Origin of the sequence: Ralstonia sp. AU12-08 (genome assembly GCF_000442475.1) — a bacterium.
Lineage (GTDB): Bacteria > Pseudomonadota > Gammaproteobacteria > Burkholderiales > Burkholderiaceae > Ralstonia > Ralstonia insidiosa.
The window spans coordinates 1-54919 of sequence record NZ_ASZV01000025.1 but is presented as its reverse complement, the minus strand read 5'-3'; the positions used below and the strand labels follow the sequence as shown (position 1 = coordinate 54919).

General features: G+C 63.2%; 58 protein-coding genes, 1 tRNA gene and 1 riboswitch (1 of these 60 cut by a window edge). Of the genes, 32 read left to right on the top strand and 27 right to left on the bottom strand.

Translation table 11 applies throughout. The features are described 5' to 3' along the window. The 4 genes in view from C404_RS44320 to C404_RS44305 are tightly spaced (at most 1 nt apart) and all read right to left on the bottom strand, a layout consistent with a single transcriptional unit that may run on beyond the window. Positions 1–1628: the 5' portion of a pilus assembly protein gene (locus tag C404_RS44320; protein ID WP_021195247.1), read on the bottom strand. 205 nt of this gene lie to the left of the window's left edge; only the first 1628 of its 1833 coding nucleotides appear in the window; it begins with the start codon at positions 1626–1628; its stop codon lies off the left edge, out of view. Beyond that, positions 1625–2230: a pilus assembly PilX family protein gene (locus C404_RS44315; RefSeq protein WP_021195246.1), complete on the bottom strand. Its 606-nt coding sequence runs from the start codon at positions 2228–2230 to the stop codon at positions 1625–1627. Before C404_RS44315 ends, C404_RS44320 begins: the two co-directional genes overlap by 4 nt. Further along, the gene (locus C404_RS44310) at positions 2224–3153 is read right to left on the bottom strand and encodes a PilW family protein (RefSeq protein ID WP_021195245.1); all 930 of its coding nucleotides are present in this window, start codon (positions 3151–3153) and stop codon (positions 2224–2226) included. Before C404_RS44310 ends, C404_RS44315 begins: the two co-directional genes overlap by 7 nt. A 1-nt stretch (position 3154) precedes the next feature. Further along, positions 3155–3349 carry a type IV pilus modification PilV family protein gene (locus tag C404_RS44305; protein WP_064496184.1) on the bottom strand — a complete coding sequence of 65 codons (195 nt, stop codon included), beginning with the start codon at positions 3347–3349 and terminating at the stop codon, positions 3155–3157. 403 nt (positions 3350–3752) lie between these two features. On the opposite strand from C404_RS44305, the gene C404_RS0130005 reads away from it, so the two are divergent. Genes C404_RS0130005 through C404_RS44275 form a run of 7 tightly spaced genes read left to right on the top strand, consistent with a single transcriptional unit; the run spans position 3753 to position 10713 of the window. Next, positions 3753–4442 carry a GspH/FimT family pseudopilin gene (locus C404_RS0130005; RefSeq protein ID WP_306303186.1) on the top strand — a complete coding sequence of 230 codons (690 nt, stop codon included), beginning with the start codon at positions 3753–3755 and terminating at the stop codon, positions 4440–4442. Next, positions 4439–4942 (top strand): type IV pilus modification protein PilV, encoded by a 504-nt coding sequence (pilV, locus tag C404_RS44300; protein ID WP_021195242.1) that lies wholly within the window; start codon positions 4439–4441, stop codon positions 4940–4942. Before C404_RS0130005 ends, pilV begins: the two co-directional genes overlap by 4 nt. Beyond that, the gene (locus C404_RS44295) at positions 4939–5973 is read left to right on the top strand and encodes a PilW family protein (protein WP_031329454.1); all 1035 of its coding nucleotides are present in this window, start codon (positions 4939–4941) and stop codon (positions 5971–5973) included. The genes pilV and C404_RS44295 overlap by 4 nt, the downstream gene beginning before the upstream one ends. 47 nt (positions 5974–6020) lie before the next feature. Then, the gene (locus C404_RS44290) at positions 6021–6539 is read left to right on the top strand and encodes a pilus assembly PilX family protein (protein ID WP_021195240.1); all 519 of its coding nucleotides are present in this window, start codon (positions 6021–6023) and stop codon (positions 6537–6539) included. Positions 6540–6543: 4 nt separating this feature from the next. Then, on the top strand, positions 6544–9912 hold the full coding sequence (locus C404_RS44285; protein ID WP_021195239.1) for a pilus assembly protein: 3369 nt from the start codon (positions 6544–6546) through the stop codon (positions 9910–9912). A gap of 10 nt (positions 9913–9922) precedes the next feature. After that, positions 9923–10282 carry a hypothetical protein gene (locus C404_RS44280; RefSeq protein WP_021195238.1) on the top strand — a complete coding sequence of 120 codons (360 nt, stop codon included), beginning with the start codon at positions 9923–9925 and terminating at the stop codon, positions 10280–10282. Beyond that, entirely contained in the window at positions 10279–10713 is a 435-nt protein-coding gene (locus tag C404_RS44275) for a type IV pilin protein (protein WP_031329451.1), read from the top strand. The genes C404_RS44280 and C404_RS44275 overlap by 4 nt, the downstream gene beginning before the upstream one ends. 43 nt (positions 10714–10756) lie before the next feature. Here C404_RS44275 and nrdR read toward each other — a convergent pair whose 3' ends face one another. Further along, the gene (gene nrdR, locus C404_RS44270) at positions 10757–11221 is read right to left on the bottom strand and encodes a transcriptional regulator NrdR (RefSeq protein ID WP_031329450.1); all 465 of its coding nucleotides are present in this window, start codon (positions 11219–11221) and stop codon (positions 10757–10759) included. Between the two features lie 130 nt (positions 11222–11351). Beyond that, the gene (gene glyA, locus C404_RS44265) at positions 11352–12599 is read right to left on the bottom strand and encodes a serine hydroxymethyltransferase (RefSeq protein ID WP_021195235.1); all 1248 of its coding nucleotides are present in this window, start codon (positions 12597–12599) and stop codon (positions 11352–11354) included. 141 nt (positions 12600–12740) lie between these two features. Continuing rightward, positions 12741–12876: riboswitch (ZMP/ZTP riboswitch) on the bottom strand. Between the two features lie 140 nt (positions 12877–13016). Here glyA and ydfG point away from each other — a divergent pair. The 14 genes from ydfG (at position 13017) to C404_RS44195 (ending at position 24481) form a co-directional block, all read left to right on the top strand. Next, positions 13017–13769, top strand: coding sequence for a bifunctional NADP-dependent 3-hydroxy acid dehydrogenase/3-hydroxypropionate dehydrogenase YdfG (ydfG, locus tag C404_RS44260; protein WP_021195234.1), 753 nt, complete (start codon positions 13017–13019; stop codon positions 13767–13769). Between the two features lie 90 nt (positions 13770–13859). Next, positions 13860–14264: a tol-pal system-associated acyl-CoA thioesterase gene (gene ybgC / locus C404_RS44255; protein WP_021195233.1), complete on the top strand. Its 405-nt coding sequence runs from the start codon at positions 13860–13862 to the stop codon at positions 14262–14264. Then, positions 14261–14953: a protein TolQ gene (gene tolQ / locus C404_RS44250; protein ID WP_021195232.1), complete on the top strand. Its 693-nt coding sequence runs from the start codon at positions 14261–14263 to the stop codon at positions 14951–14953. Before ybgC ends, tolQ begins: the two co-directional genes overlap by 4 nt. An 18-nt stretch (positions 14954–14971) precedes the next feature. After that, complete coding sequence (gene tolR, locus C404_RS44245) at positions 14972–15406, top strand: protein TolR (RefSeq protein ID WP_021195231.1); 435 nt, start codon at positions 14972–14974, stop codon at positions 15404–15406. Positions 15407–15447: 41 nt separating this feature from the next. Further along, positions 15448–16485, top strand: coding sequence for a cell envelope integrity protein TolA (gene tolA, locus C404_RS44240; RefSeq protein ID WP_031329449.1), 1038 nt, complete (start codon positions 15448–15450; stop codon positions 16483–16485). Between the two features lie 56 nt (positions 16486–16541). Next, positions 16542–17843, top strand: coding sequence for a Tol-Pal system beta propeller repeat protein TolB (tolB, locus tag C404_RS44235; protein ID WP_021195229.1), 1302 nt, complete (start codon positions 16542–16544; stop codon positions 17841–17843). A 29-nt stretch (positions 17844–17872) separates the two neighbouring features. Further along, positions 17873–18391, top strand: a complete 519-nt coding sequence (gene pal, locus C404_RS44230; RefSeq protein WP_021195228.1) for a peptidoglycan-associated lipoprotein Pal — start codon at positions 17873–17875, stop codon at positions 18389–18391. 338 nt (positions 18392–18729) lie between these two features. Next, positions 18730–19515, top strand: coding sequence for a tol-pal system protein YbgF (ybgF, locus tag C404_RS44225; protein ID WP_031329447.1), 786 nt, complete (start codon positions 18730–18732; stop codon positions 19513–19515). Between the two features lie 166 nt (positions 19516–19681). Next, a complete protein-coding gene (gene queC, locus C404_RS44220) occupies positions 19682–20356 on the top strand; it encodes a 7-cyano-7-deazaguanine synthase QueC (RefSeq protein WP_021195226.1) in 675 nt (224 codons plus the stop codon). Positions 20357–20360: 4 nt separating this feature from the next. Continuing rightward, positions 20361–21476, top strand: coding sequence for a YeeE/YedE family protein (locus tag C404_RS44215; protein WP_021195225.1), 1116 nt, complete (start codon positions 20361–20363; stop codon positions 21474–21476). Positions 21477–21523: 47 nt separating this feature from the next. Continuing rightward, a tRNA-Lys gene (locus C404_RS44210) sits at positions 21524–21599 on the top strand. Positions 21600–21697: 98 nt separating this feature from the next. Further along, positions 21698–22189, top strand: a complete 492-nt coding sequence (locus C404_RS44205) for a nucleoside 2-deoxyribosyltransferase (RefSeq protein ID WP_021195224.1) — start codon at positions 21698–21700, stop codon at positions 22187–22189. Positions 22190–22297: 108 nt separating this feature from the next. Next, complete coding sequence (locus tag C404_RS44200; protein WP_021195223.1) at positions 22298–23470, top strand: acyl-CoA dehydrogenase family protein; 1173 nt, start codon at positions 22298–22300, stop codon at positions 23468–23470. 96 nt (positions 23471–23566) lie between these two features. Continuing rightward, on the top strand, positions 23567–24481 hold the full coding sequence (locus C404_RS44195) for a TauD/TfdA dioxygenase family protein (RefSeq protein WP_021195222.1): 915 nt from the start codon (positions 23567–23569) through the stop codon (positions 24479–24481). On the opposite strand, the gene C404_RS44190 is transcribed toward C404_RS44195, so the two are convergent. From C404_RS44190 to C404_RS44180, 3 genes are read right to left on the bottom strand one after another with little or no spacing between them, the layout of a single operon-like run. Next, a complete protein-coding gene (locus C404_RS44190) occupies positions 24478–24939 on the bottom strand; it encodes an NUDIX domain-containing protein (protein WP_021195221.1) in 462 nt (153 codons plus the stop codon). The genes C404_RS44195 and C404_RS44190 overlap by 4 nt on opposite strands. Before the next feature lie 2 nt (positions 24940–24941). Next, entirely contained in the window at positions 24942–25751 is an 810-nt protein-coding gene (locus tag C404_RS44185) for an ABC transporter permease (protein ID WP_021195220.1), read from the bottom strand. Further along, the gene (locus C404_RS44180; protein ID WP_021195219.1) at positions 25748–26422 is read right to left on the bottom strand and encodes an ABC transporter ATP-binding protein; all 675 of its coding nucleotides are present in this window, start codon (positions 26420–26422) and stop codon (positions 25748–25750) included. Before C404_RS44180 ends, C404_RS44185 begins: the two co-directional genes overlap by 4 nt. Before the next feature lie 310 nt (positions 26423–26732). Here C404_RS44180 and C404_RS44175 point away from each other — a divergent pair, with 310 nt between their 5' ends. Then, entirely contained in the window at positions 26733–27107 is a 375-nt protein-coding gene (locus C404_RS44175) for a hypothetical protein (RefSeq protein WP_021195218.1), read from the top strand. A 58-nt stretch (positions 27108–27165) separates the two neighbouring features. Here C404_RS44175 and C404_RS44170 read toward each other — a convergent pair whose 3' ends face one another. The 3 genes from C404_RS44170 to C404_RS44160 form a co-directional block, all read right to left on the bottom strand. After that, positions 27166–27696: a DUF3318 domain-containing protein gene (locus C404_RS44170; RefSeq protein WP_021195217.1), complete on the bottom strand. Its 531-nt coding sequence runs from the start codon at positions 27694–27696 to the stop codon at positions 27166–27168. Beyond that, positions 27693–28070: a phage holin family protein gene (locus C404_RS44165; RefSeq protein WP_021195216.1), complete on the bottom strand. Its 378-nt coding sequence runs from the start codon at positions 28068–28070 to the stop codon at positions 27693–27695. The genes C404_RS44170 and C404_RS44165 overlap by 4 nt, the downstream gene beginning before the upstream one ends. A 141-nt stretch (positions 28071–28211) precedes the next feature. Continuing rightward, positions 28212–28538 carry a DUF883 family protein gene (locus C404_RS44160; RefSeq protein ID WP_021195215.1) on the bottom strand — a complete coding sequence of 109 codons (327 nt, stop codon included), beginning with the start codon at positions 28536–28538 and terminating at the stop codon, positions 28212–28214. A gap of 280 nt (positions 28539–28818) precedes the next feature. Here C404_RS44160 and C404_RS44155 point away from each other — a divergent pair, with 280 nt between their 5' ends. Next, positions 28819–29457: a peroxiredoxin gene (locus C404_RS44155; RefSeq protein ID WP_031329446.1), complete on the top strand. Its 639-nt coding sequence runs from the start codon at positions 28819–28821 to the stop codon at positions 29455–29457. A gap of 254 nt (positions 29458–29711) precedes the next feature. Here the strand turns inward: C404_RS44155 and C404_RS44150 are convergent, their stop codons facing one another. After that, positions 29712–31103: an NCS2 family permease gene (locus C404_RS44150; protein WP_021195213.1), complete on the bottom strand. Its 1392-nt coding sequence runs from the start codon at positions 31101–31103 to the stop codon at positions 29712–29714. Between the two features lie 443 nt (positions 31104–31546). Then, positions 31547–32740: an acyl-CoA dehydrogenase gene (locus tag C404_RS44145; protein ID WP_021195212.1), complete on the bottom strand. Its 1194-nt coding sequence runs from the start codon at positions 32738–32740 to the stop codon at positions 31547–31549. A gap of 103 nt (positions 32741–32843) precedes the next feature. Between C404_RS44145 and C404_RS44140 the strand changes: the two genes are divergently transcribed. After that, positions 32844–33674 (top strand): IclR family transcriptional regulator, encoded by an 831-nt coding sequence (locus C404_RS44140; protein WP_021195211.1) that lies wholly within the window; start codon positions 32844–32846, stop codon positions 33672–33674. A gap of 282 nt (positions 33675–33956) precedes the next feature. Here C404_RS44140 and kynA read toward each other — a convergent pair whose 3' ends face one another. The 3 genes from kynA to kynB are packed head-to-tail and all read right to left on the bottom strand — an operon-like array spanning position 33957 to position 36768. Continuing rightward, complete coding sequence (gene kynA, locus C404_RS44135; protein ID WP_021195210.1) at positions 33957–34850, bottom strand: tryptophan 2,3-dioxygenase; 894 nt, start codon at positions 34848–34850, stop codon at positions 33957–33959. 1 nt (position 34851) lies between these two features. Beyond that, on the bottom strand, positions 34852–36105 hold the full coding sequence (gene kynU, locus C404_RS44130) for a kynureninase (protein WP_021195209.1): 1254 nt from the start codon (positions 36103–36105) through the stop codon (positions 34852–34854). A gap of 33 nt (positions 36106–36138) precedes the next feature. Continuing rightward, complete coding sequence (gene kynB / locus C404_RS44125) at positions 36139–36768, bottom strand: arylformamidase (RefSeq protein WP_021195208.1); 630 nt, start codon at positions 36766–36768, stop codon at positions 36139–36141. A gap of 148 nt (positions 36769–36916) precedes the next feature. On the opposite strand from kynB, the gene C404_RS44120 reads away from it, so the two are divergent. Beyond that, on the top strand, positions 36917–37447 hold the full coding sequence (locus C404_RS44120) for an Lrp/AsnC family transcriptional regulator (RefSeq protein ID WP_021195207.1): 531 nt from the start codon (positions 36917–36919) through the stop codon (positions 37445–37447). On the opposite strand, the gene C404_RS44115 is transcribed toward C404_RS44120, so the two are convergent. Beyond that, positions 37444–38022 carry a flavin reductase family protein gene (locus tag C404_RS44115; RefSeq protein ID WP_021195206.1) on the bottom strand — a complete coding sequence of 193 codons (579 nt, stop codon included), beginning with the start codon at positions 38020–38022 and terminating at the stop codon, positions 37444–37446. The two genes, C404_RS44120 and C404_RS44115, sit on opposite strands and share 4 nt — an antisense overlap. A gap of 328 nt (positions 38023–38350) precedes the next feature. Here C404_RS44115 and bla point away from each other — a divergent pair, with 328 nt between their 5' ends. Together bla and msrA are read left to right on the top strand one after the other, a co-directional pair. After that, positions 38351–39271, top strand: coding sequence for a class A beta-lactamase (bla, locus tag C404_RS44110; protein WP_198158929.1), 921 nt, complete (start codon positions 38351–38353; stop codon positions 39269–39271). A gap of 68 nt (positions 39272–39339) precedes the next feature. Then, the gene (gene msrA / locus C404_RS44105; protein WP_021195204.1) at positions 39340–39906 is read left to right on the top strand and encodes a peptide-methionine (S)-S-oxide reductase MsrA; all 567 of its coding nucleotides are present in this window, start codon (positions 39340–39342) and stop codon (positions 39904–39906) included. 12 nt (positions 39907–39918) lie between these two features. Here the strand turns inward: msrA and C404_RS44100 are convergent, their stop codons facing one another. From C404_RS44100 to pdxH, 3 genes are all read right to left on the bottom strand, one after another. Further along, on the bottom strand, positions 39919–41004 hold the full coding sequence (locus C404_RS44100) for a DUF72 domain-containing protein (RefSeq protein WP_021195203.1): 1086 nt from the start codon (positions 41002–41004) through the stop codon (positions 39919–39921). 4 nt (positions 41005–41008) lie between these two features. After that, on the bottom strand, positions 41009–42229 hold the full coding sequence (locus C404_RS44095) for an SAM-dependent methyltransferase (RefSeq protein WP_021195202.1): 1221 nt from the start codon (positions 42227–42229) through the stop codon (positions 41009–41011). 220 nt (positions 42230–42449) lie between these two features. Beyond that, on the bottom strand, positions 42450–43088 hold the full coding sequence (gene pdxH, locus C404_RS44090) for a pyridoxamine 5'-phosphate oxidase (protein ID WP_021195201.1): 639 nt from the start codon (positions 43086–43088) through the stop codon (positions 42450–42452). 205 nt (positions 43089–43293) lie between these two features. Here pdxH and C404_RS44085 point away from each other — a divergent pair, with 205 nt between their 5' ends. The 3 genes from C404_RS44085 to C404_RS44075 are packed head-to-tail and all read left to right on the top strand — an operon-like array spanning position 43294 to position 46668. Then, positions 43294–43788 carry a sugar dehydrogenase complex small subunit gene (locus C404_RS44085; protein ID WP_031329444.1) on the top strand — a complete coding sequence of 165 codons (495 nt, stop codon included), beginning with the start codon at positions 43294–43296 and terminating at the stop codon, positions 43786–43788. Continuing rightward, positions 43788–45398, top strand: coding sequence for a GMC family oxidoreductase (locus tag C404_RS44080; protein WP_021195199.1), 1611 nt, complete (start codon positions 43788–43790; stop codon positions 45396–45398). The genes C404_RS44085 and C404_RS44080 overlap by 1 nt, the downstream gene beginning before the upstream one ends. Position 45399: 1 nt before the next feature. Beyond that, positions 45400–46668 (top strand): cytochrome c, encoded by a 1269-nt coding sequence (locus tag C404_RS44075; protein ID WP_021195198.1) that lies wholly within the window; start codon positions 45400–45402, stop codon positions 46666–46668. A 1-nt stretch (position 46669) separates the two neighbouring features. On the opposite strand, the gene C404_RS44070 is transcribed toward C404_RS44075, so the two are convergent. After that, positions 46670–48934 carry an AsmA family protein gene (locus C404_RS44070; protein ID WP_021195197.1) on the bottom strand — a complete coding sequence of 755 codons (2265 nt, stop codon included), beginning with the start codon at positions 48932–48934 and terminating at the stop codon, positions 46670–46672. Between the two features lie 83 nt (positions 48935–49017). Between C404_RS44070 and tcdA the strand changes: the two genes are divergently transcribed. Then, entirely contained in the window at positions 49018–49920 is a 903-nt protein-coding gene (gene tcdA, locus C404_RS44065) for a tRNA cyclic N6-threonylcarbamoyladenosine(37) synthase TcdA (RefSeq protein WP_021195196.1), read from the top strand. 6 nt (positions 49921–49926) lie between these two features. Here tcdA and C404_RS44060 read toward each other — a convergent pair whose 3' ends face one another. The 4 genes from C404_RS44060 to trxA form a co-directional block, all read right to left on the bottom strand. Then, a complete protein-coding gene (locus C404_RS44060; RefSeq protein ID WP_021195195.1) occupies positions 49927–50250 on the bottom strand; it encodes a thioredoxin family protein in 324 nt (107 codons plus the stop codon). 102 nt (positions 50251–50352) lie between these two features. After that, complete coding sequence (locus tag C404_RS44055; RefSeq protein ID WP_021195194.1) at positions 50353–50769, bottom strand: bacteriohemerythrin; 417 nt, start codon at positions 50767–50769, stop codon at positions 50353–50355. A gap of 94 nt (positions 50770–50863) precedes the next feature. Further along, the gene (locus C404_RS44050) at positions 50864–51529 is read right to left on the bottom strand and encodes a DsbA family protein (RefSeq protein WP_021195193.1); all 666 of its coding nucleotides are present in this window, start codon (positions 51527–51529) and stop codon (positions 50864–50866) included. A gap of 2 nt (positions 51530–51531) precedes the next feature. After that, positions 51532–52377: a thioredoxin gene (gene trxA / locus C404_RS44045; RefSeq protein WP_021195192.1), complete on the bottom strand. Its 846-nt coding sequence runs from the start codon at positions 52375–52377 to the stop codon at positions 51532–51534. Positions 52378–52576: 199 nt separating this feature from the next. Here trxA and C404_RS44040 point away from each other — a divergent pair, with 199 nt between their 5' ends. Further along, positions 52577–54283, top strand: a complete 1707-nt coding sequence (locus tag C404_RS44040) for a long-chain fatty acid--CoA ligase (protein WP_031329443.1) — start codon at positions 52577–52579, stop codon at positions 54281–54283. 39 nt (positions 54284–54322) lie between these two features. Here the strand turns inward: C404_RS44040 and C404_RS44035 are convergent. Next, positions 54323–54919: ankyrin repeat domain-containing protein (locus C404_RS44035; RefSeq protein ID WP_021195190.1), on the bottom strand; the 597-nt coding region annotated here is incomplete at its 5' end.

Sequence of the window (54919 nt, the reverse complement as noted above, 5' to 3'; positions counted from 1 at the left end):
GTGCGATGCGCTTTGTTGGTCGGTAAGCCAGTGTGAGCATCGAGCAAGTAGGCGTGTTGGCGGCGGTCGGCGTCGCGTGTCGTGAGCAGCAGGCTATTTGTGCCGGCCGTGGTGAGTTCATCGGGCAGTTGGCCCATGGGCAGGTCGATGCGCCATCCGTTGGCGATGGTGCTGCCTTCCAAGCGGATGATCGAGCCATCGCCGTCGTCCGTGACACTAAGGCCAGCCAGGTTGTCACGCGACAGGCCGCGTGCGCCGGTGTCTGCGACGCCATACAGGGTCGTATTGCTGCTGGCCTCGTCGACAGCGACGAAGACGAGCATCTGACCACCGGCCGTGGCTGCCAGCAAGATGGGGCTGACGATGCGTTGCGTTCCCCCCGTACGTGACTTCGCCTTGAAGAAGGGCGTGCGGCGCTGTGCATGGTTCGTGCCCAATGCATTCGGCCAGGGCGGTGCATCGCGTAAGTCGAAGCGCCAGATCTGCCCACGGGTGTCTGGCGCATAGGCCAACGTGGCGGTGCCCTGCGGCCCCAGCGCCACAGCAGGTGCCCCCAGGCCACCGCGGCGGTCTGCGCCGGAGGGCACCGTGATTGCATGTGCTGTATTCGATTGCCATGGCGAAGTGCGCGGCTGATCCAGCGCCAGCAACAGCAGACGATTTCCCACGTCGGCGCGCCCTGTTCCGTTGCCGCTGATCGCGAACCAGCGCGGGTTTCCGCGGCCACCATTAGCGAGCGACACAATGGGGATCGGGCCTTCCACCTGGCCGACAGCGGCGTCGTCGTTGGCGTCGTAGGCGAGCATCGGCGGAGGCGTAGCTGACTCCGGATTGGTCACGTCGACCAGAAACAAGCCGGAGCCCATGGTGCCGTTGGCGCATGAGAGGATCGAATGCCATTGCATGCCAATCAATGCATCGGCGGCAAAGGGGCGGGCACAGAGAGGGCGAGGTACCGGCTGTGCGGGTGAAGCATTGCGCGCCGCAGTCGGAAGGGCGGCGTCGGGCATGATCGCGAAGCGCTCGATACCCGTGAGCGCATCGAAGCCGTGCAGCATGCCATCGTTGGCACCGATATAGGCCATCCACGGCCGTTGCGCATGGTTCTGACGGAAGCTGGTATGGCTCGCATCCAGCACGAAGCCCGGCGGCCCCAGTAACTTTACGTGTGCACCGAGCATGGCGCCCAAGATGGACTTGCGCGACCTGAAGCCAGAACCATCGCGCTCGGGCATGCGCAGGCCCCGCAAGTAGTCGATGCGCATTGCTCCGAGTTTGTCGTCGCCATCGAGTTGCGCTTGTTGTGTGGGCGAAAGATTGAGCCAATGCAGCCCCACCGGGGTACGGCTGCCTGTGTCGTCGCGATGGAACGTCCACAACTGACGCTCGATGGGTGGTCTCTCGTCGAGTGCACTCGCGGCTTCCCATAGGTCCTGCGGTGTTGGTGCGTCGAGCGTGCCAAGCGTCGGCAGAAATTGGAGGGCGCGCAACCGGCCGCTCCAAGCGTCATCGCCGCGTACGGCGACGATGTGCGAGGGCAAGTTTCCGGCGGGCGAGTCGCTGCCGTTTGCTGCGGTCAAACTGGCTAGCGCGACCACGAGCGTTGCGCAGAGGTGTCGTGCCTTCATGGTTTGTCCGCTTGTGGCCGGTAGACGGACTGCAGCATCACGGTGACTTTTTCGGTCAGGCCAAAACCTACGGCCGTGATACGAAAGAGCGACGGAGCCCGCGCTGTGCCGGCCTGCGCCCATTCGCCGGGTAGTGCGTCAGGGATCGGCTCGATGACGTAGCGTGCTGGTTGAGCGGGCTCCCGCCAAGTCTCAGCCAGGGCTGCGGGAACTGCTCTGGCCTTGTCTGCCGTAGTCAACAGATCGGAAAGCCCTTGAGCGGTTTGCCCCGTCAGTGGCGAGCACAATGCGTCTCCGCATTGGCCCGGACGGAAGCCCGCCAACGTTATGGGGTTCAGTGCAGCCGCGCGGGCCGCATCCCGCACGCCAGCGCAGCCTCTGCGCGGTGGTGTGCCAGTGGCGGTCGCAATCTCACACTCAGCTGCGTCCAACGCACGTTCGGCTTCGCTCAGCGCGAGAGCGCGATCCGCAGACAGCGCCGCGCGTCGGCTGTGGTCCTGCACCAGCGGCCACGCGGCCATCGTCACCAAGCCGATCATGGCCAGCGCGCCAGTCACCACGATGATGGAGAAGCCACGCGCTTGGGCTTGCGTGATCAACATGCGTCTGCCTCGCAGATCAACGGGTTGCGAACGGCAAAGGTGGCGGTGAAGACGGCGTGATTGCGGCGCGGATCTTGAGGTTGGTACTCCAGATCTTCTGTTCTAGCCTTTGGTAGCGGGCCAAGTTCTGTGCGTGAGAACAGCATGACCTTGTCCGAGATGGGGGGCAGGGTCCTGTATCGGTCACCACGTACCACGATTGCAACGTGGACTTGCTGTACGCGACGCCAGTCTTGCTTGCCGATCTCGCGTGCAGGTACGGTTTCGGCCGCAGATGTCGAGGTGGGGGCAAGTGTATAGAGCAGTTGCAGCGTTTCGACACCACGGACCAAACCTTGGCTGTTATCCGCACTGTTGGGATCGGTGCGGCTGAGGGATCTGCACCTGAGCTCCAGTTCCCTGTCCGTGGTGTTCGCCCCGGAAAACAACAGGATGTAGCCCCCGCGAGGGTCTTTGCTGTCGGCGCGCTCAGGCACACCGAGGCCGCGGCAGTCCAGTGTGGCGCCGTCGCCGTTGGAACCGCGGCCGGCGAAGCGGACCAAAAGGGCATCGCTGCGCCTCACGTTGCCGCCCCCACAGTCGAATTGCGGCAGGAACTGCGGCGGTGTGTCGAGGCGGCCGCAATTGTCGCGGCCCTCAAGTGATGGCGGCACGTCCTGGTCCGCATCCGGCCAGCGACGCACCGGAGAAGCCACTGGCGTATCCGTGACCCACCCCGCTTGGCGCACGGCGTGGCCAATCAGTTCGAGCGCCTGCATGGCACGGTCTTCGATGAGTGCTTCATCGGCCAGACGTTGGTAGCGTGCTCGTGCGATCAGCATCATTTGCAGCGCGATTCCCAGCACCATCAAGGCGATGACCATGCCGACCAGTAACTCGACCAGTGAGACGCCGCGGGCGGGTCGGATGAGCGCATGCCGCATGTCAGTGGTTCTTTTCTGTGGTGTCCAGTCGCACCCGCGCATCCTGGTCTAGGCGAGTTGCCTCATGATTGGCCGCCTCCATAAAGTCAAACGCACGGAACATGGCGGCCGCACCGAGCGAGAGGACGGCCAGGGCGATGAGGGACTCGATCAGGATGGCGCCGCGTTGGTACGGGCGATGGGGGCGGGAGGTCATGAGGCGGCCGGTGCTTAGCAAAACCGCCTCAAGTTAGTGTGAATTTGGCCGTATAAGTGTCATATCTGGTCAATACCCTTTCTGGCCGTCAAGCATAGAACGGCCCTCTGACAGAGTTTCACCATTGATCGTTGGTTTTTTGTCAAAACTAACCTTGCTGAGCCTTGTTGTTGAGGGAGGGGGATGTTGACACTTTTTGACTAATTCCCCACTATTTCGGGGGGTGCGTCTGCCTACGCATTTTTGCTGGCAGATCGTCGCGTTCAACGGGGGTTGAGTGCGGTGCAACAAAAGCACTTGGGAAGTTCAGAAATCAGCAGCGCGCGATAACGATGTCGCCGTGACTGCCGCATAACAAAATGTCGGGGGTAAACATGCACAACGGGACTTCGCCTATTGGGCGATGCTGGCATACGGTCAGGCAACGGCATTCCGGCTGAGGGCTGAGATGCGCGCATTGGTTCGCGATTCTCTCCCTGCCCTTTGGTTTCGCAAAATCACACAGGACAGATCGAGTCCGGAGGTACGGCGCGCGCGTTGCGCTGTCCCGTATGGGGCGTGCGGCCCATTGGGTAATTGTGCCAAGGCTTTTCCGGCAACTCGAGGCTTCACGCTGATCGAGCTTTTGGCGGTAGTGACCATTCTCGCCATTTTGTTGGCAGTTGCGATTCCGTCGTTCGCACCGATGCTGAGCACCAACCGGCTTTTTGCCGTCCAGACCGAGTTGATGTCCTCGCTCGCCTTGGCACGAAGCGAGGCTGCCAAACGTGGCATGCCGGTGAGCGTGGTTTCGTCGACCACGCCTGGCGTAGTCGGCAACGAATGGGGCGCGGGCTGGTCCGTTTGGGTTGACTCAAACGCGAATGGCGTCGTTGATAGCGGAGAGGTCTTACGCGCCCACGAAGCCCTGTCATCCGGATTGACGCTGAGTGTGCCAAATAGTGGCGTCATCAAGTTTGATTCCCATGGCTATCTGTCGCCGGCCTTGCTGCGTCAGTTGAAAGTGTGTTCCGCCACCAGTGGCACGTCGGGATATCAGATTACGATTCAACCGAACGGGCTGGTCGATTCCGCCAGTGCAACATGCCCATGAATGCCAGCCTATTGAAATCGACTTCGCGAGGTTATGCGTTGCTGGAGGCGCTGATTGCGCTTCTGGTTATTTCCGTCGGCCTGATTGGGTTCTCACGTCTGCAGTTGGTTGGGATGTCGAGTTCCAACATCTCCACGCAACGAAGCAAAGCCGTCTACTTGGCGTACGAGATCAGCGACAGAATACGCGCCAACCTTTCGGGCTATTCCGCGGGTGCCTACAGTAACCTGTCGGGTACTGCCAGCAACCCCGGTTGCGTGTCGGCGTCGACGGGTTGCTCAGCGGCACAGATTGCCCAGAACGACTACTACGAGTGGTCGAACGAACTTGCCACCCAGCTTCCACAGGGCGCAGGTGTGGTTTGCCTGACCAGCACGATATCTTCGACCGCAACGCCTGCCGCACCTGGTTGTGACGGTGGTGGGAGTGTTTACGCCGTCATGGTCTGGTGGACGGAAAATGGTCAGCAACAGATGCTCTCCCAACGTTTCAAGCCATGATGAACCGTCGACAAACCGGTATCTCGCTAGTTGAACTCATGGTCGGATTGACTCTGGGCATGCTGCTCGTTGGCGTTGCCGTTTCAATTTATCTATCTGGTCGTCAAACATCGCGCGTGGTCGATACGGTGGGTCGCTTGGAGGAAAGTGCTCGCTTTGCGGTTGAAACGATTGAGCAGGACATCCGCATGACCGGCTTCCGTGGTTGTAACGGTGTGGCGAATTCGCCGGTCAATACGCTGAACTCTTCTGGTTCTTTCAACAATCGATTCGACCAGACACTCTTTGGCTACCACGGCAGCGGGACGACATGGTCGCCCGCACTGGACTCGAGTATTAGTAGCCTAGCGCAGCCACCGATTGCCGGGACGGACGTCATTGCCATCAAGCGCCCCTATGACAATGGGGCCGCGCTGACCGCGCAGATGGCGGGGACGACGGGGGCTGTGACGGTGGATGCCAGTGCGCCGTTTGCCCAGGGTGACTACGTGCTGGTTTCCGACTGCGAGGCGCAAGCGGTGTTTCAGGCGACGCAAGTCACCACCACGCCGACTGCGGGGACACTTTCCCACGCCGCTGCCACCGTGCCGACGCCAGGCAATGCCAGCGCTGATCTCACGCATGTGTTCAACACGGATGCCTCGGCCTACCGTGTCGTGACCAAAACTTACTACGTTGCCCAGAGCGCCAGAAATCGCGCGGTGAAGTCTCTATGGTCTTACAGCGTGCCCGACTACACGGGCGCTGGCCAGCCTCAGGAGATGGTCGAGGGTGTCGACAACCTGGTGCTTCTCTATGGGGAAGACACTGACAGCGACCAGGCCGCGAACCGCTACGTCACCGCCGACAACGTTGGTAACTGGAACAACGTCGTCAGCGTGCGAGTGCAACTCTTGATGGCGTCGGTTCAGAATGGCGTATCGCCTATTGCGCAGACCTACAACTTTAATGGTGCCTCGGCGACATCTGCCGACAGACGCATACGCTCTGTCTTCACGAGCGTCATTACGCTGCGTAACCGGGTGATGTGATGCTAGTTAACTTGATTTGGCGACGTAGTGCACAAAGAGGCGTTGCCTTGCCTGTTGCGTTGGTGTTCTTGGTGCTCCTTACGCTTCTGGGGTTGGCGCTCGTCAATGGCTCTGTGATGCAGGAAATGATGTTCGGCAACAGCAAGGACACCAAGCTGGCGTTTCAAGCAGCGGAAACGGCCCTTCGCGATGCTGAATTGGACGTTGCCCAGAACATCACGGCGACAACGGCGTTTGTACAGGCATGCACGAGTGGCTTGTGCACGCCGCCATCATCTTGGTCGACGCCAAAGTCGGCGTCGGTCTCTACGCTGATTGATTGGACCAACAGCGCGAACACGCGTACCTACGGTGCTTATACGGGAGCAGTTGCGTTGCCCAACGTTGCTTCCCAGCCGCTGTACGTCATTGAAAAGCTCTCCGGACTGTCAGTGCCGGCAGGCGAGAGTATTGGGATTGGTGTGAAGCCGCCGGCAGGAGGGACGGCGTACCGGATCACGGTCTACTCGACCGGCGCACGCCCCGAAACCCACGTTGTTCTCGAATCCATTTACGTGAAGCGCTGAGGCCATGAAGACACAATCTTTCTTAGTCAAGGCGCTCGCGCTGTTGATCAGCTCGCTGCTGCCGCTGACGACTAACGCGGCGCTGCTAACCATCGCGCAATATCCCCTGTTTCTGTCGAGTAACACAGCCACGCCCAATATTTTGGTGGTCTATGACAACTCGCAGTCCATGGACGGGACGATGGCGGGCAAGTTGATCGCGGGCAATGATCCGACCACACGTGGCAACATTGCGCGCTCGGTGATTACGTCGACCATCTCGAACTATCGCACCCAATTCAACTGGGGCCTAGCGACGTTCGATGCACCGGGGCCCAGCCTATACAACACGTATGCCTACTTCTTTGGGAGCGCCAGCACCATGGTGTTCACAAATGACTGTGTCAACGGCATTTCCGCATCGAACGGTGGTCTGCGCTGCGTGCCGAATCCGCAATCGGGTGCCTCGTATTCGTATTTGACTTACGCGCTCAGTGGCGATGATCCTGCCATCAACGATGTCTTGTACTACAACGGTACGTGGCCGTATCCGTGGGCTATTGGCTTATCGGGGGGGACGACCAGCAATCCCAATACCAATTACAACGGGTGCCAGAACCACGCCAACGTGTCGACCTGGAATTCCGGTGACTTCTCGGGTTGCCAGCAAGTTGGCTTTACCCCGACCGACGCCGGGTTTCTGCCGGGCAATCCTCCTTACTCACGAATGATCTGGCTATCGCGCGCGTGGGGCTACTACGCCAACATAAGCGGGTCTGGAAAAATGATGGAAGCTGTGCAGGCGGATTCGACCTCGCACTACCAGAATCTGATCGACTATCTGGCGCCGGAGACAAACTCAAATTCAGCAGCAAGCGGCCACAGCAAGCTCGAAATCAAGAACGGGGCGGTGGCTACGCCTCTCTCTGGCAGTCTGCAAACGGCGAGGAGTTACTTCGCGGGCTCGCAGACTGGCTATTCGACGCCTGTGACTCAAAGTTGCCAGAAGAACTTTGTGCTGTTAGCGACCGATGGCAACCCCACCGGCAAGACCGATGGTTCGATGTGGGCGCTTTCCGATCAGCAAAGCACCTATAACTCGAGCACTGGACAGTGGACGTTCTCCAACGCCGCGAACGATGTGTTCAGTCAAATCACGGCGTTACGCAGTACGAGCGTTAAGGGTTATACGAGTCCCTTTGATATTCAGACCTACGTGGTGGGGATGGGTAGCACGGTGTCCAACCCGGCTTCGGTAGCTGTGCTCAACCAAATGGCGAAGCTCGGGGGGACGGGCAATGCTTACCTGAGCACGGATCCCGCAACGCTGCAACAGCAGTTCCAGAGCATCGCGGCGGACATTACCACCAAGGTGGCAGCGGCTTCGGCCGTTTCCCTGAACGCAGGTTCCTGGGGGACAGGCACTGCTTTGTATCAGGCCAAGTTCAGCAGCGCGGACTGGTCGGGGCAGTTGCTTGCATATGCCATTAACTCGGACGGTTCGATCGGCAGCCAACTCTGGGATGCCGGCCAGCAGATCAATTCACAGAACTGGGATACTGGGCGCCAGATCCTGACGTACAAGCCGTCTGCGGCTCTTGGCGCTCGCGGTATTCCGTTCCGATGGCCTGCATCGCCGGGTTCGCCGAAGGCGACCGAGATGGATGTGGCGCAATCGACCAAGCTGAACTACAACGCTAGCCAGACCACCAACGACGGCTACGGCTCGCAGCGTGTGACCTATCTGCGTGGCAACAATGCCAACGAAGCCAATACGTGTGGGTCCTGCACACCTTCGTTTCGCAATCGTCCGACGAGTAAGCTGGGCGATATCATTCACTCATCGCCCAACTACGTCGGCGCGCCTGCGTTCAACTATCCAGACAACATGGAGAGCGCCCCTTACTCGGCATTCGTATCGACCTGGCGCAATCGGACACCGATGATTTACGTCGGAGCCAATGACGGCATGCTGCACGGGATCAATGCGTCTACGGGGAAAGAGGCAATGGCCTATGTTCCGGCGGTCATCTACAGCAACCTCAGCATGCTGACTGCTCCGACCTACACGCACCAGTACTTCGCGGACGGCTCCGTCACGGTGGGGGACACCTTCTATAAGAGCGGGTGGCATACGTTGCTGTCAGGTGCGCTGGCCGGTGGAGGGCAGGGCATTTTCGCACTCGACGTCACCGATCCGTCGAAGTTCACCGAGTCGACTGCGAGCCAGGTCGCGCGCTGGGAATTCACCGACGCGAATGACGCAGACATGGGCTATAGCTTTGGCCAACCGTTGATCGTCAAAACAAACAACGGAAGGTGGTCCGTTATTGTGGCCAATGGTTACAACAGCACGCAGTCTGATGGTGCGGCGAGCACGACCGGCCACGCAGTGCTGTTTGTGTTGGATGCAGAAACCGGAGCGGTCACTGCAAAGATTGATACGAACGCTGGCACTACCGCTGCGCCAAATGGCCTGTCAGGACCTGTCGCCGTTGATACTAACGGGGATGGCATTGCCGACGTTGTTTATGCCGGCGATCTGGCGGGCAACATGTGGAAGTTCGACCTGTCGAGCAGCTCGGTCAGCAATTGGGGGGTTGCATTTGGAACCTCCGGCAGTCCGCAGCCGTTGTTCAGTACGGGGGGGCAGCCGATCACGGTACGCCCTGACGTGACTCGAAATTTGCAAGGTAACTACCTTCTGGTCTTCGGCACGGGGCAGTACTTCACAACGACCGATACAGCGTCGACGGCTGGACAGACCTTCTACGGCATCATCGACAAGGGCGCCACGATCAGCGGCCTGTCTAATCTTCAGCAGCAATCGGTGTTGGGCACAACAACGGGTTCCGATGGGAACACGTATCGCATCACGACACACGCGGTAGGAGCGCCAACCTTGGACGCGCTTCGGTCCGGCGACAATGCAATTTCGCTTGGGTCCTACAACAGCTCGAAGCTCGGTTGGTACATCAACTTGCCGACTACCGGAGAGCGTGCCGTGACAGATGCGACCATTCGTTCGGGTCGTGTGATTTTTAACACTGTTATTCCGTCCACCGCCCAATGCAGCGCCGGTGGTACCGGCTGGGTGATGGAGCTGGATGTCTTTACGGGCAACCGTTTGGATAGTCCGACCTTCGATACCAATGGTGATGGAGTCATCAATAACTCGGATCTACTCCAATATGGCGGTTCGCCCGCCAATACGAGTGGTCGACAAGTCGGCTCAATTCCCGCAGCTCCGGGCTTTTTGCAACCCATTCAAGCACCGGGCGCCTCGCCATTTGAAAACAAATACGTCAATACTTCGGCGGGTGCCATTCAAGTGATTGGTGAAACCGCAGGTAAGGGTTCCCGTGGCCGTGTTGCATGGCGGCAATTGAACTGAGGGGGCAGGTATGAAGAAGCTATGTGTGATTGCCACCTTTGTGCTGGCAGGCAATGCGGCATATGGTGCGCTGGCGGTGGGAGGTGGCGAGCCTGGTGGCGTGACGCTCAGCCCGGCGTCGAGTCGGGCGCAGCCCCATGCGAGTGACGCACCTCGCATGCTACGTGGCGTGGTCACCGCGCTCAATCTGGATAAAGGTGAGATCGACGTGCACGGTAACCGCCTTCAGGTCGGTCGTGCGGTGCGCGTATTTGGCCCTGCTGGGGATGAGGGCCGCCTCTCGTCGTTGCGTCAGGGGCAGGAGATTCGTTTCCTGCTGGATCCGAAGGACGCCTCTGAACGGACGATTTCAGTTATCTACCTCCAATGAACACAGGACTCTCTAGCTCTCGGCGTTTGCCCCGCGGCTTCACATTGATTGAGCTGATGATCACGGTCGCTATTGTGGGCATCCTCGCCGTCGTGGCCTATCCGTCGCTCAATGGCTACATCCAAAAGTCCAGGCGTGCGGATGCCAAAACGGCATTGCTCGCGGTGGCTCAGAAAATGGAGCAATACCGCTCATTGGGCAACACCTATGCGGGCGCGACATTGGGTGCTAGCGGTGTCTACGCCAATACCCAGTCAGACAACGGCTACTACGCTCTGAGTTTCTCCGTCGCGCCTACGCAGACGGTCTATACGGTTCAAGCCGTTCCGCAGGCCGGTCAGGCAACGGATGCGTGCGGTACCTTCAGCTACGATCAGGCGGGGAATAAAATGGTGTCCGGGGGCACGCTTACGGCGTCGAGCTGTTGGTAGTCGCCGGGGGATCGTGCCGCGATACAAACCATTCGCGTGCGTGCTATTTCCGCACACTAGTCGCCGAAACCTCATCCAGCACATCACGAAACTCCGCCAGATCCTCAAAACTCCGGTACACCGACGCAAACCGGATATACCCGATCTTGTCCAGCCGCTTCAGTTCGCGCATGACCAGCTCACCCACGCGGTCGCTGCCGATTTCCTTCTCGCCGTGGCTGAGGAGTTTTTCTTCGATGCGGGCGATGGCCTCGTCGATGGCCTCTGCGGAGACAGGGCGCTTGCGCAGCGCCAATCGCATGGAATCCTTGACCTTGTTGCGGTCGTAATCGACGCGGCTGCCGTTCTTCTTGACGACGGCCGGGAAGAACAGTTCGATGCGTTCGTAGGTCGTGAAGCGGCGGTCGCAGGCTTCGCACTTGCGGCGACGGCGCACGGTGTCGCCTTCCTCCGACATGCGAGTCTCAATCACCTGGGTGGCCGCGTGGCCGCAAAAAGGGCATTTCATGCCGGTCTCCAACGAAACCCAAAAGAACGCACTGCGCTAAAAGAACAACGCCGCGATGGCCCGCTTGGGGCGCATCGCGGCAGGGTACTACGTGGCCGCTGGCATGTGTGCCACGGCTATTGCCAACCGCTTAAGCGTAGACCGGGAACTGCTTGGTCAACTCAGCCACCTTGGCGCGCACAGCAGCGATGTTCGCTTCGTCGTGCGGGTTGTCCAGCACGTCGGCGATCAGGTGCGCGACCTTCACGGCCTCCGCTTCCTTGAAGCCGCGCGTGGTCATGGCCGGCGAGCCCAGGCGCACACCCGAGGTCACGAACGGCTTTTCCGGGTCATTCGGAATCGCGTTCTTGTTGACGGTGATATGCGCGTCGCCCAGCACCTTCTCGGCTTCCTTGCCGGTGATGTTCTTGGCGCGCAGGTCGACCAGCATCACGTGGCTCTCGGTGCGGCCCGAGACGATGCGCAGGCCACGGGCCATCAGCGTTTCGGCCATCACGGCGGCGTTCTTCACCACTTGCTGTTGGTAGGCCTTGAACTCCGGCGACAGGGCTTCCTTGAATGCCACGGCCTTGCCGGCGATCACGTGCATCAGCGGGCCGCCCTGGATACCCGGGAAGATCGCCGAGTTGATGGCCTTCTCGTGCTCGGCCTTCATCAGGATCACGCCGCCGCGCGGGCCGCGCAGGCTCTTGTGCGTGGTCGTGGTGACGAAGTCAGCGTGCGGCACTGGGTTCGGATACACACCCGCGGCGATCAGGCCGGCGTAGTGGGCCATGTCCACCATGAAGTACGCGCCGATCGACTTGGCGATCTTGCCGATGCGTTCGAAATCGATGCGCAGCGCGAATGCCGATGCGCCAGCGATGATCAGCTTCGGCTTCTTCTCTTGCGCCAGGGCTTCGAGCGCGTCGTAATCGATGTCTTCCTGGGCGTTCAGGCCGTAGCTGACCACGTTGAACCACTTGCCGCTCATGTTGAGCGCCATGCCGTGCGTCAGGTGACCACCTTCGGCCAGGCTCATGCCCATGATCGTGTCGCCCGGCTTGAGCACGGCGAAGAACACGCCCTGGTTGGCCTGGGAGCCGGAGTTCGGTTGCACGTTGGCGGCTTCGGCGCCAAACAGCTGCTTCACGCGGTCGATGGCGAGCTGTTCCACCACGTCCACGTATTCGCAACCACCGTAGTAACGCTTGCCCGGGTAGCCCTCGGCGTACTTGTTGGTCAGTTGCGAGCCTTGCGCGGCCATCACGGCCGGCGAGGTGTAGTTTTCGGAGGCAATCAGCTCGATATGGTCTTCCTGACGCTGATTTTCCTTCTGGATGGCGGCGAAGATTTCGGGATCGATCTGGTCGATCGTATAGCGGCTGCGTTCGAACATGGCGAGTGTCTGGTCTGAAACGAAACGGAAAAAACGGAGATCGGGCGAGGCGGGCGGGCTTCGGGAAACATGCGCGCGGCTTGGACGCTGCTCCCGGTGTTGGCCGATTGCAGCGGGTGCCCAAGTCACCCTTTGCTTCCCATTCGCTGCCCAGGCGAGCGGCAGGCGTCGTTGTGCATGACGCCAGAAACCTTGCGCTTCCTCGTGGTCGGTGCCCACTGCCGAGGTCTGCGGTGTGTTGCTGCAGCCCCGGGATTCGCCAGTCGCGCAAGGTGGAATGGTTGCCCGCGAGTGTACGACAGGCCCTTGACTGCCGCAAGGCGCGGGGCGCTTGCCTAAGCACATTGCGACGCAACAGGCGGCAACGCTTCAGGTAAACTCTGTTTTTCGCATTTTTTTCAGGCTTGGAGGCATTCCATGATCGTATTCGTGACCGGCGCGACGGCCGGCTTCGGTGCAGCCATTGCGCGACGCTTCGTGCGGGAAGGCCATCGCGTGATCGCTGCCGGCCGCCGCCAAGATCGCCTGGATGCGCTCAAGGCCGAGCTGGGTGATGCACTCCTGCCGGTCGTGCTGGATGTGCTGGATGCCGCTGCTGTTGCCGCGCTGCCGGGCTCGCTGCCGGAAGGCTGGCGCGAGGTCGACGTGCTGGTCAACAACGCCGGCTTGGCGCTCGGCCTGGAACCCGCTCAACGTGCGGATCTGACCGACTGGGACCGCATGATCGGCACCAACTGCTCCGGCCTGGTCCATATGACGCGCGCGTTGCTTCCGGCCATGGTCGAGCGCAATCGTGGCCATGTCATCAACATCGGCTCGATTGCCGGGACGTACCCGTACCCGGGCGGCAACGTGTATGGCGCGACCAAGGCGTTCGTGCGCCAGTTCTCGCTGAACCTGCGCGCTGACCTGACCGGCACCCGCGTGCGCGTATCGAACATCGAGCCGGGCCTGTGCTCGGGCACTGAGTTCTCCAACGTCCGTTTCAAGGGCGACGATGCCCGCGTGGACAAGGTCTACGAAGGCACGGAGGCGCTCACCGCCGACGACATCGCCGAAGCCGTCTACTGGATGGCAGCGCTGCCGCCGCACTTCAATGTCAACGCAATCGAGCTCATGCCCGTTTGCCAGTCATTCTCGGCCACGAGCTTGACGCGAGACATGGCTTGAATCGTGTCATGCAGGGTTTGCCACACCGCGCAAGCCCTCGGCCGGCCAGTGGATGGCTGGCTGTCACATGAGCCTTGGTAAAATTGCCGGATGTCTTCTTTTGACTGGAACCTGCGCGTGTATTGGGAAGATACCGACGCAGGCGGTGTAGTGTTCTACGCCAACTATCTGAAATTCTTTGAGCGCGCCCGCACCGAGTGGCTCCGCGCGCTCGGGGTCGACCAGCAGGCGCTGGCCGACACGACCGGGGCCATTTTTGTGGTGCGCAGCACCGCTGTGGACTACCGCGCACCTGCCCGCCTGGATGACCTGGTGCAGATCCGTTCGCGTATGGAACGGGTCGGCCCGGCGTCGGTCCAATTTGCCCAGGAAGGCTGGCGCGGTGACGTTCTACTCGCCTCAGGCACGATTCGTGTTGGATGTGTCGACCGGCTCACATTCCGTCCGACCCCGATCCCCGCTCCCGTACTCGCAACCATCAAAGCTGCCGCATGAATCCCGTCGAGGTCACACAAGATCTGTCGATCGTATCGCTGGTGCTGCACGCCAGTCTCTTGGTCCAGTTTGTCATGGGCCTGCTGCTGGTGATGTCGCTGTTCTCCTGGACGTACATCTTCCGCAAAGCCTTTGCACTGCGCGCCGCGCGCAGCCAGACCGAAACGTTCGAACGCGATTTCTGGGCCGGCGGTGATTTGCAGGCGCTGTACCAGAGCGCAGCCAACAACCGCCACAAGACGGGCGCGCTGGAGCGCATTTTCGAGGCCGGCATGCGCGAATACCTCAAAACGCGCGAGCAGCAGCGCGGCGGTGGTGACCCAAGCGCCATCCTCGACGCCGCCCGCCGCGCCATGCGCGCCGCCTACCAGCGCGAGATGGATTCGCTTGAATCGCACCTGCCGTTCCTGGCGTCGGTCGGCTCGGTCAGCCCGTACATTGGCCTGTTCGGCACGGTGTGGGGGATCATGAACGCCTTCCGCGGCTTGTCCAACGTGCAGCAGGCCACGCTGTCTGCGGTGGCGCCTGGTATTGCCGAAGCGCTGGTGGCCACGGCCATCGGCCTGTTCGCGGCCATTCCCGCGGTGATTGCCTACAACCGCTATGCCACCGAGCTGGACCGCCTGGCCAACCGGTTCGAGAGCTTCATGGAAGAGTTTTCGAACATCCTCCAGCGCCAGACGCGTTAAGCGCTAAGGAGCATCGTCATGGCTACCATCCAGCGAACGCGCCGCGCCCGACGGGCCAAGGCCGACATCAACGTCGTTCCGTACATCGACGTGATGTTGGTGCTGCTGGTCATCTTCATGGTGGCGGCGCCCGTGGTGAACCCCGGTGTGGTCAACCTGCCGACGGTGGCCAACGCCACGCCGCAACAGACCCAGCCGCCCATCGTCGTGACCATCAAGGGCGACGGCACAATCCTTGCTCGCATCAAGACGGGCTCGGGTGCCACCGAACAGAAGCTCGCCAACAACAATGAGCTGCGTGCCTTCGTCAAACAGCGTACCGATGAGAACCCCGATCAGCCGGTCGTCATTGCCGCCGACAAGGCCGTGCAGTACGACCGCGTGCTGACGGTGATGAGCGTATTGAAGGGCGACGGCGTCAAGCGCGTCGGCCTGATGGTGAAGTCGCAATGAACGCGAAGATGTTTCCGGGCGAGGCAACCTGAGTGAGCGTCATGGCGACAAGGTCAGTGAGCCCCGCGTTGCATCGTTACGAGCCTGTCCGCGAGCGCGGAACGCTGCGTGCGTTCGGGCTGGCAGTCCTCACGCATCTGCTGCTGATCACTTTCCTGTACTTTGGCGTGCAGTGGCAGAGCAGCACGCCGCGCGGCGAAGAAGCCGAGTTGTGGGATGAGGCAGCGGTTCAGCAGGCCGTGCAGACGGCGCCTCCTCCGCCCGAGGTCAAACCGGAACCCGTTATCAAGGCGCCGCCGACCAAGGTGGAAGAGGAAGCCGACATCGCGCTGGAGCAGAAGCACAAGCGCGAGCGGGAAGCCGCGGCCGCAGCAACTGCCGCGCGCGAGGCTGAACTCGCCCGCCGGGCCGCCGAGGACCGCGCTGAAGCCCAGCGCCAGGCGCAGCTGAAAGTGCAGAAAGAACAGCAGGCCCGCCAGGCGGAACTTCAACGCAAGGCCCAGGCCGAACAGCAGGCCAAGGAAAAGGCCGCCGCTGCTGAGGCGCAGGCCCGCAAAAATGCGCAACTGCAAGCCCAGGCGGAAGCCAAGGCCAAGGCAGACGCCGAAGCGAAGCAGAAAGAGTTGAAGGCGAAGGCTGCGGCAGATGCGAAGGCCAAGGCAGACGCAGGACGCAAGGCGGCCGAATCGAAGGCCAATGCCCAGCGCAACGCCAATCTGGCGCGCATGCAGGCCCTGGCGGGTGGTGCCGGCAAGGCAGAGGGCTCGGGTGGTGGCGTTGGCAACGCACAGGGTACGGGCGGTACGGCATCGGCCGGGTATGCCGAGCGCGTGCGCGCCAAGGTCAAGCCGAACATCGTGTTCGACCCGGGCGCCATCAGCGGCAACCCGGCGGCAGTGGTGGCGGTGACGATGGCGCCGGACGGCTCGATCCTGTCCAAGCGGCTGACCAAATCGAGCGGCAACGGCGCCTATGACGAAGCCGTGATGCGTGCGGTGGAGCGCTCCGATCCGCTGCCGCGCGATACCAACGGCAAGGCACCGTCAAGCGTCAACCTGACCTTCCGGCCCAAGGAATAACGTGCTGGCGTCGCCTCGGCGGCGCTGGCTTCCGGTTCACAGATTTGATACGGACGATGAACATGATGAAGATGTGGATTCCGATCTTCCGACGCGCTGCGCAGGCGCTGCTGCTGACGGCAGCATGCGCCGGCGTGGCCCACGCCCAGCTCAACGTGGAGATTTCGGGGGTCGGATCGAGCCAGTACCCGATTGCCATCGCCAACTTCCAGGGCGAGGCAGAAGCCCCGCAGAACCTCTCGGCGATTGTCCGGGCTGACTTGGTGCGCAGCGGCCGCTTCTCCAACGTGGATGTCGCCGGCGCCGTGGTGCCGGACAATCCGGCCCCGGACCTGGGTGCCTGGAAAACCCGCGGTGCCGCTGCCTTCGTGGGCGGCACCGTGACCCGCAATGGCGACCGCTACGAAATCCGCTTCCGCCTGTACGACACCGCCAAGGGTGAGAGCCTGGGCGGTCTGTCGCTCACGCGCGGCCCTGGGCAATTGCGTCTGGCTGCGCATGAAATTGCCGATTACATCTATCAGAAGCTGATCGGTGAGCGCGGCGTGTTTGCGACGCGTCTGTCGTATGTGTCGAAGGTGGGCCGTCGCTATCAGCTGCAAATTTCCGATTCGGATGGCGCCAACCCGCAGGTTGCGCTGACGAGCAACGAGCCGATCATCTCGCCGGCGTGGTCGCCGGATGGCACCAAGGTCGCGTATGTGTCGTTCGAGCTCAAGAAGCCGGTGGTGTACGTGCACGACCTCGTGGCCGGTCGCCGCACGGTGATCTCGAACCAGAAGGGCAACAACTCGGCGCCGTCGTGGTCGCCGGATGGCCGCCGCGTGGCGGTGGCGCTCTCGCGTGACGGCAATACGCAGGTCTATGTGGTCAACGCCGATGGCTCGGGCCTGCGCCGCCTGACCCGTAGCAGCGCGATCGACACCGAACCGTCGTTCTCGCCGGATGGCCGCTCAATCTATTTCACCAGCGACCGTGGCGGCGCACCGCAGATCTATCGCATGTCTGCCGATGGCGAAGAGGCGGGGGGCGCGCAGCGCGTGACCTTCAAGGGTGGCTACAACACAAGCCCCCGCGTGTCGCCGGACGGCAAGCTGCTGGCCTATATCTCGCGCGTAGGTGGTGGGTTCCGCCTGTACACGCAGGACCTGACCAACGGCGATGTGAACGCGCTGACGGATACTTCCTACGATGAATCCCCGAGCTTTGCCGCCAACGGCAAGTTCATCCTGTATTCCACGCGTGTGGGCGGCAAGACGGTGCTGGCAGCGGTGTCGACCGATGGCCGTACGCGTCAGATTCTTTCCCTCCAGGCCGGCGAAGTTCGTGAGCCGGCGTGGGGTCCTTTCATGCAGTAACGAAGCAGTTCCTCTAGGAGAAATCGGACATGTCGAAGTCCCAAACCATGATCAAACTCGCAGCCATTGCCACGCTGCTGGCCCTGGGCGCTTGCAGCTCGGGCGTGAAGCTGGATGACACCGCCAAGAACGGCACGGGCGGTGCAGGCACGGGTGCTGACACCCGCACGGTCACCCCGGTGGACGTGGGCCGTGACGAGCTGACCGACCCGAACAGCCCGCTGGCCAAGCGCAGCATCTACTTCGATTTCGACAGCTACTCGGTCAAGTCGGAATACCAAGGCCTGCTGGGCCAGCACTCGCGCTACCTGCAGTCGCACAACCAGCGCAAGGTCCTGATCCAGGGCAACACCGACGAGCGCGGCACCAGCGAGTACAACCTGGCCCTGGGCCAGAAGCGTGCTGAAGCCGTGCGCCGTGCACTGTCGTCGATGGGCGTGCCTGACAGCCAGATGGAAGCCGTGAGCCTGGGCAAGGAAAAGCCGCAGGCCACCGGTCACGACGAAGAGTCGTGGGCACAGAACCGCCGCGCCGACATCGTTTACTGATCGGCACGGTTTGAGGTTGGACGCGCCGGCTGCGATGCTGCGGCCGGCGTTCTTACGTTGGCAATCATATGGGTCTGTTGGTACCAAAAACGTACGCACGCAAGGGACAGATGAGCCGCAGGGCTAGGCGTGGACAGCGCCGCTTGGTTATTCCAAGCAAGCTGGTCACAACGACGCCATGCGGCTCATCTGCCCCTTGCTCTTCGGGTTGGCTCGAGCGGGGGCCATCTGCTTTGTCGGCGTGCCTTGCAAAGGGAATGACCTTTTGCGGCGGCATCCTTCGCGCATCTGGCCCCCGCTCGGGCCAACGTGCGCACGTTTTTGGTACCAACAGACCCATGACTACGATGATGAAACAGCGCGCGTATGACGCCATGCGTCGGGCCATCTTGATGGCGACGCTTGTCGCAGGTGGCGCCCTGGCCATGGCCGGCCCGGCGGCAGCAGGGGTGTTTGACGACGATGAGGCGCGTCGCGCCATCATCGACATGCGCGAGAAATTCAACACCTTCCAGTCGAGCGCCGCGCAGCGTATCGACCAGAACAGCAAAAACCTGATCGACGCGCAGAACCAGATCGAGACGCTCAAGTCCGAAGTGGCGCGCCTGCGTGGCCAGAATGAGGTGCTGCAGAATTCTGTCGACACGCTGACCAAGCAGCAGAAGGATTACTACGCCGACCTCGACGCGCGTCTGAAGAAATTCGAGCCGCAACAGGCCACGGTGGAAGGCCGCGAAGGCACGGTCCAGCCCGGCGAGAAGGATGAGTATGACGCCGCGCTCAAGCGGTTCCAGGGCGGTGATTTCAAGGGGGCGGGCAACCAGTTCTCGGCCTTCGTGAAGAAATATCCGCAGAGCCCGTATCTGCCGCTGGCGCAGTTCTGGCTGGGCAACGCGCTGTATGCGCAGCGTGACTACAAGGGGTCGAGCTACGTGCTGGAGAGCATGGCGCGCGCCAACCCGCAGCACCCGAAGGCGGCCGACGCATTGCTGCAGGTGGCAACCAACCAGGGTGAATCGGGTCAGAAGGCCGCCGCACGCAAGACGCTGGAAGCGGTGGTCGCTCAGTACCCGGGCAGCGAGCAGGCCAAGACTGCGGAAAGCCGTCTGAAGACGATGCGCTGATCGGTGAATTGCTCGTGTGGTTGATCGACGCCCGCCCGTGGCTGCACCGGCGGGCGTTTTTCATGCCAGCGCGCCAATGCGCGGTATGTGCGGCAAGGGGCGCGGCCAGCGTGGCAGCGCGCTAAAATGCGGGCCTTCCCCTGATGTGCTCCACAAGACTTCGCTCATGAAAAAACGCGCCATCGTCCTGCTGTCCGGCGGGCTGGACTCCGCCACCGTGCTCGCCATGGCCAATGCCGATGGCTTTGAGACCTACGCGCTGTCAATGCGCTACGGGCAGCGCCACTCGTCCGAGCTGGAAGCCGCCAAGAAGGTGGCGGCGGCACTCGGTGCCGTGCGCCACGAGATCGTCGATCTGGATCTGCGCAAGTTCGGTGGCTCCGCGCTGACTGACGACACGCTCGACGTGCCGACCGAGGGTGCGCATGAAGGTATCCCCATCACCTACGTGCCGGCGCGCAACACCATCATGCTGTCGCTGGCGCTTGGCTGGGCCGAGGCCGTGGGTGCGCGTGACCTGTTTTTCGGCGCCAATGCGGTCGACTACTCCGGCTACCCGGATTGCCGCCCCGAATACGTTGCCGCCTATGAGACGCTCGCCAATCTGGCCACCAAGGCCGGCGTGGAAGGTGAACGCATCCGTGTGAACGCGCCCATCATCGCCATGACCAAGGCGGAGATCATCCAGGCCGGTGTGCGATTGGGCGTCGACTACGGCATGACGGTGTCGTGCTACAAGGCGGACGCCGAAGGCCGTGCCTGCGGCGTATGCGATTCGTGCCGTATCCGCAAGGCTGGTTTTGAGGCTGCCGGCGTACCCGACCCGACGCGCTACGTCTGACACCATGCCCGAACTCGATCTCAACGCGCTGTCCCACACGGTGCTGTGGGCGACTTTTGCGCTCACCTTTGTGTTTGGCGCGCTTCTGCAGCGCACGCACTTCTGCACGATGGGTGCGGTGTCCGACGCCATCAACATCGGTGATTGGAGTCGCGTGCGCATGTGGGTGCTGGCCATTGGCGTGGCCATGATCGGTACCGGGTGCTTAAGCTGGCTGGGCCTGATCGACACGAGCAAGACCCTCTACACGGCCAACAAGCTGCTGTGGCTGTCCTCGCTGGTGGGCGGGCTGCTGTTCGGCTTCGGCATGGTGCTGGGCTCGGGTTGCGGCAGCAAGACGCTGGTGCGCATCGGCGGCGGCAATCTCAAGTCGGTGGTGGTGTTCGTGTTCCTCGGGTTGTCGGCGTACATGACGCTCAAGGGCGTGTTTGGCGTGGTGCGTGTGGCGACCGTCGACAACGTCGCGATGACACTGCCGACCTCGCAGGACTTGCCGAGCGTGCTGGGCCATGCACTGTCAGTGGATGTGCGTACGCTGCGTCTGGCGCTCGCGCTGGTGATTGGTGGGGCACTGTCGCTGTGGGCGCTGCTCGGGCGTGACTTCCGTACGGTCGACAATCTGCTCGGCGGCGTTGGCGTCGGGCTCATCATCGTGGCCATGTGGTACGTGTCGGGTCACCTCGGCTATGTGCAGGAAGATCCGAACACGCTGCAGGAGGCGTTCGTTGCCACCAACAGCGGCCGCATGGAGGCGCTGAGCTTCGTCGCCCCCGTGTCATACACGCTGGAGTGGCTGATGTTCTTCAGCGATACGTCGCGCGTGCTGACGGTGGGCATCGTGAGTGTGCTGGGCGTGATTGCTGGCTCCGCCGTGGTGGCGCTGGCCACGCGCACGTTCCGCTGGGAAGGCTTTGCCAATGCCGAAGACACCGGCAATCACATCATCGGCGGCATCCTGATGGGCGCTGGCGGCGTGACGGCGCTGGGTTGCACGATCGGGCAGGGGCTGTCGGGCGTGTCGACGCTGGCGATCGGTTCGTTCATCGCGCTGGCGGGCATTGTGATCGGCGCGGTGCTGGCGTTCCGCTATCAGATGTGGCGGATGGAACGCCTGGTCTGAGGGGCGTTGACAGAACCGCAGTTATCTTCCTATAATCGCGGTCTTTGGGGTCTTTAGCTCAGTCGGTAGAGCAGTAGACTTTTAATCTATTGGTCGCGGGTTCGAATCCCGCAGGACCCACCAAATTTCAGAGGGCTCGACAGCAATGTCGGGCCCTTTGTCTTTTGTGCGGCGCTATCCTGTGCGTCGTCCCTGCGCGTGTCATTCACCGGCCTACGTCCATGCCTCTGCGCCTCTACCTCGCTGGTCCCGATGTCTTCCGCCCGCAACCGGTTGCCCATGGCGAAGCGCTGAAGCAACTGTGCGCGGAGTTCGGCTTCACCGGCCTGTATCCGCTCGACAACGCAATCGCCCCACAAGCCAACGGCCTAGCGACCGCCGCCGAGATCTACCGACAAAACATCGCACTGATCGATTCGGCGGACGCCGTGATCGCCAACGTGGCGGACTTCCGCGGCTATGAGCCTGACTCTGGCACGTGCTTCGAAATCGGCTACGCCATCGCGCGCGGCAAAGACGTGTGGTGCTACAACGTGCCCGCCGTGCCACTCCTCGCGCAGGTGCCGAACACCCAAGGCAGTGATGCCGACGGCTGGACTGTGGAAGACTTCGGCTTGCCGCGCAACCTGATGATCGCGTGCAGCAGCCGCCTGGTGGTGGGCGATGCGCGCGCATGCCTGGAGCAGATGCGCGCACACTATGCGGGCGCGTAGTTGCGCATAGTCGCGCGGCCGATAAGCGTATGCGGATTGCTTCCTTCAGGGCGGCAGGGGCTGTCCGTATAGTGCGTGCACCGGATAACCTGCCGGACGAGGCACCGCATGAAGCTCGACGACCTGCATCAACTCCCTGATCTCACACACCTGTTGGCCGAACTGGCCTCCACCGCTGCGCAACGCGATCAGCAAGGCGGTCATGCTGCGCATGAGAAGGCAGCAATTGCACGCGCAGGTTTACTGCCGTTGGTCATCCCCACCCAGTACGGCGGCGCAGGTGTAGGCTGGGCCGATGCCTTTGCCGCCGTGCGTGCCATCGCTGCGGTCGACAGCTCCCTCGGGCATCTGCTGGCCTTCCAGTACCTGCAGACCACCACGGTGTATCTGTACGGCTCCGACGCGCAACGCGAACGCTTTCTGCGCCCGACTGCGGAACTGGGCTGGTGGTGGGGCAATGCCGTCAACCCGCTCGATCATCGGCTGCGCGCGCAGCGCTCCGGTAGTGGCTGGGTGCTCGACGGGGAAAAGGGTTTCTGTTCGGGCACGCTGGGTTCGAACATGATGGTGGTGTCCGCCCATGATGAGGCGAGTGGCAAGACCGTAGTCGCCGTGGTGCCGACGGCGCGCTACGGCATCACGGTGCGCGACGACTGGCATCCCATCGGCCAGCGCCAGACCGATAGCGCCACCGTGCAGTTTCGTCATGTGCAGGTGAGCGAAGACGAAGTGCTGGCCGGGCCCGACAACGTCTTCACGCCGTATCAGACCTTGCGCTCGTGCGTTGCGCAGAACGTGCTGGTCAATCTCTACACCGGCATTGCTGCGGGTGCGCTGGATGAGGCGCGCAAGGTCACGTTGCATACATCGCGGCCGTGGCTCACCTCCGGCGTGGAGCGCGCGGCAGACGACCCCTATCAGATCCAGCGCTTTGGCGAGATGCGCGTGCAATGGCTCGCTGCTGAAGCCCTGGCCGATCGTGCCATCCAGCGGCTGGACCGCGCGTGGCGCAAGGGGGCTGCGCTCACCGCTGACGAGCGCGCCGAGGTCTCGCTCGTCACGGCCGAAGCCAAGGTGGCGGCACATCGTGCGGCGCTGTTCATCAGCCAGGAAATGTTTGAGGCGACGGGCGCGCGCTCTACCAAGGCCGCACTCGCACTGGACCGCTTCTGGCGCAACGCACGCACGCATACGCTGCACGATCCGCTCGACTACAAACTGCGCGCCATCGGCCGCTACGCGCTGGAAGGCATCCTGCCGGATGCCACGGTCTACGGCTGAGCGCGTATCGATCTGCGCTTTCCTTCGTTGGCACATGGCCCGCGCGGGCGGTGTAATGTGGAATTCGTTCGCTGCCGTGAACTGTCTACTTTCATCATGTCTGACGTTGCCCTTGCCACCCCGGCTGCCCCTGAGGCGCCTGCCGTTCACACCGCCCGTTTCCACGTTCGTCGTCTGCCTGACGCGCCGCTCGGCGCCGAGATTCTGGGGCTTGCCGACGCGGCTGACCTGTCCGACGCCGACATTGCCGCAATCCGCCAGGCGTGGCTTGCGCACGATGGTTTGCTCGTCTTTCGCGACGTACAGCTCACACCGGAGTCGCAAGTCGAATTCAGCCGCCGCTTTGGCCCGTTGCAGGTGCACGTGCTCAATCAGTTTCATCTGGCGGGGCACCCGGAAATCCTGGTGGTTTCCAACGTGGTGGAGAACGGCAAGCCGATCGGCTTGGGAGATGCGGGGCGCGACTGGCATTCGGATCTCTCGTACAAGCCGCTGCCGAGCCTGGGCTCGCTGCTGCTGACGCGTGAACTGCCGGCGGAGGGCGGCGATACGCTGTTTGCCAGCATGGTCCGCGCATTCGAGACGCTGCCCACAGAACTCAAGCGCGTGATCGAGGGCCGCCGTGCGGTGCATTCGTACGTGTACCGCTACGAGCGATTGCGGGTGCTATCGACCTGGCGTCCGCCGCTGTCGCAGGCGCAGATCGATGCCGTGCCACCGGTCGATCATCCGGTCGTGCGCACGCACCCGGAGACGGGCAAGCGCGCGCTCTTCGTCAACGAAGGCTTTACCTCGCACATCCTTGGTCTTCCGGAAGACGAAAGCGCCAGCGTGCTGGAGCAGCTCTTCGCCCACAGCGTCCGCGCAGACAACGTCTACACGCACCAATGGCGCGCAGGCGACATGCTGTTCTGGGACAACCGGTCGACCATCCATTTCGCGCCAGGCTGCCCCGACACCTATCGCCGCACGCTGCATCGCACGACCATTGAGGGCGACGTCCCCGTTTAAAGCCCGGCTTCGCGCAGGCGCGCATCAATGGTGGCGAGCGTGAGCGTCTGTGCGAAGAGCCGTGCGAGCGACTGGCTGGCGTGCTGTGAGACCGCGTCTGCGTTGGCCCAGCGGTACGCATCCATCTCGGGGATCAGGCGCCCTGTGTGATAGCTGTTGAACATCGAGGTGCAGGTCAGTGCGTCGAGCGCGACCTCGGCGCGGCGCAGGCGTGTGGCGAACAGATGCAGCTCCTTGTCGCGCCGGAACGGAACGCGGCCGAGTTCGACCAGCGCGTGCCCATCGAGGTCGAGGCCGGTTTCTTCACGCGTCTCCCGTAATGCGGTATCGCGGTAGCTTTCGCCCGGTTCAGGGGCCCCCTTGGGGATGTCCCAGTGGCGCGTTTCCGTGGCATGGGCGAGCAGGACTTCGGCGTCTTCGTTGAGCAGCACAAGACCACAGGACAGGGCGATCGGCATGGCTACTTGCCCCCACCGCGCTGCACGATGCGCGCGGTCAGCAACTGGTGATCACGGCTGAACAGGCGCCGGTAGGCAAGCAGCACCGCCGCCACCGTGCCGAGCCCGGAGGACGCCGCCAGCAAAAACATGATGACGATCTGGTAGCGCACGGCCTCCAGCGGCGACTGCCCAGCCAGTACCTGGCCCGTCATCATGCCGGGCAGGCTCACCACACCCACGACAGACATCTGGTTGATGATCGGCGTCAAGCCGGCGCGCACGGCGGTTCGTGCGGCGTTGCGTGCCGCCTCCCAGCGCATGCCGCCCAGTGCGAGCACCGTTTCCACCTGGTCACGTGTCGCGATCAACTCGCCGGTCATGCGTTCCAGCGCCAGGCCGACGCCCGTGAGCGTGTTGCCGAGAATCATCCCCATGATCGGAATCGCGTACTGCGGTTCGTACCACGGCCGGGCATGCAGCACGACGATCAACCCGATCGCACCGATCAGCCACGTGCTGCCGAAGACGGACAGCGTCCCGTCGATTCGCAGCCCTGCGTAAGCGCGCGCGCCGCGGCTGCCAGTGGCGTGCCCCGCAATCAGCGTCATGACGGCAACCACGCCCAGCACCACCATCCAGTACGCATGGGCGAACACCCATTCGAGCACGAAGCCGATCGCCAGCAATTGCACGACGGTGCGCACGGCAGCCCACGCGAGGCGTCGCTCCAGCCCGAGACCCAACCCGATCGACAGCGCGCCGTTCACGAGGATGAGCGCCGCTGCGACGCCGACCTGCCAGGCGGAGAGCGTCAGTTCTTGGCCATTCATCGTGTCACCCCGGTACGCAGTCGGCCGGCTTCCATGCGCCAGTGCTGTTGGCCGATGCGCGCGGCCTGTTCCGGATCGTGCGTGATCCACACCCAGGCGCGCCGGTCGGGTGCCTGGGCAAACCAATGCTGCAGCAGTGTTTCAATGGCGTGCGCGGAGGCGGGGTCCAGGGCCGCGGTCGGCTCGTCGAGCAGCAGCACGGCGGGGTCGGTTTGCAGGGTGCGGACGAGCGCGGCAATCTGCGCCTCGCCGCCGGAAAGGTCGGTGGCGGTCTTGTCGAGAAAGCTGGCGTCGCGCTCGGCGCGAGTCAGCATGCTGATGGTGGCGTCGCGGTCAAACGATGTACGGCCCAGACGCGCGTGCAATTGGTAAGGCAGGCGGAGGTTGTCTTCCACCGTGCCAGGCAGCAGCGCGGGGCGCTGGCGCACGTAGGCGACCTGACAGCGATAGGCCGGGACGGCCCGCGCGGCAATCGTCTCACCGCGCCATGTCACATGACCATCATCGACCGGGTCCAGCAGGGCCAACGCACGCAGCAACACACTCTTGCCGGCCCCCGACGGACCCGTGAGCGCAATGCGTTCGCCCGGCCGCACGGCTAGCGAAGTCGGGTGCAACAGCGTGGCACCGGTGCGCGCGTCGCGGCGGTGGAGGTCGGTGGCGGTCAGCATGGCGTGGGCAGAGCGTGTTGCGTACGGTACGGCATCAATGCAGTGCTTTTATGCATTATGCATATGAGCGGGTGGGGCGATCCTCCATCGAAATCCCTGGAGCGCTGGCTCGCACGATCTGCGCTTGCCGCGCCACTGCGCGATTCGCGTGCCATGCGGGGCGGCCCCTAACCCGAACGGACGGTGCTGCAGGCGCTGGCGCATGGTGGATGTCGGACGAATCCGACATGGCATTCAGTGACGGGAGGGTCGCCATTTACGCACGCCGGGCATAGGATCGAATCATCACAAGAAGCGATGGGAGGGCGCCATGGAGACCGACAAGATTCAGGTGGCGCATCCGTGGTGGCAGCCTGGGGTCTTTGCATCGGCCCCGGCGATTTTCCTGTGGATCTGTGCCCAACTGCCTGCCGACATGCTCGGCGAAATTTTTCATGCGGGCACCTCGCCCGACTCGCTCGCGCATGTGGGCGATACGCTGTTCGTGATCGGCTGGACGGCCAGCGGCGCGCTGATGTGGCATGGCCGGCGGCACGTTGCGCATGACGCTGAGGTGACGGCGCCAGCGGCGACAGAAGCGGGTTCCGTATCGGAGCCGGTAGCGCATCCGCATGGTCTGGCCGGTTTGCGCCAAAGCATGGCCCGTCGCCTGGAGCGCATACGGCATCCGATCCCGTTGCACTGACACGGGTCTGTCGCAAATAAAAACGGCCGGAGTGATCCGGCCTTTTCGTTGGGCGTCTTCAGGAGGTGCTGCCCGGGATGATCTCGTTTGCTTCGTCGTCGGGTGTGGCAGCGGCAGAGGCATCGCCGGGTTGTTCGCCTTGCGCTTCCTGCCACTTGCGGTAGCCCCACCATGCCGCCCCGGCCACCAGCCCCACTTTGCCGAGCCGGCGTGTCATGCGGCCGACCACGGTACGGCGCAGGCCGGCATAGGCCAGCGAGAGTGCCGTACCGACCAGCGGGTACTCACGTGCAATGCCCAGCGCGCGCATCAGGCTGTTCGGGCGGGCCAATGGGCGGATCAGGCTCGGCAGCAGCGCGCCAAAGCCACCCAGGCTGAAGGTGCGGCTGGTGGCACGACTCACGTCGTTGCGAGCTTGCGCGTAGTCATAGCGCTCCAGCGCGGCGCGCGTGAGCAGTAGTTCCTTGCGTACCGCCAGCGGCAGGCGGCCCTCGGCGCCACGGCGGGATGGCCGCACATGATGTCGCGCGCTGCTCGCGGGATCGTGTTCGGGCACTGGAGATGGCGTCGGTTGGGTCGGATCGGTCATCGGCGCAAGATCTCCCGGTCTTTATCGAGTTCGGCCAGCGTGGCTTCGAACAGCGGCGGCGCGTTGCGCAGCGACGTGCGCACCTTCCACAGACAGCCTGCCGCGCCCAGCGCGTAGAGCACGGCCATGACGGCCAATGCCTGCCAGCGGTAGGTGTCCCAGAACAGGATGGCGATGAGCGCCGTGAGCGTCATGATGGACAGTGCAATCAGGCTCACTGCCAGCATGCCGAGGAAGGCTGCACCGAGCAGCCGGTCTTTTTCTTCGGCCAGTTCGACGCTCGCCAGTTCGAGCCGCGTTTGCAGCATCGAGACGACCGTGCCGGCCAGTTTCTTCAGGGAGGCGAACAGCTTCGGGCTGGTGTCGTCGGTCATGAAGGTTCCGAAGGGTACGAGGCAAGGCACGTGACTGCCAATACAGCACGCGCCACGCCCATGGCGGGACCGCCAGAATGCAACTGGCCGATGGCGCGATCCACTCAAGAGCGCGCCATCGGCCAGAAAGAGGACTTCGGATTACTTGCGGTTGAGCAGCAGACCGATCAGCAAGCCCACGCCCGCTGCTACGCCCACGGCTTGCCACGGATGATCGTGAACGTAGTCATCGGTGGCGCGTGCAGCCGCCTTGCTCTTGTGGACGACAGCATCTTGCAGGTCCTGCGCCTTTTCCTTGGCTTGGCGCAGCATGCCCATGCCGCGCTCACGCAGCTCGGCGGCTTTTTCGCCGCTGGAGGAGGCAGCTTGTTTGAGCAGGGTTTCGGCGTCGGACAGAACGGTCTTCACGTCGGTCATCAGTTTCTCCTTATTGACGGATTCGGCCAGGTTGGGGGAGGTGTTCGTCATGGTCGGGTCCTTGGTATTGGGGTGGTTCAATCGTCAATCTGTCGACGCGCTTATTCGCTAGCATATGTGTGGGCGTTGCGAAACTTCAAGCGCTCATGTCGCGCACGCTGCGATGGATCAAGGCCCCGGTCATTGTCCGGCAATGTGCGCGTGCCTTCCACCGTTCTGCCAGCAATTGCCGCGCCAAATGACAAAAAGTGATGTTGTTGTGAATTTATAGTCGTTTTGGTTGGATGGCAATCTGGCTATAGTGGTTCCCAACCAGTGCATGGAGGACACGATGTCTTTACGTTTGGGCGATATCGCCCCCGATTTCGAGCAGGATTCGAGCGAAGGCCGCATCAAGTTTCATGAATGGCTGGGTAACAGCTGGGGCGTGCTGTTTTCGCACCCGGCCGACTACACGCCGGTGTGCACCACGGAACTGGGCCTGACCGCCAAGCTCAAGGAAGAATTTGCCAAGCGCAATGTCAAGGCGATCGCCTTGTCGGTGGATTCGGTCGAGTCGCACAAGGGCTGGATCAACGACATCAACGAGACGCAGAACACCACGGTCAACTTCCCGATCATTGCTGATCCGGATCGCAAGGTTTCGCAGCTGTACGACATGATTCACCCGAATGCGAGCGAGACCTTTACCGTGCGTTCGCTGTTCGTGATCGATCCGAACAAGAAGGTTCGCCTGACGATTACGTATCCGGCGTCGACGGGGCGCAACTTCAACGAGGTGCTGCGCGTCATCGATTCGCTGCAGCTGACCGAGTATCACAGCGTGGCCACGCCGGGTAACTGGCAAGACGGCGATGACGTTGTCATCGTGCCGTCGCTCAAGGATGAAGAGGTCATCAAGCAGAAATTCCCGAAGGGCTACAAGGCGTTGCGTCCGTATCTGCGCCTGACGCCGCAGCCCAATAAGTAACCGGCTCCTTGGTAGTGTGATTGCCGCCCGGCCTTCGTGCCGGGCGTTTTTTGCGTTTGAACCTGTCCATGATCCTACTGCGCGGCCCGATCTTGGCCCTGCGATGCTCGCCGTACCCACGTACGGCTGCGCTTCTCGGACCAACCTCGGGCCGCTCGCTACGGATCCTGAACAGGTTCTAAGCGCAAAACAAAACCGGCCAGCCCTTGCGGGTCTGGCCGGTTTGTCTTTTATGGAGACGGCTCAGCGCGCGATCAGATCGCCCAGCCGCCGGCGTAGAACGCGACCAGCGCCACAGCGATGCCCACGGTACCGACGTTCAGCTTGCGCCATTCGCCGGCCACCAGGCGGCCGATCACCAGCGTTGCGAAGCCGAGCATGATGCCGGTGACGATGTTGCAGGTCAGCACGATGAACACGGCGCAAACTAGGCCAGCCAGCGCGTCGACCATGTCGTCCATGTGCAGCTTGCTCACGCTCGACAGCATCAGCAGACCGACGTACATCAGCGCAGGGGCCGTTGCATATGACGGCACCAGGCCAGCCAGCGGCGAGAAGAACATCACCGCCAGGAACAGCACGCCGACCACGACAGCCGTCAGGCCCGTCTTGCCGCCGGCAGCCACGCCCACCGTCGACTCGATGTAGGCCGCAGCCGGCGCCCCACCGAAGAACGCTGAGAAGATCGAGCTGATCGAATCGGCCGTCAGGGCGCGACCACCGTTGATGATCTGGCCCTTGTCGTTGAGCAGGCCAGCTTGGCCGGCCACGGCGCGGATCGTGCCGGTGGCATCGAACACCGCGGTCATCACCAGTGCCAGCACGGCGGGCAGCACAGTTGCGGAGAGCGCACCGCGAATATCCATCGCGCCGATCAGCGAGGCATGGCCCGGCGAGCTGAGCGACGGCAGGGCAAACACACCCGTGAACTTCACGGCCGGGTCAAAGATCAGGCCCAGCGCCGAGATGGCGATGATCACGATCAGGATGCCGCCCGGTACACGACGACGCTCCATACCGAAGATGGCTGCCAGGCCCAGCACCGACATCATCACCGGGAAGGCGGTGACATGACCCAGCGCAACGGGCAGGCCGGCACCGGCGTTCTTGACCACCAGACCCACGTCGTTGGACGCGATCAGCAGCAGGAACAGGCCGATACCGATACCGGTGCCGTGCGCCACGCCCGAGGGCAGGTTGCGCAGGATCCACGAGCGCACGCCCGTGGCCGAAATGGCGGTGAAGACAACCCCCATGAGGAAGACCGCGCCCAGCGCCACTTCCGGCGTGAGCTTCTGGCCCAGCACCAAGCCGAAGGCCATGAAGGCAGTGAGCGAAATCGCGCAGCCGATAGCGATCGGCAGCTTGGCCCACAGGCCCATCAGCAGTGAGCCGAAGGCCGTGGTCAGACACACTGCAACGAAGACGGCGCTGCTATCGAAGCCTGCCTTGCCCAGCATGCCGGGCACGACAAACACGGCGTAGACCATTGCCATGAAGGTGGTGATGCCAGCCACGACCTCGCGCTTCTGGGTGCTGCCGCGTGCAGAAATCTGGAAATAGCGATCAACATGATCTTGGGTAGGCGCATCCGCGATGCCAGCGGCGCCAAGTTCCGTCGTCGACGGAATGGACTGTTCAGCCATGGTGGGTTGTCTCCTGGCAGAGCTCCGCGCTGTCCGGTTTCTCTGAACCGTCAACGTGAGGCGCCCTGTTCTGGTTTTGGTTCGGCTCGGGTGCCTGCGTACGCGCGCTGGCATTCTCCAGACCGTTGTCTCGCGATTGGTTTTGTCGCGTGGCGCTGCAATCTACGGATGGATCGCGCGCACGTTTTATCGGTGTGAGGGCGGTGCCAGTGATTCGATCCGCTGGCACTTGGAGCGAAGCATAGACGGGGGCCCACGGCCGATTCATGCGGCGAGACGTATCCCGATCATTTGCAAATTTGTATAACGCTGGGGAGACCACGGGGGGAGAGAACGACAGTGCCCAGGACGGGCGAGAGAATGCGGCGGCGGGTGTGGCGAGTCGTGCACGAGTGTGCACCAACCCGCCAAAAAACGCAAAGCGCAATCGGAGGTAAACCCGATCAGAAGAACGCTTGAATACCCGTTTGTGCGCGACCCAGGATCAGCGCATGGATGTCGTGCGTGCCTTCGTACGTATTCACCACTTCCAGATTCACCACGTGGCGGATCACACCGAATTCATCGGAGATGCCGTTGCCGCCCAGCATGTCGCGCGCCACACGGGCAATGTCGAGCGACTTGCCGCACGAGTTGCGCTTCATGATCGAGGTGATTTCCACTGCGGCCGTGCCTTCGTCCTTCATGCGGCCCAGACGCAGGCAGCCTTGCAGGCCGAGCGTGATTTCGGTCTGCATGTCGGCCAGCTTCTTCTGCACGAGCTGGTTGGCGGCGAGCGGGCGGCCGAACTGCTTGCGGTCCAGCACATACTGGCGCGCGCGGTGCCAGCAGTCTTCCGCCGCACCGAGTGCGCCCCACGCGATGCCATAGCGCGCCGAGTTCAGGCAGGTGAACGGGCCCTTCAGGCCGCGTACGCCGGGCATCAGGTTCTCTTCCGGCACGAACACTTCGTCCAGCACGATCTCGCCGGTGATGGAGGTGCGCAGGCCGACCTTGCCGTGAATGGCGGGCGCGCTCAGGCCCTTCCAGCCCTTCTCCAGGATGAAGCCGCGGATTTCGTCCTCGCCGTTGTCATTCGGCAGCTTGCCCCACACGACAAACACATCGGCGATGGGCGAGTTGGTGATCCACATCTTCGCGCCCGACAGCGAGTAGCCGCCGTCGACCTTCTTGGCGCGCGTGATCATGGACGCCGGGTCGGAGCCGTGGTTGGGCTCGGTCAGGCCGAAGCAGCCGATCCATTCACCGGTGGCCAGCTTGGGCAGGTATTTCTGCTTCTGCGCCTCGCTGCCGAATTCGAAGATCGGCACCATCACCAGCGACGACTGCACGCTCATCATCGAGCGGTAGCCCGAGTCCACACGCTCCACCTCACGCGCAATCAGGCCGTAGCTGACGTAGTTCAGACCGGGGCCGCCGTACTGCTCGGGAATCGTCGGGCCCAGCAGGCCCAATTCGCCCATCTCGCGGAAGATCGACGCATCGGTCTTCTCATGCCGGAACGACTCCAGCACGCGCGGCAGCAGCTTGTCCTGGCAGTATGACGCGGCAGCGTCGCGCACCATGCGCTCGTCGTCGGTCAGTTGTTGGTCGAGCAGCAGGGGATCGGCCCAGTTGAAGGCATTGCGAGCAGTCACAGCAGTAGTCTCCGAGTCATTGTTGTTCCGACATGCGGAACACAGTTTCGAAATTTAGAGCTATGATAGCGCAACCGATGACGATTTCCAGGCCTTTTTTGCCATGAGCATCACACGTCTCCCCGATCCCGAATTCGATACCAGCGACACCAACCGCGAAGGTGATCCGAACTTCGTCACGGCGCTCGCCCGTGGGCTGGAGCTGCTGCGTGCATTCCGCCCCGGCGACACGCTGCTCGGCAACCAGGAGTTCGTCCGCCGCACCGGTTTTCCCAAAGCGACCGTCAGCCGATTGGCGGGCACGCTGGTCTCTCTCGGCTATCTGCGCTACGACGATGCGCTCGGCAAATACGGGTTGGATGCAGGCGTGCTGGCGCTCGGTTTTGCCTACCTGGCATCGAGCGACGTGGTGCAGCTCGCGCGACCGCACATGAGCGCGTTTGCGCAGCGTTTTGGCGTATCGATCTCGCTGGGCAAGCGTGACCGTCTGGACATGGTTTATCTGGAAACGATTCGCCACGACAGCCCGTCGATGAGCGGTTCGGCGGGGTTGGGCGTGGGTTCGCGGCTGTCGCTGCTGTCGAGCTCGATGGGGCGGGCGTATCTGGCGTCGCTATCTCCAGCAAAGCGTGAGCGCCTGTACGAGGCACTGCGCACGCAACAGCCCGCGCAGTGGGCGGCAGAAGGTGCGGCAGCAGACGATGCAGTGAAGGCCGGCGTGCGCGACGGCTATGCCGTATCGCTACGCGACTGGCATCCGGCCATCCACGCGTGTGCGGTGGCGTTCTTCGTGCCAAGCCAGCGCGAACCGTATGTGGTGAGCTGCAGCGCGCCGTACGCGTCGGCTGATGCAGAGCGCATCCGCGACGAGCTGGCGCCTGCGCTGCGAGAGTTTGCAGCGCGGCTGGGCCAGGTCGCCGAGCCCGCCATGTAGCCTCGCGCTCTCTACCAGAGAACGCTTCAGCGACAGCACCCGCGCTTCGATGGTTTGGCCGTTTGAGCCCTTGATGGCGCCTTGAATTTCTGTTGCAAGGAGGAAAAGGAAGGGAAACTGTCTGAGCGCAGCGAGTTTTTCCCTTCCCCTCCTTGCGACATAAATTCAAGGAGGGGGTCGCCATCTCGGGCGCGCCTTTCTTTGCTTACTTTCTTTGGCAAGACAAAGAAAGTGAGTCAGCCCCGGCAGGGGATGAAACAGGGGGTCGACCAACAGCAAAAATCAAAGATCCGTCCGCAGCTTCCAAAGCTCCGGAAACAACACCACATCCAGCATCTTGCGCAGATAGCCAACGCCTTCGGTACCGCCGGTACCACGTTTGAAGCCAATCACCCGCTCAACCGTAGTCACATGCCGGAAGCGCCACTGCCGGAACGCATCTTCCAGATCGACGAATTTCTCGGCCAGTTCGTACAGCTCCCAGTGGTGCGTCGGGTCACGATAGACCTCCAGCCAAGCAGCTTCGACGGATGCGTTGTACGTGACCGGCCGTGACCAATCACGCTCAATGCAATCCGCATCAAACGCAAAGCCATGGCGTGCCATGTAGCGCACCGCCTCGTCATACAGCGACGGCGTCTCCAGCGCAGCCTTAACCTGCTCGTAATGCTCCGGCCGATGCGCATGCGGCTTGAGCATCGCCGCATTCTTGTTGCCGAGAATGAACTCGATCTCGCGATACTGATACGACTGAAAGCCCGACGACTGCCCCAGGTGCGGACGCATGGCCGAGTACTCCGGCGGCGTCATCGTGGCGAGCACGTTCCACGCCTGCACAAGCTGATCCATGATGCGCGACACGCGCGCCAGCATCTTGAACGCGGGCGGCAGGTTGTCGTTGCGCACGCAGTCACGCGCGGCACGCAGTTCATGCAGCATCAGCTTCATCCACAGCTCGGTGGTCTGGTGCTGCACGATGAACAGCATCTCGTTGTGATCCGGCGAACGCGGGTGCTGCGCGTTCAGGATCTGGTCGAGCGCGAGGTAGTCGCCATAACTCATCGACTTCGAGAAATCGAGCTGCGCGTTGTGCCAGCCTTCGCCTTCGTTGCCCTGTGCCGCGTGCATGGGGCAGCCCGATGCCACGGGCTTGATCGGTTCAATCGGATTCGACATCTCAGGTCACCAGCGTACGTTCGTTGAATTGGGCCGATTGCCACGCGCCGGTTTCCAGCACGTCGCGCAGGATTTCCACGGCGTCCCACACATCGGCAAAGCTCGTGTACAGCGGCGTAAAGCCGAAGCGCATGATCTGTGGCTCGCGGTAGTCGCCGATCACGCCGCGTGCGATCAGCGCCTGCACTACGGCATAGCCGTTCGGGTGCTCGTAGCTGACGTGGCTGCCACGGATGGCGTGGTCACGCGGCGTAGCTAGCGTGAGCGGGAAGCCCGCGCATCGCGTTTCCACCAGCGTGATGAAGAGGTCGGTCAGCGCGAGCGATTTGGTGCGCAGCGCGGCCATCGAGGTCTGCGCGAAGATGTCGAGCCCGCATTCGACCATCGCCATCGACGTGATCGGTTGCGTGCCGCACAGGAAGCGGCCGATGCCGGCATCCGCGTCGTAGCGCGACTCCATCGCGAACGGCCGCGCATGGCCCCACCAGCCCGACAGTGGCTGCCAGAAGCGATCACGCAGAGCCGGTGCGACCCACACAAAGGCCGGCGAACCCGGGCCACCGTTCAGATATTTGTAGGTGCAGCCGATGGCGTAATCCGCCCCGCCTGCGTGTAGGTCCACCGGCACCGCGCCGGCCGAGTGCGCCAGATCCCAGATCGCCAGCGCGCCATGCTTGTGCGCCAGCGCAGAGACGGCCGCCATGTCGTACATGTGCCCGCTCTTGTAGTTGACGTGCGTGAGCATGGTGATGGCTACATCGTCGCCCAGCGCGCCTTCCAGCTCGTCCGGCGAATTGATCAGGCGCAGCTTGTAGCCGTCGCGCAGCAGATCGGCCAGGCCTTCTGCGATGTACAGGTCGGTCGGGAAGTTGTGCGTTTCCGAGACAATGATCTTGCGATTCGGCGCGTCTTCCCGCTGCACGCGGATTGCGGCGGCCAGCACCTTGAACAGGTTGATCGACGTGGTGTCGGTGACGACCACTTCGTCTTCACGTGCGCCGATCAGCGGGGCGAGCTTGTTGCCCAGGCGGCGCGGCAGTTCGAACCAGCCAGCCGAATTCCAGCTGCGGATCAGACCGTCGCCCCATTCACTGGCGACGACTTCCTGCGCGCGGGCCAGCGCGGCTTTCGGGCGGGCGCCCAGCGAATTACCGTCCAGGTAGATCACGCCGTCGGGCAGCGCAAAGGCATCGCGCAGTGGGGAGATCGGGTCGGCCGCGTCGCGTTCGAGGCAGGAGTTGCGGGTCAAAGTCATGGTGAGCGTGGGGCGTTGAATTCGTTTTGAGGATTAGGGGAGGCGGCGCAGCACGGCGCGCACCGGGCTCGCATCAAGCGTGGCGAACTTGAGCGGTAGGGCGATCAGTTCGTAGTCACCGGCGGGCACTTCGTCGAGCACCAGCCCTTCGAGAATGGCCAGGCCGTGTTTGCCGACGGCGTGGTGCGCGTCCATGGTCTTGGAGGTCTGCGGGTCGAGCGAGGCGGTGTCGACGCCGATCAGCTTGACGCCGTGCTTGGCCAGCAACTCGATGGTTTCGGGCGCGACGGCGGCAAAGTTGTCGTCCCACGTGGTCTGCGGCATGTGCGCATACGTGCGCAGCAGCACGCGCGGTGGCGTGCCAGTCAACGCATCACGCACGTGTTCCGGCTCAACGCGCGCCACGCCTACACAGTGAATGACGCGGCATGGGCCGAGATAAGCGTCCAGCGGCACCTGCCCGATGGCAGCGCCGTCCGCGTGATAGTGCAGCGGCGCATCAGCATGCGCGCCCGTGTGCGGCGATAGTGTGATGCGCCCGACGTTGACTGGGCAGTCACCTTCGAGCTTCCACGCAATTTCCTGCGAAAACGGCGTGTCGCCGGGCCAGGTGGGCGTGGCGGTCGAGAGGGCGGGGCTGATGTCCCACAAAGTGCGTTCCAAGGCGGCTCCAGGGCAGAAAACTCGGTGAATCCGTGCCGAAATGATAGGGAAATCCGCGCGCAATGGGTTTGCATATTCGTGCGTGCCGTTCTACGGAATTCGCATAAAATTCAATAGACCAACGAAATCACGCAAAGAACCACGACAGATGCAACTCGACACCACAGATCTGCGCATTCTCCAGGTGTTGCAGGAGGATGGCCGCATTAGCAACCAGGACTTGGCCGAGCGCGTGGCGCTGTCGCCGTCGGCGTGCCTGCGGCGCGTGCGGATGCTGGAAGAGGGCGGCGCCATCACCGGTTACCGGGCGCAACTCGGCCGGGCGGCGCTGGGGCTGGAGCTGGAGGCCATCGTGCAGGTATCGATGCGGCAGGACGTGACCGGCTGGCACGAGACCTTCATGGCCGCCGTGCAGAGCTGGCCCGAGATCGTGGCTGCCTACATCATCACCGGGGATTGCAACTACATCCTGCGCGTGCAGGCGCCCACGCTGCAGCACTATTCGGAGTTCATCATCGAGCGGCTGTACAAGACGCCGGGCGTGATGGACATCCGCTCGAACATCGTCCTGCGTACGATCAAAGACCGGGAAGGCGGGCTGGCGCTGCTGATGGAGTCACGCGGTGTGCGGCCGCTGGAGAGTGGGGTGGGCGCCGGCAAGCGCCCGAAGGGTGGCTAGCCGCCGATCGCCGTGAGCGACGAAAACGCGCCGCGATGGAATACCAGCGGGGCGCCATCTGGATCGACCACGCCACAGCGCTCGACCTCGCCAACGAAGATGACGTGGTCGCCTTCGTCGTAGCGGCTGCGGTTATGGCATTCGAACCACGCCAGGGATTGCGCGAGGATCGGCAGGCCGGTCGGGCTGAGGGTGTAATCGACGTTGGCAAAGCGGTCGCCCTTGAGCGTGGCGAAGCGCTTGCACAATTCCAGCTGGTCGGCCGACAGGATATTGATGACGTAGTGCGAGCCGGCGTGAAACAGCGGGAATGAGTTCGCCTGCGTGCCGAGGCTCCAGAGCACCAGGGGCGGGTCCAGCGACACCGAGTTGAACGAACTGGCCGTCACGCCGACGAACGCCGGCTTGCCATGACCACCTTCCGCGCGCGTGGTGACCACGGTCACGCCGGTGGCAAACTGGGATAGCGCGCGCCGGAAATGCGCAGCATCAAAATCAGGCGGGGCGGCGCTGCGCTGTTGACGTTGATGTGCCGACGGCTTGCGCGCAGAAGATTCGCTGTCGCGCGCGTCCATGGGAATGGCTCCGTGTTGATCCATGCAAACGACCGAAAGTAATGCCCCAATTGTAACGGACGGCCGATAGGGCCGCCCGCGGGTAGGGCTTTGCATGGCACAAGGCGCACATGTCAGGATGTGCCTCGTCGGCCGACCAATGGCAGAGGGGCGATTTGGCGGGGCCAGTACGCCAACGCTTCCGTTGCCGTGGGCGGCCGGATGAAAAACGGACGCGATATCAACACGTCATATTTTTGGGCGGAACGATTTGCGGGCAGCCTTGGCAAATGCAATTGCGCTGCCGCTTTTCCGCGTGCGGGGCTTCAATCTCACTCAGGAATGACAGGTGCGGCACTCACCGCTGCATCTCAATCGCCTTCGGAACATTGCACTGATGATTTCAAGAAAAAATAAGGTCTTCATCCTGATGGCGGGCATGCTGGTGGCAGGTGCCAATGCGTACGCCTTCAACGGCAAGTGGCTGCAGCAAGCAACCCAGCGCGAAGAGGAGGCGCTCAATGCCAGAATTGGCGTTGCCGTCATCGACAAAGAATCCGGCATGACCTGGAGCTATCGCGGCGATGAGGCTTTTCCGATCAACAGCACGCACAAGGCCTATCTCTGCGCAGCGTTGCTTGAAAAGGTCGATCAGAAACAGCTCGCGTTGAGTGATCGAACGACCCTCTCCAAGCGTGATTTGGTGGCCTACTCGCCGATTACCGAAACGTTACTGCCGCCACAGACGGCCTCCAACGCACAACTGTGCGAAGCCGCTGTGAGCTACAGCGACAACACCGCAGCAAACAAGGTGCTGGAGACGATCGGCGGCGTGGAAGGTTTCAACGGGTTCATGCGATCGATTGGCGACCAGAAAACACGCCTGGATCGGAAGGAGCCCGAGCTGAATGAGGGCACGCCAGGAGACCCGCGGGACACCACAACGCCGGTGGCGGCCGTTCGCAGCCTGGATCAGATTTTCTTTAGCGACCATCTATCCAGAAGCTCAAAATCTGAGCTGAAGACTTGGATGGTCAATGACAAGGTCGCTGCGGATCTGCTGAGGAAATCGTTGCCGGCCGGTTGGGACATTGCCGACAAGACCGGGGCAGGTGGCTATGGGTCCCGCTCAATCGTGGCCGTCGTCTACCCGCGCGGCAAGAAGCCGCTGCTGGTTTCGATCTACATCACCCAGACGAAGGCGACCCTTGGTGAGAGCAATGCGGCCATCGCCAGGATGGGGGCCATCCTGTTCAAGAGCATGCAGTAAGTCGAAAGGCCAACCCTTGTGGCGGGTCTTTCTGCCCAAAAATTGGAAGCAGACTCAGGAGAAAAACCTTGGAAAACCAACAAGACCGTCAACTTGAAACCGCCGTGTTGGGCGGCGGCTGCTTCTGGTGCCTAGAAGCCGTGTTCCAGCAGGTGCAGGGTGTACGCAGCGTCGTGTCAGGCTATGCCGGCGGCCACGTCGATCATCCCAGTTACCGTGCCGTGTGCAACGGCAACACGGGCCATGCCGAAGTGGTGGCCGTGCAGTTCGATCCTGCCGTGATTCCGTATCGCGAGATTCTCGACATCTTCTTTGCCATCCACGACCCGACCACGCCGGATCGGCAGGGCAACGATGTGGGGCCGCAGTACCGCTCGGCCATCTTTGCGCAATCGCCCGAGCAGTTGGCGACGGCGCGCAAGGCCATTGACGAGATTGGCGCCAGCGACATCTTCGAAGCGCCCATCGTGACGGAACTGGTGGATGCCGCCGACGGCAAGGTGACCTTCTGGCGCGCGGAAGACGAGCACCAGAACTACTTCCGTGATCACCCGGCGCAGGGCTACTGCGCGTTTGTCATCTCGCCCAAGGTGGCGAAGTTCCGCAAGCAGTTCGCGCACCGCTTGCAAGGGTAAGGAGCGGCCGGGCTACGCAGCGTCTGCCGGCAGGCGCGCGGCGATGGCTTCGGCCAGTTTTATGCATGAGAGCGGGGACGATCCCTCGGCCTTGTTGCTGACCAGGATCGTCACCCTGCGCCCGGCGGCCAGCGCGGCCACCGCCATGTCGGCGAGTGTTTCGCGCGAGAACGGGTCTTCATCGACGAGCTTGTCGAACGGCTTGTACGCCGCTTCGGCTTGCGCATAGCGGTAGCGGCTGTTCAGGTTCCAGCGCACCACCAGCGGGCCGCCCGCACCCTCATCCAACAACGCCACGGCGGCGGCTTGCCGGTCGGCCGCCGGCATGCGCTCGTGCAGGCCCACGCAGTAGCGCACGCCGGCCGCGCGCAGCATCTTGATGAAGCGTGGCGTGAGCAGCGTGGCGTCGCGCAATTCCACCGCATAGACGGCATCCGGATTGAGCTGCGGATCGAGCGGCGGCAGCGCGGTCAGAAACGCGTCGAGCCGCTCCACAAAACCGGTGGCGTCTTCAGCCAACGCGCCCAGTGGCGAGAGCTGGAACACCAGCGGCCCGCACCGCACGCCAAGCCCACGCGTGGCCGGATCGACAAAATCGCGGATCGCAAATTCTGCGTTCAAGAACGCGGGGTTGGCCATGCGGCCGCGTCCGTCCGATTCGCGAATCCATGCATCGCATACGGCGGACGTGGCCTTGACGGCAAAGCGGAAATCTTCCGGCACGCTGGCCGCGTAGGCCACGTAGTCCGCCAACGGAATCGGCGAATAGAAGCCTCGGTCAATGCTGACCGTGCGCAGCAGCGGATGCTGTGCGTAGGCCGACAGCCCTTTGCGCGCGAGCATCGAATCCGAATACTCGCCCGCATACACCAGCCCATTCCACCCTGGGTACGACCACGACGACGTGCCAATGCGTAACCCATGCAGCCCACGCAGCAGGCGCTGCGCAAGCGCCACCACCTCAGGTGAAACCGTGGCCGGCTGCACACCCTGGCGGGTGGCGGAGCGCTTGGGTTTGGCAGGTGGTTTGGCGGCCGCGTCGTCGCTGGGGGCGGGCGGTGCGCCAAACAGGTCGTCGATAGGCGGGGTGCTGGTCAAATGGTCACGCGTAGATAAAGCGGCGCGACCACGGGATCGATGTCGCCGACTGGCCGGCCTTCTGCAGCACGGTCTGGAAGATCGAGATCTCGTCGGCGTCAAAGGCATGTGCGCAGCCGGCCAGGTAGACGCGCCAGATGCGGTACTTCTTCTCGCCGACCATCGCGCGGATGGTGTCGCCGTTGGCCTCGAAGCGCTCGGCCCAGTGCTCAAGCGTGCGCGCATAGTGGCGGCGCAGGCTTTCGACGTCAAGCGCTTCCAAGCCACCGTCCTGCGCGGCGGAGAGCGCCAGCGAGATATGCGGCAGTTCGCCCTGCGGGAAGACGTAGCGATCGATGAAATCGCCGCCACCCATCGCGGCCTCGCCGCCGTCGGGGTCGGTGGAGGTGATGCCGTGGTTCATGGCGACACCGCCATCGGCCAGCAGGTTGTGGATGCGGCGGAAGTACCCCGGCAGGTTCTTGCGCCCGACGTGCTCGAACATGCCGACGCTGGTGATGCGGTCGAACTGGCCGGCGAGGTCGCGGTAGTCCTGGATGCGGATTTCGATCTGGTCCTGCAGCCCGGCGGCGCGCACGCGTTCGGTGGCGAGGTCGTACTGGTTCTGCGACAGTGTCACGCCCAGACAGCGCGCGCCGTACTTCTGCGCCGCGCGCAGCACCAGCGCCCCCCAGCCGCAGCCGATGTCGAGCAGCGTTTGCCCAGGCTGCAAGCGGATTTTGGTGAGGATGTGGTCGATCTTCTTGAGCTGCGCTTCGTCGAGTGTTTCGTCGCCGTTCTCGAAGTAGGCGCAGGAGTAGACCATGTTCTGGTCCAGCCACAGCTGGTAGAAGTCGTTGGAGACGTCGTAGTGGTACTGGATCGATTCCTTGTCGCCTTCCTTCGTGTGCGCGAAGTGGCGTACCACGCGAGCCAGCGCGTTGCCGCTCTTGGCGGCCGCCGCGGAGGCCAGGCCGTAGCTCACGTTGATGATGTCGGCCAGTTTGCCTTCCAGGTCGATCTTCTCCTGGACGTAGGCCTCACCGAGGTTGTTAAGCGTGGGGGACAGCAGCAGCGGCAGGGCGCTGGCTTCGCGCACGGTGAGCGTGACGCGCGGTTGGTCGAAGCGGCCGAGTTCGTACTGGTCGCCGTTCCATAGGCGCAGGCGCACCGGGAGGTTGGCAGATTCGCGGATCTCCTTGATCCATTGCTCGAGCTTGCGGTCAATCGCCTGTTGAAAAAACATGTCGAGGCCTCCCAGATGTGCACAGATTCGGGGCGGCCATCGGATTGCCGCCCGAACGGATCACAACGCATCACATTAGCTTACGACAAACTTTTCCATGCTGCTGTGCGGGTCTTAGGGGCGGCGCGAGGCCCTATCCACGTGGCAGCAAGCGCCGTGCCGGGATGACGCGGCGCGCAATAACCCATTGCGCGTGGGGCTCCATTCGGGCCATACCCAATCAGGGGGCCAGGCGGGCGATCTTCCAGGTGCCGTCGGCTTGCTTGCGATATTCCAGCCGGTCATGCAGGCGAGACGGACGGCCTTGCCAGAACTCCAGGCACGCGGGCAGCAGGCGGTAACCGCCCCAGTGCGGCGGGCGCGGCGGTGCATCGCCAAAGCGTTCGCGGTATTCGGCTTCGCGTGCCTCCAGCGTGGCGCGGTCGGGCACTTCGCTGCTTTGCTCCGATGCCCAAGCACCCAGGCGCGAGCCCAGCGGGCGCGAGTGGTAGTAGGCATCGCTCTCGGCTTCCGACACTTTCTCGACGATGCCCTGGATGCGCACCTGGCGCTCCAGCCCAATCCAGTGGAACAGCAGCGCCGCGTGCGGGTTGGCGGCCAGTTCCTCGCCCTTGTGGCTGGCGTAGTTGGTGAAGAAGGTGAAGCCGCGCTCGTCCAGGTTCTTGAGCAGGACGATGCGCGCCGACGGCTGGCCGTGCGCGTCGACCGTGGCGAGCGACATGGCGTTGACCTCGGCCACTTCGGCCTTGAGTGCTTCGTCAAACCAGCGGCGGAACTGGCGCAGGGGGTTGGCGTCGACGTCGGCAATGTCGAGCGAGGCGCGGGCGTATTCGGTGCGGATATCGGCGATGGAAGTCATGGTGCAAGGGGAAGCGGCATGCGAACGGGCCGAGTATAGACAAACACGGCCGACCGCCGTTTGCGCATACGCAAGAGTGCCTGGCACGGTTCGCGCTTGTGCCAGGGTTCTGGCGATCGGTGATGCGCCGCCTATATTGGCAATTCGGGCCGCGCGGCAGCACGCTCGCCCGATTCCCCCGCAAAAGTTGCAAGAGGATGTCGAAATGGCGACTCATTCTCCTTCCCCAGAACCCGCAGAGGCGCCTTTCGGGTTGACGCGCCGCCAGTGGTTGCAGGGCACGCTGGCCGTTGCGGCTGCCGGGCTGGTCGGCGCGCAGGTGCTGCACGCGGTGGCGCAGGCCCCTGGCGAACCGCTCGATGCGTTCATGGCGTTGTCACAGGCGTTGACGGCCCGGCCAGCGCTGGATCGTGCCGTCGGCACGCGCTTGCTGGCGGCGTTGGGCAAGCCGGGCAGCGACTTTGTCGCGCAGTTGCGGCCGCTGGCGCAATCGCTGGCAGCCGGTGCGCTCTCCGAAGAACAACAGAAGACCGCGCTGCGCATTCTGGAGGCGTGGTACCTGGGCGTGGTCGACGGCAATGTTGTCACGTACGAACAGGCGCTGATGTACAGCGTGGTGTCCGACACGCTGGTCATCCGCACGTATTGCCCCAACCAGCCCGGCTTCTGGGCCGAACCCCCTGTCGAGAGGCAAGCCTGATGCCCGATACCCAACAAGCCGATATCGTTGTGGTGGGTTCCGGCGTGGCCGGTGCGCTGGTGGCGTACGAGCTGGCGCGTGCCGGCAAGTCGGTGCTGATGCTCGAGGCCGGCCCGCGCCTGCCGCGCTGGGAGATCGTCGAGCGCTTCCGCAATCAGGCCGACAAGATGGATTTCATGGCGCCGTATCCATCCACATCGTGGGCGCCGCATCCGGAGTACGGCCCGCCCAACAACTACCTGATCCTCAAGGGCGAGCACAAATTCAACTCGCAATACATCCGCGCGGTGGGCGGCACGACGTGGCACTGGGCAGCGTCCACCTGGCGCTTTCTGCCGAACGATTTCAAGCTGCGCAGCGTGTACGGCATCGCGCGTGACTGGCCTTTGCAGTACAGCGATCTGGAGCGCTACTACGGCCGCGCAGAAGAAGCGCTTGGCGTGTGGGGGCCGAATGATGAGGAACTGGGCTCCCCACGCAGCCAGCCGTATCCGATGACGCCGCTGCCGCTGTCGTTCAATGAACGCACCATCAAGGAAGCGCTCAACGGGTACGACCCGGACTTCCACGTGGTGACCGAACCGGTCGCCCGCAACAGCCGCCCCTACGACGGCCGACCGACCTGCTGCGGCAACAACAATTGCATGCCGATCTGCCCGATTGGGGCGATGTACAACGGCATCTTCCATGTAGAGAAAGCTGAGCAGGCCGGTGCACGCCTGATCGAAAACGCGGTGGTCTTCAAGCTGGAAGTTGGCGCCAACAAGCGCATCGTGGCCGCACGCTACAAGGATGCGAAGGGCGTCGAACACCGCGTGGAAGGCAAGTGGTTCGTGTTGGCGGCCAACGGCATCGAAACGCCCAAGCTGATGCTCATGTCCACCAGCCAGGACTATCCCAAGGGCGTGGGCAACAGCTCAGACATGGTGGGCCGCAACCTGATGGACCACCCCGGTACCGGCGTGAGCTTCTACGCCGACCGCAAACTGTGGCCGGGCCGCGGGCCGCAGGAGATGACCTCGTTGATCGGCTTTCGCGACGGGCCGTTCCGCGCCACGCAGGCGGGCAAGAAGCTGCACCTGTCGAACATCTCGCGCATTGAGCAGGAGACGCAACGCATCTTCAAGGAAGGCAAGCTCATCAAGCCTGCCGAACTGGATGCGCGCATTCGTGACCAGGCCGCGCGCTTTGTGGAGTTCGACAGCTTTCACGAGATCCTGCCGTTGCCCGAGAACCGCATCGTGCCGAGCGCGACCGAGGTCGACGCTATCGGCATTCCTCGCCCCGAGATCACCTACCGCATCGACGACTACGTCAAACGCAGCGCCGTGCATACGCGCCAGGTTTACGCCACAGCCGCCAAGGTACTGGGCGGCACCGACGTGCAGTTCAACGACGACTTCGCGCCCAACAACCACATCACCGGCGCGACCATCATGGGGGCGGACCCGAAGGATTCTGTGGTCGACAAGGACTGCCGCACGTTCGACCACCCGAACCTGTTCATCAGCAGCAGTTCCACCATGCCGACGGTGGGCACCGTCAACGTGACGCTGACCATTGCGGCGCTGGCGCTGCGCATTGCCGATCAACTGAAGAAGGAGGCGTGAGATGAAAGCGATCGCCTTTTTCCTGTTGCTTGCCAGCGTGGCGACTGTCGCTTCCGCCAAGGACACACCGGCCGACACCGCGCAGATCAAGCGCGGCGAATACCTTGCCATTGCCGCGGACTGCGCTGCCTGCCACACCGCACCGGGCGGCAAGCCCTTTGCCGGCGGTTTGCCCATGCCGATCCCGATGCTGGGCACGATCTACACCAGCAACATCACGCCCGATGAGAAGACCGGGATCGGCAAATGGAGCTACGAAGACTTCGAGCGGGCCGTGCGCAAGGGCGTGGACGACGACGGCGACAACCTGTATCCGGCCATGCCGTATCCCTCGTACGCGAAGATCAACGATGCGGACATGCGCGATCTCTATGCATATTTCCACTATGGCGTGACGGCTGTGCAGAACGAACCGCCGCCCAGCACGATCCGTTGGCCACTGAACATGCGGTGGCCGCTCAAGCTATGGAACCTGGTCTTCCTCAAGAGCGAGCCGTATGTCCCCTGGGGCGACAAGACACCCACATGGAATCGCGGTGCCTACCTGATGCAGGGCCTCGCGCATTGCGGCACCTGCCACACGCCGCGCGGCTTCGCCATGCAGGAGAAGGCGATGGACGAGCGTGGCAAGGGGTATCTGTCGGGCTCGACGTTGGCGGGTTGGACAGCGTTCAACATCACGTCTGACCCCGTCAGCGGCATTGGGGCGTGGAAACCCGAGCAGGTCGTGCAGTACCTGCGCACTGGCAGCGTGCCGGGCGTGGCGCAGGCAGCCGGGCCGATGGGCGAGGCGGTGCAGCACAGCTTCTCGCGCATGACTGAACGCGACATCCTGGCGATGGTGGAGTACCTGCGCACCGTGCCCGCCGTCAGCAATAACCTGGAGCGCGCGCGGCAGGACTGGGGCAAGCCCGCCACCGACGTGATCGCGCTGCGCGGCAAGTCGATCGAAACCACCATCGACGCCGCACGTCTGTATCTCGGCAACTGCGCCACCTGCCATCAGGCCGATGGGCGCGGCACCCCCGACGGCTACTACCCGCCGTTGCTGCATAACTCCACGGTGGGGGCGCGTGACTCGGGCAATCTGGTGCAGGTGATCCTGCATGGCATCGAGCGCAAGGCCGGGGATCGGCACATCGGCATGCCTGCGTTCGGGCGCGCGTTGTCGGACGCGCAACTCGCCGCCCTCACGAACTACGTGACGCGGCAGTTTGGCGATCCGGCCACGCCGCAGATGACGGCAGAGGGGATTGCGAAGCGACGCTGAATCAGCCGCCGCTCGTCATCGGATCGCGCGAGGGTGGTGTGCTTGTGCGCGGGACGGGCTGTGCGGATTTCAACTCGCCATCGGGTGTACGCCCCGGGTTCTTGCTGCGATAGGTCTTGCCCGGCGGCGGGGCCGTGGGGCGCTGGCGTACGTCGGCCAGCAGTTTGCCGCACGGGCTGTCCGGCGCCGGCTTGAGTTCAAGCACCGGTAGCACTGCCGCAATGGGGGCCGCAAACGCCAGCGCCACCGCGCCGCCTGCGCGCAGCGCCACCACGGCCGGGTTGATCGACACATCCGGATGCTTGTACGTACCCTTCACGTACAGCGGCGTACGCAGCGAAAACACACGCAGCCCCTTCGAATCCGGATGGATGGTGAAGTCCAGCGCCTCCTGCTTGAAGTTCGTCGTGCCGGTCACGTCGATCACCGCATCCTGCGTGTCGACCACAAAGGTCCGCGCCTGCGCCAACCCGTCGCTCACCGCAAAGTCGCCGGCCGCGCAGTTGATGGTGACCTGCTTGTCGCCAAAGAGCTTGGTGAGGATCACGTTCCCCACGTTCAGCCCCATCGCTTCGAGGATGAACTTGCTGATCGTGCCTTGCTCCACGAGCACCTTCATCTCACCGTTGGACGAGCCGAGCAGGGCGGCAACCGAGTTGCCGGTAGCGGATAGGCGCGCATCGCCGTTGATCTCGCCCACGCTGGCGCGCATCGATTCGATGTTCGGGAACAGCTGCTTGATCTTGAAATGTCGGGCCGCCAGCGCCGCGCGTGCCTGCATCGGCGTGGCGTGACCATCGAGCTGAATATTGGAGGTGAGCGTGCCGCCCGCAATGCCGAAGTTGAGCGGGTCGAGCGTCAGCACCGCGTCCTGCAGCTTGACGTGCGTGACGAGGTGGTCGATCGGCAGGTCGGCGCTGTGGACGATGCGCTCGCCGGTGAACTTCACGTCGGCGTCGATGGCGTTCCAGCGGTCGGTGCGGAAGGGCTCGACCGGCAGCACTTTGTCAGCGGGCTGGCGGACGGTTTTACTGTCGCCCGGTTCTGCGCTAGGGTCAGCGCGTTTGGCCTTGCTGGCGTTGGAGTCGGCGCCGATGATCGGGGCCAGGTCGGCAAACAGCAACTGATGCGAGACAAGCTCGCCGGTCAGTTGCGGGCGCGGCTCACGCATCGCAAAGGTGAGGGTGCCGCCCAGGTCTGAGCCGCCCACGCGGCCGGTGAAGTTTTCGTAGCGCCAGCTGGAACCCTGCTTGCGCAATTCGCCGATCAGCCGGCCGCGCGTGTCGAACGGCGGCGTGTCGGGCAGCACCACGCCCGTGAGTGGATACAGCTGCGCCATGCTGGCGCCCGACAGGTGCAGCCGCAGGTCCAGTGCCGCAAGGCTGGAAGGGTTGGTCAGCGTGCCGGCCAGGTCGATGCGGGTCTTGCCCACCGTCACGTCGGCCTGCAGTGGGTAGGGGCGCTTGGCATCCTGCAGGCGCAGCACGCCACCGGCCTTGCCGCTACCGTTGATGGCGGCGTTGTTGTAAGTGCCCTTGACCGTCCAGGCGATGCCATACGGCTGCTCAGGATCGGGCGTGACAGGCGCATTGGCTGCAGCACCTGACGCAGCCGCACCCGAGGCTGTTGGCACCATCGCCGGTTGCTCGCTGCCCTTGATCGCCGTGCCGTTGGCAGCCGTGTAGAGCGCCTGGTTGTCGACTGTGTCGATCGTGGCGGCTAGGTGGATGCGCTTGAGGTCGTCATCCAGCGCCAGCGTGCCCTTGCTGAAGGCAATCTCGCGCAGCTCCAGCTTCCAGTCGGAGGGTTTGTTGTCGCCGCCGTTGTTGCCCGCGAGGTCGAACGTCCAGTTGTTGCGGTTCTGCTTGTCGCGCTCCAGTGCAATGGCCGGCGTATCCAGCGTGACACTCGGGATGACGATGCGGTGCGCCAGCAGCGGCAGTGCTTCCAGCACGAAGGTGAGCTGGTGGATCGTCGCCACGTGCGGCTGCTTGGTCCAATCCGGATTGCCGACGGTGATGTCGTTGGCAATCAGGCGCGGCCAGGGCACATAGGCACGCCAACCGGTTTCGCCTTCGGGCTTCTTCCACGTCAGCATCAGGTCGCCGTTGATGGCGAATGCACGGCCGATGGCTTGCGAGACGTGGTCGTTCAGGTACGGCTTGGCGCGGTTCCAATCGAACGTCAGCACAAAGATGACCGCCGCCGCCCCGATGACAACGGGCGAGAGGACCAGTCCGAGGGCAAGCTTGCCGGAGGTTCGCATGGGTCTTGTTATGGGTTTGGCACGTAAAAATCCGACTCGCCGCATTGATATATAGTTCGGCGCAGTCCCGATTCAATTGTGTCATGAGCCAAGTAGCAATCAGCGCGCCCGCGCACCCGCCCATCCTGGATGACGAATATGCACGCCGCTTTGGCGGTGTCGCGCGCCTGTATGGCCCCAACGCGCTGGAGCGCTTTGCGGCGGCACACGTGTGCGTGATCGGCATCGGCGGCGTGGGTTCGTGGGTGGCGGAAGCGTTGGCGCGATGCGGTGTCGGCAAGCTCACGCTGATCGATCTCGACCACATTGCCGTCTCCAACACCAACCGCCAGATTCACGCGCTGGGCGATGCCTACGGCATGGCCAAGGTCGACGCCATGGCCGAGCGCATCCTGCAGATCAATCCACGTGCCGAGATAAGCCGCATCGACGATTTCGTCACCGTGGAAAACGTCGAGGCCTTGCTCGGCCACCCGTTTGACTACGTGATCGACGCCATTGATGCGGTGAAGGTGAAGACGGCCATCCTCGCGTTCTGCAAGCGCACCGGCAAACGCGTGGTGACCTGTGGTGCTGCAGGCGGGCAACTGGACCCGACGCGCATTCGCGTGACCGATCTCACGCGCACGATTCAGGATCCGTTGCTCGCCAAGGTGCGCGGCAACCTGCGTCGCCAGCATGGCTTTGCGAAGAACCCCAAGACGAAGTTCGGCATCGATGCCGTATTCTCGGATGAGCCGCTGCGCTATCCGGAACCCGAACAGCAGGCCTGCGCGATCGAACTGCCGGTCGAATCGAGCCACGCCGGCATTGATGATCTGGCCGCGGCCGGGGAAATCGAAGTCGTCAACGCCCCGCCCGCCCCGCAGCCGTCACAAGGCCCGCAAGGGTTGGCTTGTGCAGGCTTCGGCTCGTCGGTGTGCGTGACGGCGGTGTTCGGGATGGTGGCGGCATCGACCGCCTTGCGAGCGATCGCCGCAATCTGACTGGGCCTAGTGGGGCAGGAGCTGGTCCAGTTTTTCCTGGATCTGGTCCGCGTAGCGCCCCGACCATTCGCTACTCGGCTGGCTGTTGGCAAACAGCACGAACGCCGGCATGACCGATACGCCGTACTTGGCTGCGGTACCTTCGTTCTCGTCAAAGTCCATGGTGACGAACGTGGCGCGCCCGGCGTAGCTCGACTCCATCTTTTCCAGGCTGGCCACCGCACACTGGCTGGGGTGGCTCCACTCGGCGGCAAAGCACACCACCACGGGCTTGCTTTGCGAGGCGTCGATCACGTCTGATTGAAACGAAGCATCGTTGACGATCTTCATGGGCACTCCTTCGTCGGGGTGGGGAGGCCCCCCGCGCAGCAAGGGCGCGCGAGCCGGGCCACTCTGACTCTAGGCAGGCAGAACCCGATCGACAACCCGTGTTCAGCCAGCGTGCTCGATGGTGCCCATCGGGTTGCCCATTTGTGCGAGATACGTCGTCATCATGCGGTCCATCACGTCCACGTGCTGGGCAAACCACTCGGGCAGCTCCGCCACCAGACGGCGCCCCAGTTCCATCTCGCCCGCAGCGGCACGCTTGCGCACTTCACGGCACAGCGCCAGCACGTTGTCGTGCTCGCCGCGATGGCAATGGCGCGGTGGAAACTCCGCTGCGTCCATCCAGGTGTTTTCTTCGCCGAAGTGGATTTCGGTATGCGCGATGAAGGCATCGAGTGCGGCAATGAAGTCGGCGTCCGCCGCGTCGGCCACGGTGTTGAGCAGCGCGCAGAACTCGGCGTGGTTGGCGTCGGTGGCGGCGTCTCCAAGCTGGAGCGCCTCAGACCATTCGATCACGGGCATGGTGGGTGGATAGGCGGGATGGACAAGGCCGTCAGCTTACGCGACGGCCTTTGTGGTCTGGTTTGACGCCGGGCAAATCGCTGGATCGGGCCGCTTATTCAGCGTCTGCCGCAGGATGCTGCTGCATCACTTCCACCGCCCGCGCATACAGCGCTACCGATGGCGCATAGCCGCGTCCGATCTGGTACAGCGTGCCGTTCTGCTCGGCCAGCAGACTCGGGAAGCCGTTGATGCCCCAGCGGCGCGAGAGGCGGAAGTCTTCGCGTGTTTCTTCGCGCAGCGCGTCGGTATCGAACACGGCATCGAAATGCGCGGCGTCGATGCCGTTGGCGACGGCGACTTCGCGTAGTACGTTAGCCTGCGTCGTGTCACGGCCTTCGGCATAGAAGGCATGCTGGACGGCATGGAAGAGCGTGAGCACGCGCTCGTCATCTTCACCCCAATGCTCGCGTGCCAGCACCGCAACGCGGCAGGCGGGCTCGGTGTCGTAGACGAAACCATCGCGACGCATGGCCACCTCGGGCGACTGGTCGAACGGCATGCCGCTGCGCTCGGCCACGGCGTGCCAGTGGTGGAGGATCTCGTCGCGCTTGTCGGCCGCCATGGGCTCGCGCTGGCCGGGGCGCAATCCACCGGTGATGAGCGTGACCGGCACCGGTGCGCCAAGCAGCTCGCCCAGCCGCTTACGCAAATCGGCCAGCTGGGGGCCGAAGCCGTAGCACCACGAACACATCGGATCAGCAACGTAGATGAGGCGCATGGTCAGTTCAGTTTGGAGGCCAGTTGGCGGCGCCAGTGCGACACCGCCTGCGGCGCATCGCGCATCATGTCGAACACCGACACCATGGTTTTGCGCGCAATGTCGTCGCGGAAGGTGCGGTCGCGCTCGACGATGGCAATCAGTTGTTCAAGCGCGGCTTCGTAGTTCTGCTGCGCGATGTACTGCTCGGCAAGGTCCAGGCGGGCCTGCACGTTGTCCGGCTCGCTCTCGATGCGCAGGCGCAGCGCGTTGGCATCGGGCAGCGCATCGGCGCGTTTCGTGGCCTTCAGGCGCGTTTGCAGCGGGCCGTAGCGCGCGTCCTGCGGCGCCTTGGGCGAGAGCAACTCGAACTCCCCCTGCGCTGCGCGCACGTCCCCGCTGTCGAGCAGCAGGCTGACCAGCTCAAAGCGTGCCGCATCGAAACCGGGGTCGAACGCCAGCGCATTCTGGAACGCCTCGCGTGCATGGGCGATCTCGCCGGCCTGGCGCGCGGCCAGCCCTTCACGGTAGGCCACGTCGGCCGGTTGCGGGATCACGCGGTCAAGAAACCCGCGCAACTGCCCTTCGGACAGCACGCCGACAAACTGGTCGACCGGCTTGCCGTCCACAAAGGCGACCACGTACGGAATGCTGCGCACGTTGAAGTGCGCCGACAGCTCGGGGTTCTCATCCGAATTGACCTTGGCGAGCTTCCACTTGCCGGCGTATTCGGCTTCGAGCTTTTCCAGCATCGGGCCCAGCGTGCGGCAGGGCCCGCACCACGGCGCCCAGAAATCGACCAGTACAGGGACTTGGCGAGATGTTTCGATCACTTCCTGCGCGAAACTCTGCGAGGTGACGTCGCTCATCGGCGGGATTCTCCTGGGAAAAGTGCGGCCGGCAGCGTTTGCCGGCGGTGTGTCGAGCATTCTACTTGGGGGTGCCTGGGGCCGCTTCCAGGCTGTTTTTTGCGTTCTTAAAAATGGCTGTCCTGACAACGGTTGAAAATAGAACGATCGTTCGGATACCATCCGGTAAAAACAACAGACAGATTCTCGGAGACACGCTATGGCACGACCGCACTTCCAGTTCTGGCCCCGACGTATGCCGCACAACATCACGTCGCCCCAAACCAGCCTTTGGTACAACCTGGAAGTGTCTGCGCGACGCTATCCGGACAAGGACGCGATCATCTTCTACGGTCGCCACACCACCTTCCGCGAGCTGCATGACGATGCGGTGGCCGTGGCCGGCTGGCTGCAGCAGGTGGCCGGCGTGCAGAAGGGCGATCGTGTGTTGCTGTACATGCAGAACTGCCCGCAGTTCATGGCCGCGTACTACGGCATCCTGCGCGCCGATGCGGTGGTCGTGCCGGTCAACCCGATGAACCGGCCGGAAGAGTTCAAGCACTACATCACCGATGCGGGCGCCAGCACGGTCATCTGCAGCGCCGATCTGGCCGTCAACGTGACGACCTCCAACGCCGAGCTGCCGGAAGCGCAACGCACGAAGCATCTGCTGGTCACGTCCTACGCTGACGCGCTGCCGGCCACCTACGAATATCCCGAAGATGCACCGCCGGCATGGATCACGGCCGAGCATCCGCCGCAGCCGGGCGCCGTTGCCTGGAACGATGTGATTGCCCAGCGCCTCGTGCCGGGCCCGCACACCGCCGGGCCGGACGACCTGGCCGTGATGCCGTACACGTCGGGCACCACAGGCTTCCCGAAGGGCTGCATGCACCCGCACCGCACGGTGATGCACAACATCGTCGGCGGTTCGATGTGGTCGAATGGGACGAAGGAGGGCGTGAGCCTGTCGATCATCCCGCTGTTCCACGTGACGGGCATGCAGTACGGGATGAACGCGCCGATCTACATGGGCTCCACGGTGGTGATGCTGCCGCGCTGGGATCGCGAAGTAGCGGGGCGGTTGATCTCGCGCTACAAGATCACGCACTGGACGAACATCCCGACCATGGTGATCGACTTTCTGGCGAGCCCCCAACTGGCGGAGTTCGACCTGTCGAGCCTCGCCTACATCGGCGGCGGCGGCGCGGCGATGCCTCAGGCCGTGGCCGAGCGCCTGCTGAAGGATTTCAACCTGGCGTATCAGGAAGGCTACGGCCTGTCGGAAACCATCGCGCCCACGCACAGCAACCCGGCCGACCGGGCCAAGCAGCAGTGTCTGGGCATTCCCGTGTTCAACACCGATGCGCGCATCGTCGATCCGCAGACGTTGCAGGAGCTGCCGATTGGCGAGGTGGGCGAGATCATCGTCAGCGGCCCGCAGGTGTTCCTGGGCTACTGGGGCAAGCCGCAGGCCACTGCCGAAGTCTTCATCGAGTTCGAGGGCAAGACATTCTTCCGCACGGGCGACCTCGGCAAGATGGATGAAGACGGCTATTTCTTCCTCACCGACCGCTTGAAACGCATGATCAACGCCTCGGGCTTCAAGGTCTGGCCGGCCGAGGTGGAAAGCCTGCTGTACAAGCATCCTGACGTGCAAGAGGCCTGCATCATCGGCACGCGCGACGCGTATCGTGGCGAGTCGGTCAAGGCGGTGGTCGTGCTCAAGGCGCATGCCAAGGGCGAGACCACGGAAGACGACATCATCAACTGGGCACGCGACAACATGGCCGCGTACAAGTACCCGCGCGTGGTGGAGTTTGTCGATGCGCTGCCCAAGTCCGGCACGGGCAAGGTGATGTGGCGCACGCTGCAGGAGCAGGAAAACGCGAAGAACGCGGCGGCCGAAAAACCGGCGGTAGCCTGAGTCGAAGAAGCGGAAGAAGGGGCCCGAGTGGCCCCTTTTTCAATGCCCGCGCGCCTTGAACAGCAGTGCGCCAATACCGTGGAAGCCACGCTGACGCGCATGCCGCATCGGCGTGACGCCGGCCCGGTCGGGCATGTTCGGATCGGCGCCGGCGTCGAGCAGGAGCTGCACGATCTTTTCGTACTTGTCGCTGCCATCACCCATAGCCACGGCTTCGATCAGCGCCGTCAGGCCCAGGTTGTTGGTGGCATCGGGCGGTACACCGGCTTTCGCCAGTTCATTCACCACTTCCACGTAACCCCGGCGTGCAGCCGGGATCAGGGCGGTGTCGCCCTCGGCGTTGGTGGCGCGCAGGTTGGCGCCGTGCGAGAGCGCCAGACGTACGGTTTCCGCATCGCCCTGGCTCGCCGCGAGCAGGAAGGCGCTGTTCTGGGCATTGTCCTGCACGTTGACGTCGGCGCCGGCCTGGATGAGCAGACGGGCCGCCGCGCCCATGTGTGCAGACACGGCGGCGACGAGCGCGGTGCGGCCGTCGGCATCGCGTGCCTTGAGGCTGGCGCCGTCGGCCAGCAGCGCTTGGATGGCCATCGTGTTGCCGGTTTGGGCGGCGGCAATCAGGTCGCGGTCACGCGTGGC

Bases quoted from the DNA above. Each gene is read 5' to 3' on its own strand.
- C404_RS44190 (WP_021195221.1), bottom strand. From the start codon at position 24,939: ATGCCGATCGCCCTGTCCTGTGGTCTTGTGCTGCTCAACGAAGACGCC.
- C404_RS44070 (WP_021195197.1), bottom strand. From the start codon at position 48,934: ATGCGAACCTCCGGCAAGCTTGCCCTCGGACTGGTCCTCTCGCCCGTT.
- C404_RS44080 (WP_021195199.1), top strand. From the start codon at position 43,788: ATGCCCGATACCCAACAAGCCGATATCGTTGTGGTGGGTTCCGGCGTG.
- C404_RS44205 (WP_021195224.1), top strand. From the start codon at position 21,698: ATGCCTCTGCGCCTCTACCTCGCTGGTCCCGATGTCTTCCGCCCGCAA.
- kynU (WP_021195209.1), bottom strand. From the start codon at position 36,105: ATGACTTTGACCCGCAACTCCTGCCTCGAACGCGACGCGGCCGACCCG.
- C404_RS44185 (WP_021195220.1), bottom strand. From the start codon at position 25,751: ATGAATGGCCAAGAACTGACGCTCTCCGCCTGGCAGGTCGGCGTCGCA.
- pdxH (WP_021195201.1), bottom strand. From the start codon at position 43,088: ATGACTTCCATCGCCGATATCCGCACCGAATACGCCCGCGCCTCGCTC.
- C404_RS44120 (WP_021195207.1), top strand. From the start codon at position 36,917: ATGCAACTCGACACCACAGATCTGCGCATTCTCCAGGTGTTGCAGGAG.
- C404_RS44195 (WP_021195222.1), top strand. From the start codon at position 23,567: ATGTCTGACGTTGCCCTTGCCACCCCGGCTGCCCCTGAGGCGCCTGCC.
- C404_RS44040 (WP_031329443.1), top strand. From the start codon at position 52,577: ATGGCACGACCGCACTTCCAGTTCTGGCCCCGACGTATGCCGCACAAC.
- C404_RS44165 (WP_021195216.1), bottom strand. From the start codon at position 28,070: ATGACCGACGACACCAGCCCGAAGCTGTTCGCCTCCCTGAAGAAACTG.
- C404_RS44285 (WP_021195239.1), top strand. From the start codon at position 6,544: ATGAAGACACAATCTTTCTTAGTCAAGGCGCTCGCGCTGTTGATCAGC.
- nrdR (WP_031329450.1), bottom strand. From the start codon at position 11,221: ATGAAATGCCCTTTTTGCGGCCACGCGGCCACCCAGGTGATTGAGACT.
- C404_RS44160 (WP_021195215.1), bottom strand. From the start codon at position 28,538: ATGACGAACACCTCCCCCAACCTGGCCGAATCCGTCAATAAGGAGAAA.
- C404_RS44200 (WP_021195223.1), top strand. From the start codon at position 22,298: ATGAAGCTCGACGACCTGCATCAACTCCCTGATCTCACACACCTGTTG.
- C404_RS44295 (WP_031329454.1), top strand. From the start codon at position 4,939: ATGATGAACCGTCGACAAACCGGTATCTCGCTAGTTGAACTCATGGTC.
- C404_RS44150 (WP_021195213.1), bottom strand. From the start codon at position 31,103: ATGGCTGAACAGTCCATTCCGTCGACGACGGAACTTGGCGCCGCTGGC.
- C404_RS0130005 (WP_306303186.1), top strand. From the start codon at position 3,753: ATGCTGGCATACGGTCAGGCAACGGCATTCCGGCTGAGGGCTGAGATG.
- tolA (WP_031329449.1), top strand. From the start codon at position 15,448: ATGGCGACAAGGTCAGTGAGCCCCGCGTTGCATCGTTACGAGCCTGTC.
- tolR (WP_021195231.1), top strand. From the start codon at position 14,972: ATGGCTACCATCCAGCGAACGCGCCGCGCCCGACGGGCCAAGGCCGAC.
- C404_RS44055 (WP_021195194.1), bottom strand. From the start codon at position 50,769: ATGCCCGTGATCGAATGGTCTGAGGCGCTCCAGCTTGGAGACGCCGCC.
- C404_RS44085 (WP_031329444.1), top strand. From the start codon at position 43,294: ATGGCGACTCATTCTCCTTCCCCAGAACCCGCAGAGGCGCCTTTCGGG.
- C404_RS44170 (WP_021195217.1), bottom strand. From the start codon at position 27,696: ATGACCGATCCGACCCAACCGACGCCATCTCCAGTGCCCGAACACGAT.
- glyA (WP_021195235.1), bottom strand. From the start codon at position 12,599: ATGTTCGAACGCAGCCGCTATACGATCGACCAGATCGATCCCGAAATC.
- pal (WP_021195228.1), top strand. From the start codon at position 17,873: ATGTCGAAGTCCCAAACCATGATCAAACTCGCAGCCATTGCCACGCTG.
- pilV (WP_021195242.1), top strand. From the start codon at position 4,439: ATGAATGCCAGCCTATTGAAATCGACTTCGCGAGGTTATGCGTTGCTG.
- C404_RS44095 (WP_021195202.1), bottom strand. From the start codon at position 42,229: ATGTTTTTTCAACAGGCGATTGACCGCAAGCTCGAGCAATGGATCAAG.
- C404_RS44075 (WP_021195198.1), top strand. From the start codon at position 45,400: ATGAAAGCGATCGCCTTTTTCCTGTTGCTTGCCAGCGTGGCGACTGTC.
- ydfG (WP_021195234.1), top strand. From the start codon at position 13,017: ATGATCGTATTCGTGACCGGCGCGACGGCCGGCTTCGGTGCAGCCATT.
- tcdA (WP_021195196.1), top strand. From the start codon at position 49,018: ATGAGCCAAGTAGCAATCAGCGCGCCCGCGCACCCGCCCATCCTGGAT.
- C404_RS44215 (WP_021195225.1), top strand. From the start codon at position 20,361: ATGCCCGAACTCGATCTCAACGCGCTGTCCCACACGGTGCTGTGGGCG.
- tolB (WP_021195229.1), top strand. From the start codon at position 16,542: ATGAACATGATGAAGATGTGGATTCCGATCTTCCGACGCGCTGCGCAG.
- ybgC (WP_021195233.1), top strand. From the start codon at position 13,860: ATGTCTTCTTTTGACTGGAACCTGCGCGTGTATTGGGAAGATACCGAC.
- C404_RS44315 (WP_021195246.1), bottom strand. From the start codon at position 2,230: ATGTTGATCACGCAAGCCCAAGCGCGTGGCTTCTCCATCATCGTGGTG.
- C404_RS44140 (WP_021195211.1), top strand. From the start codon at position 32,844: ATGAGCATCACACGTCTCCCCGATCCCGAATTCGATACCAGCGACACC.
- C404_RS44275 (WP_031329451.1), top strand. From the start codon at position 10,279: ATGAACACAGGACTCTCTAGCTCTCGGCGTTTGCCCCGCGGCTTCACA.
- C404_RS44280 (WP_021195238.1), top strand. From the start codon at position 9,923: ATGAAGAAGCTATGTGTGATTGCCACCTTTGTGCTGGCAGGCAATGCG.
- C404_RS44050 (WP_021195193.1), bottom strand. From the start codon at position 51,529: ATGCGCCTCATCTACGTTGCTGATCCGATGTGTTCGTGGTGCTACGGC.
- C404_RS44305 (WP_064496184.1), bottom strand. From the start codon at position 3,349: ATGACCTCCCGCCCCCATCGCCCGTACCAACGCGGCGCCATCCTGATC.
- kynA (WP_021195210.1), bottom strand. From the start codon at position 34,850: ATGTCGAATCCGATTGAACCGATCAAGCCCGTGGCATCGGGCTGCCCC.
- C404_RS44115 (WP_021195206.1), bottom strand. From the start codon at position 38,022: ATGGACGCGCGCGACAGCGAATCTTCTGCGCGCAAGCCGTCGGCACAT.
- C404_RS44175 (WP_021195218.1), top strand. From the start codon at position 26,733: ATGGAGACCGACAAGATTCAGGTGGCGCATCCGTGGTGGCAGCCTGGG.
- C404_RS44180 (WP_021195219.1), bottom strand. From the start codon at position 26,422: ATGCTGACCGCCACCGACCTCCACCGCCGCGACGCGCGCACCGGTGCC.
- C404_RS44060 (WP_021195195.1), bottom strand. From the start codon at position 50,250: ATGAAGATCGTCAACGATGCTTCGTTTCAATCAGACGTGATCGACGCC.
- tolQ (WP_021195232.1), top strand. From the start codon at position 14,261: ATGAATCCCGTCGAGGTCACACAAGATCTGTCGATCGTATCGCTGGTG.
- C404_RS44155 (WP_031329446.1), top strand. From the start codon at position 28,819: ATGTCTTTACGTTTGGGCGATATCGCCCCCGATTTCGAGCAGGATTCG.
- trxA (WP_021195192.1), bottom strand. From the start codon at position 52,377: ATGAGCGACGTCACCTCGCAGAGTTTCGCGCAGGAAGTGATCGAAACA.
- ybgF (WP_031329447.1), top strand. From the start codon at position 18,730: ATGACTACGATGATGAAACAGCGCGCGTATGACGCCATGCGTCGGGCC.
- C404_RS44310 (WP_021195245.1), bottom strand. From the start codon at position 3,153: ATGCGGCATGCGCTCATCCGACCCGCCCGCGGCGTCTCACTGGTCGAG.
- queC (WP_021195226.1), top strand. From the start codon at position 19,682: ATGAAAAAACGCGCCATCGTCCTGCTGTCCGGCGGGCTGGACTCCGCC.